Source organism: Clostridium sp. UBA2485 (assembly GCF_002341865.1).
Taxonomy (GTDB): domain Bacteria; phylum Bacillota; class Clostridia; order Clostridiales; family Clostridiaceae; genus Clostridium_J.
The window spans coordinates 1-57,671 of sequence record NZ_DDOV01000116.1; the positions used below are offsets into that span (position 1 = coordinate 1).

General features: G+C 28.2%; 52 protein-coding genes and 1 pseudogene (1 of these 53 running past the window's edge). 4 read left to right on the top strand and 49 right to left on the bottom strand.

Features of this window, described 5'->3' with window-relative positions; genetic code table 11:
• The 10 genes from B3603_RS21275 to B3603_RS21320 all read right to left on the bottom strand — a co-directional run.
• The coding region (locus B3603_RS21275; protein WP_291568739.1) for a LysM domain-containing protein at nt 1-518 on the bottom strand (518 nt) is incomplete at its 3' end.
• Complete coding sequence (locus B3603_RS21280; protein ID WP_291568741.1) at nt 518-2,683, bottom strand: hypothetical protein; 2,166 nt, start codon at nt 2,681-2,683, stop codon at nt 518-520. The genes B3603_RS21275 and B3603_RS21280, both read right to left, overlap by 1 nt.
• A gap of 270 nt (nt 2,684-2,953) precedes the next feature.
• Entirely contained in the window at nt 2,954-3,367 is a 414-nt protein-coding gene (locus tag B3603_RS21285; protein ID WP_291568743.1) for a phage tail assembly chaperone, read from the bottom strand.
• Between the two features lie 15 nt (nt 3,368-3,382).
• Complete coding sequence (locus B3603_RS21290; protein ID WP_039631259.1) at nt 3,383-3,847, bottom strand: phage tail tube protein; 465 nt, start codon at nt 3,845-3,847, stop codon at nt 3,383-3,385.
• On the bottom strand, nt 3,848-5,158 hold the full coding sequence (locus B3603_RS21295; RefSeq protein ID WP_291568747.1) for a phage tail sheath family protein: 1,311 nt from the start codon (nt 5,156-5,158) through the stop codon (nt 3,848-3,850).
• Complete coding sequence (locus B3603_RS21300; RefSeq protein WP_291568752.1) at nt 5,159-5,332, bottom strand: hypothetical protein; 174 nt, start codon at nt 5,330-5,332, stop codon at nt 5,159-5,161.
• Nucleotides 5,325-5,783: a phage tail terminator family protein gene (locus B3603_RS21305; RefSeq protein WP_291568754.1), complete on the bottom strand. Its 459-nt coding sequence runs from the start codon at nt 5,781-5,783 to the stop codon at nt 5,325-5,327. The genes B3603_RS21300 and B3603_RS21305 overlap by 8 nt, the downstream gene beginning before the upstream one ends.
• Complete coding sequence (locus B3603_RS21310; protein WP_291568756.1) at nt 5,770-6,204, bottom strand: HK97 gp10 family phage protein; 435 nt, start codon at nt 6,202-6,204, stop codon at nt 5,770-5,772. The genes B3603_RS21305 and B3603_RS21310 overlap by 14 nt, the downstream gene beginning before the upstream one ends.
• A 1,434-nt stretch (nt 6,205-7,638) precedes the next feature.
• Nucleotides 7,639-8,154, bottom strand: a complete 516-nt coding sequence (locus tag B3603_RS21315) for a helix-turn-helix domain-containing protein (RefSeq protein WP_396152476.1) — start codon at nt 8,152-8,154, stop codon at nt 7,639-7,641.
• 403 nt (nt 8,155-8,557) lie between these two features.
• Nucleotides 8,558-8,713: a hypothetical protein gene (locus B3603_RS21320; RefSeq protein ID WP_291568758.1), complete on the bottom strand. Its 156-nt coding sequence runs from the start codon at nt 8,711-8,713 to the stop codon at nt 8,558-8,560.
• An 873-nt stretch (nt 8,714-9,586) separates the two neighbouring features.
• Between B3603_RS21320 and B3603_RS21325 the strand changes: the two genes are divergently transcribed.
• Nucleotides 9,587-10,066 carry a helix-turn-helix domain-containing protein gene (locus B3603_RS21325; RefSeq protein ID WP_291568760.1) on the top strand — a complete coding sequence of 160 codons (480 nt, stop codon included), beginning with the start codon at nt 9,587-9,589 and terminating at the stop codon, nt 10,064-10,066.
• A 706-nt stretch (nt 10,067-10,772) separates the two neighbouring features.
• Here B3603_RS21325 and B3603_RS21330 read toward each other — a convergent pair.
• The 4 genes from B3603_RS21330 to B3603_RS21345 form a co-directional block, all read right to left on the bottom strand.
• Entirely contained in the window at nt 10,773-11,030 is a 258-nt protein-coding gene (locus B3603_RS21330; RefSeq protein ID WP_291568762.1) for a YdeI/OmpD-associated family protein, read from the bottom strand.
• Nucleotides 11,031-11,100: 70 nt separating this feature from the next.
• On the bottom strand, nt 11,101-11,289 hold the full coding sequence (locus B3603_RS21335; protein WP_291568764.1) for a hypothetical protein: 189 nt from the start codon (nt 11,287-11,289) through the stop codon (nt 11,101-11,103).
• A gap of 51 nt (nt 11,290-11,340) precedes the next feature.
• Nucleotides 11,341-11,589, bottom strand: a complete 249-nt coding sequence (locus B3603_RS21340) for a YdeI/OmpD-associated family protein (protein WP_291568766.1) — start codon at nt 11,587-11,589, stop codon at nt 11,341-11,343.
• A gap of 130 nt (nt 11,590-11,719) precedes the next feature.
• The gene (locus B3603_RS21345) at nt 11,720-12,298 is read right to left on the bottom strand and encodes an ERF family protein (protein WP_291568768.1); all 579 of its coding nucleotides are present in this window, start codon (nt 12,296-12,298) and stop codon (nt 11,720-11,722) included.
• A 907-nt stretch (nt 12,299-13,205) separates the two neighbouring features.
• Between B3603_RS21345 and hpt the strand changes: the two genes are divergently transcribed.
• Nucleotides 13,206-13,733, top strand: coding sequence for a hypoxanthine phosphoribosyltransferase (gene hpt, locus B3603_RS21350; RefSeq protein ID WP_039631244.1), 528 nt, complete (start codon nt 13,206-13,208; stop codon nt 13,731-13,733).
• Between the two features lie 155 nt (nt 13,734-13,888).
• Here hpt and B3603_RS21355 read toward each other — a convergent pair whose 3' ends face one another.
• Nucleotides 13,889-14,449, bottom strand: coding sequence for a hypothetical protein (locus B3603_RS21355; protein WP_291568771.1), 561 nt, complete (start codon nt 14,447-14,449; stop codon nt 13,889-13,891).
• A 562-nt stretch (nt 14,450-15,011) separates the two neighbouring features.
• A complete protein-coding gene (gene yunB / locus B3603_RS21360) occupies nt 15,012-15,674 on the bottom strand; it encodes a sporulation protein YunB (RefSeq protein WP_291568773.1) in 663 nt (220 codons plus the stop codon).
• Between the two features lie 345 nt (nt 15,675-16,019).
• Between yunB and B3603_RS21365 the strand changes: the two genes are divergently transcribed.
• Nucleotides 16,020-18,605: a transglycosylase domain-containing protein gene (locus B3603_RS21365; RefSeq protein ID WP_291568775.1), complete on the top strand. Its 2,586-nt coding sequence runs from the start codon at nt 16,020-16,022 to the stop codon at nt 18,603-18,605.
• A 36-nt stretch (nt 18,606-18,641) separates the two neighbouring features.
• On the opposite strand, the gene spoVAE is transcribed toward B3603_RS21365, so the two are convergent.
• From spoVAE to B3603_RS21530, 33 genes and pseudogenes are all read right to left on the bottom strand, one after another.
• Nucleotides 18,642-18,998, bottom strand: coding sequence for a stage V sporulation protein AE (gene spoVAE / locus B3603_RS21370; RefSeq protein ID WP_039631240.1), 357 nt, complete (start codon nt 18,996-18,998; stop codon nt 18,642-18,644).
• Nucleotides 18,999-19,000: 2 nt separating this feature from the next.
• Entirely contained in the window at nt 19,001-20,023 is a 1,023-nt protein-coding gene (gene spoVAD / locus B3603_RS21375; RefSeq protein WP_291568778.1) for a stage V sporulation protein AD, read from the bottom strand.
• A gap of 5 nt (nt 20,024-20,028) precedes the next feature.
• Nucleotides 20,029-20,481, bottom strand: coding sequence for a stage V sporulation protein AC (gene spoVAC / locus B3603_RS21380; RefSeq protein WP_039631237.1), 453 nt, complete (start codon nt 20,479-20,481; stop codon nt 20,029-20,031).
• 396 nt (nt 20,482-20,877) lie between these two features.
• Nucleotides 20,878-21,633 (bottom strand): RNA polymerase sporulation sigma factor SigF, encoded by a 756-nt coding sequence (sigF, locus tag B3603_RS21385; protein ID WP_039631235.1) that lies wholly within the window; start codon nt 21,631-21,633, stop codon nt 20,878-20,880.
• A gap of 9 nt (nt 21,634-21,642) precedes the next feature.
• On the bottom strand, nt 21,643-22,074 hold the full coding sequence (gene spoIIAB / locus B3603_RS21390; protein WP_039631233.1) for an anti-sigma F factor: 432 nt from the start codon (nt 22,072-22,074) through the stop codon (nt 21,643-21,645).
• 13 nt (nt 22,075-22,087) lie between these two features.
• Nucleotides 22,088-22,423 carry an anti-sigma F factor antagonist gene (spoIIAA, locus tag B3603_RS21395; protein WP_039631231.1) on the bottom strand — a complete coding sequence of 112 codons (336 nt, stop codon included), beginning with the start codon at nt 22,421-22,423 and terminating at the stop codon, nt 22,088-22,090.
• Nucleotides 22,424-22,837: 414 nt separating this feature from the next.
• Nucleotides 22,838-24,589 (bottom strand): Eco57I restriction-modification methylase domain-containing protein, encoded by a 1,752-nt coding sequence (locus B3603_RS21400; RefSeq protein ID WP_291568784.1) that lies wholly within the window; start codon nt 24,587-24,589, stop codon nt 22,838-22,840.
• A gap of 353 nt (nt 24,590-24,942) precedes the next feature.
• Nucleotides 24,943-25,578 (bottom strand): cyclodeaminase/cyclohydrolase family protein, encoded by a 636-nt coding sequence (locus B3603_RS21405; RefSeq protein ID WP_291568786.1) that lies wholly within the window; start codon nt 25,576-25,578, stop codon nt 24,943-24,945.
• Between the two features lie 18 nt (nt 25,579-25,596).
• Nucleotides 25,597-26,838, bottom strand: coding sequence for an imidazolonepropionase (hutI, locus tag B3603_RS21410; protein WP_291568788.1), 1,242 nt, complete (start codon nt 26,836-26,838; stop codon nt 25,597-25,599).
• A gap of 21 nt (nt 26,839-26,859) precedes the next feature.
• Nucleotides 26,860-27,765: a glutamate formimidoyltransferase gene (gene ftcD / locus B3603_RS21415; RefSeq protein ID WP_291568790.1), complete on the bottom strand. Its 906-nt coding sequence runs from the start codon at nt 27,763-27,765 to the stop codon at nt 26,860-26,862.
• A 33-nt stretch (nt 27,766-27,798) separates the two neighbouring features.
• Entirely contained in the window at nt 27,799-29,322 is a 1,524-nt protein-coding gene (gene hutH / locus B3603_RS21420) for a histidine ammonia-lyase (RefSeq protein WP_291568793.1), read from the bottom strand.
• Between the two features lie 253 nt (nt 29,323-29,575).
• Nucleotides 29,576-30,436, bottom strand: coding sequence for a DMT family transporter (locus B3603_RS21425; protein WP_291568795.1), 861 nt, complete (start codon nt 30,434-30,436; stop codon nt 29,576-29,578).
• 275 nt (nt 30,437-30,711) lie between these two features.
• A complete protein-coding gene (locus tag B3603_RS21430; RefSeq protein ID WP_291568797.1) occupies nt 30,712-31,572 on the bottom strand; it encodes a DMT family transporter in 861 nt (286 codons plus the stop codon).
• A gap of 386 nt (nt 31,573-31,958) precedes the next feature.
• Nucleotides 31,959-33,668, bottom strand: a complete 1,710-nt coding sequence (locus tag B3603_RS21435) for a peptide ABC transporter substrate-binding protein (RefSeq protein WP_291568799.1) — start codon at nt 33,666-33,668, stop codon at nt 31,959-31,961.
• Between the two features lie 715 nt (nt 33,669-34,383).
• Nucleotides 34,384-35,820 (bottom strand): O-antigen ligase family protein, encoded by a 1,437-nt coding sequence (locus tag B3603_RS21440; protein WP_291568801.1) that lies wholly within the window; start codon nt 35,818-35,820, stop codon nt 34,384-34,386.
• A 12-nt stretch (nt 35,821-35,832) separates the two neighbouring features.
• Nucleotides 35,833-37,173, bottom strand: coding sequence for an ABC transporter substrate-binding protein (locus B3603_RS21445; RefSeq protein ID WP_291568803.1), 1,341 nt, complete (start codon nt 37,171-37,173; stop codon nt 35,833-35,835).
• Between the two features lie 404 nt (nt 37,174-37,577).
• Nucleotides 37,578-38,126 (bottom strand): nitroreductase family protein, encoded by a 549-nt coding sequence (locus tag B3603_RS21450; RefSeq protein ID WP_291568805.1) that lies wholly within the window; start codon nt 38,124-38,126, stop codon nt 37,578-37,580.
• A 55-nt stretch (nt 38,127-38,181) separates the two neighbouring features.
• Nucleotides 38,182-39,735 carry a murein biosynthesis integral membrane protein MurJ gene (gene murJ / locus B3603_RS21455; RefSeq protein WP_291568808.1) on the bottom strand — a complete coding sequence of 518 codons (1,554 nt, stop codon included), beginning with the start codon at nt 39,733-39,735 and terminating at the stop codon, nt 38,182-38,184.
• Nucleotides 39,736-39,749: 14 nt separating this feature from the next.
• Nucleotides 39,750-40,859: a glycosyltransferase gene (locus B3603_RS21460; RefSeq protein ID WP_291568809.1), complete on the bottom strand. Its 1,110-nt coding sequence runs from the start codon at nt 40,857-40,859 to the stop codon at nt 39,750-39,752.
• Between the two features lie 181 nt (nt 40,860-41,040).
• Nucleotides 41,041-41,172, bottom strand: coding sequence for a hypothetical protein (locus tag B3603_RS21465; RefSeq protein ID WP_291568811.1), 132 nt, complete (start codon nt 41,170-41,172; stop codon nt 41,041-41,043).
• Nucleotides 41,173-41,182: 10 nt separating this feature from the next.
• Entirely contained in the window at nt 41,183-41,899 is a 717-nt protein-coding gene (locus B3603_RS21470; protein WP_291568813.1) for a WecB/TagA/CpsF family glycosyltransferase, read from the bottom strand.
• Nucleotides 41,900-41,911: 12 nt separating this feature from the next.
• Nucleotides 41,912-42,565, bottom strand: coding sequence for a sugar transferase (locus B3603_RS21475; protein WP_291568815.1), 654 nt, complete (start codon nt 42,563-42,565; stop codon nt 41,912-41,914).
• 169 nt (nt 42,566-42,734) lie between these two features.
• A complete protein-coding gene (locus B3603_RS21480) occupies nt 42,735-43,976 on the bottom strand; it encodes an O-antigen ligase family protein (RefSeq protein ID WP_291568817.1) in 1,242 nt (413 codons plus the stop codon).
• A gap of 127 nt (nt 43,977-44,103) precedes the next feature.
• On the bottom strand, nt 44,104-45,279 hold the full coding sequence (locus B3603_RS21485) for a DegT/DnrJ/EryC1/StrS family aminotransferase (protein WP_291568819.1): 1,176 nt from the start codon (nt 45,277-45,279) through the stop codon (nt 44,104-44,106).
• A 25-nt stretch (nt 45,280-45,304) separates the two neighbouring features.
• Nucleotides 45,305-46,339 (bottom strand): glycosyltransferase family 2 protein, encoded by a 1,035-nt coding sequence (locus B3603_RS21490; protein ID WP_291568821.1) that lies wholly within the window; start codon nt 46,337-46,339, stop codon nt 45,305-45,307.
• A gap of 58 nt (nt 46,340-46,397) precedes the next feature.
• The gene (locus tag B3603_RS21495) at nt 46,398-47,576 is read right to left on the bottom strand and encodes a glycosyltransferase (protein WP_291568823.1); all 1,179 of its coding nucleotides are present in this window, start codon (nt 47,574-47,576) and stop codon (nt 46,398-46,400) included.
• A 29-nt stretch (nt 47,577-47,605) separates the two neighbouring features.
• The gene (locus tag B3603_RS21500) at nt 47,606-48,709 is read right to left on the bottom strand and encodes a glycosyltransferase family 4 protein (RefSeq protein ID WP_291568825.1); all 1,104 of its coding nucleotides are present in this window, start codon (nt 48,707-48,709) and stop codon (nt 47,606-47,608) included.
• 109 nt (nt 48,710-48,818) lie between these two features.
• Nucleotides 48,819-49,559, bottom strand: coding sequence for an acyltransferase (locus tag B3603_RS21505; protein ID WP_291568827.1), 741 nt, complete (start codon nt 49,557-49,559; stop codon nt 48,819-48,821).
• A 21-nt stretch (nt 49,560-49,580) separates the two neighbouring features.
• Nucleotides 49,581-50,687 carry a Gfo/Idh/MocA family protein gene (locus tag B3603_RS21510; RefSeq protein ID WP_291568829.1) on the bottom strand — a complete coding sequence of 369 codons (1,107 nt, stop codon included), beginning with the start codon at nt 50,685-50,687 and terminating at the stop codon, nt 49,581-49,583.
• A gap of 280 nt (nt 50,688-50,967) precedes the next feature.
• Complete coding sequence (locus tag B3603_RS21515; protein WP_039631188.1) at nt 50,968-52,287, bottom strand: nucleotide sugar dehydrogenase; 1,320 nt, start codon at nt 52,285-52,287, stop codon at nt 50,968-50,970.
• Nucleotides 52,288-52,332: 45 nt separating this feature from the next.
• Nucleotides 52,333-53,437: pseudogene (locus B3603_RS21520) on the bottom strand (DegT/DnrJ/EryC1/StrS family aminotransferase).
• A 25-nt stretch (nt 53,438-53,462) separates the two neighbouring features.
• A complete protein-coding gene (locus tag B3603_RS21525; protein ID WP_291568834.1) occupies nt 53,463-55,304 on the bottom strand; it encodes a polysaccharide biosynthesis protein in 1,842 nt (613 codons plus the stop codon).
• Nucleotides 55,305-55,697: 393 nt separating this feature from the next.
• Nucleotides 55,698-56,759 (bottom strand): tetratricopeptide repeat protein, encoded by a 1,062-nt coding sequence (locus tag B3603_RS21530; RefSeq protein ID WP_291568836.1) that lies wholly within the window; start codon nt 56,757-56,759, stop codon nt 55,698-55,700.
• A 292-nt stretch (nt 56,760-57,051) separates the two neighbouring features.
• Between B3603_RS21530 and B3603_RS21535 the strand changes: the two genes are divergently transcribed.
• Nucleotides 57,052-57,671 carry the start of an aminotransferase class I/II-fold pyridoxal phosphate-dependent enzyme gene (locus B3603_RS21535; protein WP_291568838.1) on the top strand. Its footprint extends 871 nt past the window's final position, so 620 of the gene's 1,491 nt are visible here — the first part of the coding sequence; the start codon lies at nt 57,052-57,054; its stop codon lies beyond the right edge, outside the window.

Below are 57,671 nucleotides of genomic sequence, written 5' to 3' on the forward strand. Positions count from 1 at the left end.
GTTTTTTGTTTTGGTTTTTCTATTGGTCTTGGTGGTTTAGCCTTTACAGCTGCAGTTTTATTTTTAGTATTTTGTTTAGTTACTATAACTACTTTTTTAGCTGCATAAGGCTTATATCTCTTAAATTCTATAGAGTAATATATATCTCCAACTTCTCCACCTTTTTCACTTAGTTTAAAACTTTCTATAATAAATAAGTCATTCAGCTCTAAAGGACTCCCACCAGTAAATATAAATCTTATTTTTTGTCTCTTATCTCTCCACGCTCTAATTTTGCTAATATAAAAACTCGGAGAAAATAATTCCTCCGAGCTTACATAGGGTCCTCTATTTAATGGAAAATAACTCTCAAAACTTATCTCACTTAACTTAGGTTTATTTATTGTATTAATTTCTCCTAAGTTAATAACATTAAAAGTTTCATTGTCCCCATCTTCATTTATCTCTATTTTTTCTGGGAGTACTGGAAGAATAAATCCTTCTTCACCGTCATTTATTCCTAGATACATTTTGTACATTAAGCATATACCCCCTCTGCACTATTAACTAGCTCATTTTCCATGTAGGTTTCTATTCTAGAGATTATTGTATTAATATCTGCCTCTTCTTTAATATCTCCAGTTGTAACCTGCACTGTAGGAGTTAGTGTAACAAAATTTTGTACGCTCTCCTGTTCTGCTAAATCTCTCATCATTTCTAAATGTTCATTACTTACATCCATTTTATCGTCAATATTTTTAAGATGATCATTAGCTCCTGTAATACTTTTACCTAAATCTCCTAAATTTCCTGGGCTTCCTAATCCTCCTCCACCTTCGGAGTTACCAACTTTATTGTTGTTCAAGTTGTCCATAATATTTGTTGGTAGTTCTGGTGGACCATAAGGAACTTTTCCTATACTGTCAAACAAATTTCCTATATCAAATTTATCCTCAATATTTCTTCCAAATTTATCACCTAAATCAAATGCTTCCCCATATTCAAATCTGTCCAATTTAAGAGCATTAGCATCTTTTCTATCAAACTTAATTTCGGCCTCACCTACTAAATCCTTAACTAGTCCTTTAAGTCCACCTCTCCAACCATTGACTGCCTCAGCAAGATTAGATCCAAAAACAGCATCTATAGCTGATGCTATACCTTCTAAAATTCCTAAAATTGAATCTGCCATTCCTCCAAATAGCCTTACAATTGAACCTATTGGGTCGTTAAATATATTGGCAAAAAATTCAGCAAAAGTTAATATATTATTCCAAAGTACAACTCCCATTTGAATTACAAAATTTATAACACCTACAAATAAGTTACCTATAAAAGCAAGTACTGTCATAAAAGCTCCTGCAATCATACCTGTTGCACTTAATGATGTACCAGCAAAATGATTAATTGCTCCTACTACCGCGTAAAATACTGCAATTAACATAATTATTGCTATGATAATCCATGTAATAGGACATGCTGCTAAAGCTGCATTTAATCCGTCCTGTGCAATTATTAAAGCAACAATCGCAACTGTTTCTATACCAGATGCAATTGCATGTATCCCTTTGGCTATTGTAGTTTTTATTGTTGCAAGCCAAGCAATTCCCATTGCTATATCATAAGCAATTAATGATGCCACTATTCCCCATATTAAAGGACCAATAAAATACCAATTATTTAAAACTATTTCACCTATCCAACAAAAAATATCTGCTACTCCTTTAGCTATGGTAGATATAATAATTAATCCATTAGATATGGAATCAAAGACAGGTTGAAATCGTCCTTGTTGAAACCATTCATTAATAGTACTTAAAATAGGTTTTAAAATCTGCAAAGCACCATAGCCGGCTTCTGCAAAAGAGGTTTGTATATTTGATTTTAAATTGTCTAATTGTGCTATTGCTGAATTATTAACTTCTTCTAATGCTTGCTCTGTAGCTCCCTTTGCATTTAATATTTCATCAAATTTATTTATGAAATCATCTATACCTGAACTACTCTCAAGAAATTCTTGATCTGCACCCTCAAACTCAAAATTCTCCATTAAAGCTCCATAGTCACCAGCTAGTGCTTCTTTAATTGCAGATGCAGAACCTTCCAACCCTTGAGTTGGATCAACAAGAGATAATTTTTCAGCACTCTTATTTAAATTCATAAGTTTATCTGTGTCTTTAGTTACTTTCATAAATTCCATGCTTATTCCTGTGAATTCTTCTAAACTATAAGCACTTTGATTAGCATGATTAGTTAGTCCTTTAAAGAATTGTTTTCCTGCACCCTTGTTACCTAGAGCACTAGAAACAGTATTAATTTGTTGTTCTAATCTTGCAGCACCACCTATTGTCAAATCAAAAGCTTTTTCAATAGTAAGATACTCTTCTTTAAAGGATTCAAATTTATCCCGTAATTTTTCTGTTAATTTTTCTATAAAATTTGAACTTTTATCAATAGAATCATTTAAATTCTCCTGTTCATTTGCCGCTTCATTTTGAGAAATTGCTAATTGGTGCAATGCCGCCGAAGCCCTATTAGTGCTGTGTCTAGCCGCATTTAAGGTATTAGTAATTCCTATATCTCTGCTAGATGAGCTTGATAAACTATCCATAGCTGAAATAGTTAAATTTAAAGCTTGGGTAATTTGTTGAAGTGGTTTTGTCATTTCATCAAACATTTTTAAGCTAGTTGATACTGTTGCCATAATATCACCTCCCTTTAGAGATAATAAAAGCACCCCTACTAAAGAATGCTTTTAACTTAAAAAATTTGTTTTTATAGAACTATAATATTATTTAACTCTATTTTTTCTTAGCTTTACTTAAAGACCTTTTTTCACTTTCTACATAAAGATCTATACTCGCATATATAAAAGCTTTTTCATTCCTAGGTATATTTTTAAATATGCTAGGAAGAATTTTAAGTTTATGGAGGGCATAATGTGCATAATTAGCCTCAGCATCCCCCCCATTTATTAGTTTTTTGCTTCTTCAACTAACTCCTGCATGCTTCTATCGTATCCATTTACTTCACTTACTACACTTGACCATTCTGAGTATTCTCCATCACTCATCTTACTTTTCATAGCTTTAAGCAATTCTTCATCACCCATAACTTGCCATTCTGCTTGAAGTTCTGAATTTTTTAAATCTGGATAGGTTGTAGTTTCTATTATAAGTTTAGCTAAATATTTATCATTATCTGTTTCTATTACTTTTTGACCTTTTACAAAACTAACTTTTCTGCATTTTTTTCTTATTTCATCACCTATAGTTGATGCTATAGGTTTGAACCTCATTTTTCTTTTTTTTCCTCCTATAGTTATTTCTCTTTCTATTTCTTCCACTTCTTCAAAGGAATCCATTAAAAAGTCTTCAAATTTATTCATTATATTTCCTCCTAATTATCCTAATGTTGGTTTATTAAATTTATTTAATATATCTACATCTTCAAAAGTAAATGCCATATCTTCTTCTAAAACTTCACTTTCCACATCAAAAGCAGCCATGCTTACCTCATCAAGATTACAGTTTTTTAACACTACTGTTTGTCCTCCTAAACTACTTGTTGGATCCTCATTGGTTACAGTAATATCAAAGTAAACATCTCTACCTTCTTTTATATAGCTAAGCATTAACTCTCTGAAAAGAGAAGTTGCATAATACACAGTAAGTGTACCTGTACCTTTCCAACCTGTTGCCCTATTTTGAGTAGCCCTATTCCCCAAGGTTTTCCCTTCTGTTTTTTGTTTTTCAACTTTAGATTCTAACTTCTTTGCATAAAATAATTCTTCATTTCTACCATTTACAGTTATATATGCTCGTGCCTCAGCACCACTAATAGTATCACTAAGCTTTAAAGATCCCATCTAACATACCTCCACATTCATGTATAATTTTTCCATGCTATCTATTGGTTGTACTTCAACCTTTACTAACACAGAGTCTTTGTCTTTTCCTTTTTCAATTTCAATATCTTCTGGAACAACATTTTCAAGAGCATCTATCTCTTGAAGCTGCTCTAAAAATTTAATTACATCCTTTTTAAAAAGAATTCTACCATCTACGCTATTAGCAATTTTACCAATATAATTAGTTTCCCATAGTAATTTAATTCCATTATTTATTTCATATAAAGTTCTTATCAATCTATTTTTTCTATAGTCTTTATCTTTATCTTCAGTAAATGTTTTAAGAGTATTAATGTCTTGTTCTATTACTACTTTTCTATTATTAATAGTAAACACTATTTCCCCATTATTTAAAGCATCTACTATTTCCTTATTTGTATATTTAATATCTACATCAATAGCACCCTCATATTGAAGATATGTGTTAGATTGATTTACATTTGCTCCTGCTGTAGCTCCAGTAACAAATGCAACTGCCTTATCAGATGTTATTTTGGTTCCATCTCCTAAGATAACTCCATTTTTAACACTAATAACATTTTCGCTATCAGCTTCAGCATAATTTTCTAGAACTAATTGTACTTGTCTGCCATCTTCTTTTAGTCTCTTTATAAAATCAGTAGCTACAGCTTTTATATCAGATTCCTTGGTTGGTATTCCTATAGTATGGAACTCATGTGCTTCAATGACTGATAAATAATCAGTATAATTTTCATTAGTAACAGTTCCATCCTCACCGCCTTTTAATGGTAGTCCTGATGTAGTTTTTAACTCTCCAGTTCCTTTGAACTCAACATAACCATTTGATTTCAAATCATCTATAGTTTTAACTAATTGTTTATCAACTTTGTTACCTTCAAAAGTAGTTATAACCTCAAATTTATTTGTGTCATCTATATCATTTTGAATTATTACAGTAATATTATTTCCCTTTGTGCCACTGTACTTAGCATTTATAGTTAGTCCTTCTAATGTTGCAGTAGCTTTACTACCCTCATTAAGTCTATATAGCAAAAGTGTCTTAGCTTTCTTAAATACTTCTCTAATTAATAAAGCACTATTATCTGATATATTGATTCCCAATACTTTTGATAAATCATCATCAGCATGTATAGTAATAATTTCTTTTTCAGGTCCCCAAGGCAGAGTTAAAGGTAATGTTGCAATTCCTCTTTCTCCTATTGATGTTATTTCATTCTTTTTAGATTTAAAGTTTATATATGCTCCTGGTCTTATTTTATTTTGTGATATCCATGTTCCTCCAGCCATCTATTTCACCTCTCTCTTTTTAAATTCATCTATAATATTTTTAGCTTCCTCTAATGAGTATTCCTTATCATCAAGTAAAGCCTTTAAAATATCTCTTTCTATTTGTGTAAATTTATTAGAATTAACAATTTGCTCTTTATTAAATTTAATTTGTTCAATTTCTTTTTTAGTCATTTTTCAATTCGACCTCCTTATTTAACACTTTCATTTTAGCCACTTCTTCTATTTTCCTCATTACTTTATAATTAAATTGTAAAAAAAAGTGCAACACTCCATCTATAATTTCATGTTCCATATTACTAGCTCTATATAAATCTTTATCTACAGGCACATATTCAAGAACTTCATAGAGTTTATTAGCAACCTCTAAGCAATCTAAATTAATCTCCTCTTTATCAGTAAAATAACTCACGTCAAAATATATACTTTTTTTATACCTAATATTAAGTTCTTTACTTTGTCCTGATTTTAAAACTTTAATAAAAAAACAAGGTCCTTCAAAACCCTGCTTTACTTCTTCATCATATATATTTATGTTAGGAAACTCTTTATTCAGCTTTTGGTTAACTCCTACTCTTAAATCATTTATAGTTGATATACTATCGCCTCCCTTAAGATCTGCCATAAAGTATTTGTTTTAATAATTGAACTTGTTTTTGCTCTAGAAACTTAGGCAGCTCTTTTTCTATTTCTTCCATAGAAATAGTTGCCATAAACTTTCCTTCTACCCATGCTTTACCATCTTCAGTTACATACCCATACTCCACATGAGACGCATATTCTAAATCATTAAATATCTCTACTATATAACTATTGCCATGTTTAGCTACATTTCCTATTTTCCAGTTTTCCTTTAACTCTCCTTTGGTCTTATTAGGATAAGCATCTACTGGAGTTCTATCCTTAATCTTTTCTTTAGCTCTAAGTGCCATTTCAAGTAAAAATTCCTTTATCCATCTTTCAATTACTCTTTCATCAAGAGCTTTTTGAAATCTCTTAGACAGCTTCTTAAAATGACTACAATCCAAGTTTCCAAGTCTAGCCATTATGATTTCTCCTCTTTACTTAATATCAATTCTTGATGGGTATAATACATTAATCCTTTTACATATTTAGTAGCTATATTTAATTAATTATTCATTACTCCTATTTAAGTAAGGCTTAATTTCTCTTTAGTTATATGGTCTTTATTACTTGCTTTATATTTTCAAGACAAATTCCAATAAAAAATCCTTAGAATATTATTCTAAGGGTATACCTGAAAACTTTTTAGTTTTATTTGATTTACTTCAGTAATATGTGAGCTCTTTAATACTTTTTAGTCATGTCATTTTTATCACCTCCAATATGATATTTATATTAATTATTTCAAGTAACACTTATATTTTTATAAGTACTAGAAAAGTACTTACATAAGTAGATACCCAAATATAATTTTCCATACTATCATATTATCATGTTGCTAATATCTTTAAAATATCAAGAAAATATCATTATTGTATCATGTTGAATTCTATACTATTCTCCATCTACAATATATAAACTTTTCTGTCATGTCATTTTCATCACCTCCAATACGACATTTATATGGATTATTCCAAATAGCACTTATATTTTTATAAGTGCTAAAAAGACACCTACATAAGTAGATGCCTTTAAATATAATTTTCCATACTATCATATTATCATGTTACTAATATCTTTTAAATATCAAGAAAATATCACTATTGTATCATATCAAATTTGATATTATTCTCCATATACAATATATATATATATACTTTTCAGTCATATCATTTCTACCATCTCTAATATGATATTTATATAGATTATTTCAAATAACACTTATATTTTTGTAAATGCTAAAAAACACCTACATGAGTAGATGCTCTTAAGACATGTAAAGGAAAATAATAAAATAATATACTGGCATATTATTTTTTTGAATATGCCAGTATATTATTTTCCATACTATCATATTATCATGTTGCTAATATCTTTAAAATATCAAGAAAATATAACTATTGTATCATATCAAATTTGATATTATTCTCCATCTACAATATATAAGCTTTTTAGTCATGTTATTTTTACCACCTCCAATGTGATATCTATATATGTTATTCTAAATAACATTTGCATTTTTATAAGCGCTAAAAAAGCACCTACATAAGTAGGTGCTCTTAAACATAATTTTCTATACTATCATATTATCATGTTATTGATATCTTTAAAATATCAAGAAAATATCACTATTGTATCATATTGAATTTTGTACTATTTTCTATCTACAATACATAAGCTTTTTAGTGATGTTATTTTTGCACCTCTAATATAATATTTATAAGTATTATTTCAAATAACATTTATATTTTTATACCTGCTAAAAAAGCACCTACATAAGTAGATGCCTTAACATATTTTTCTATACTATCATATTATCATGTTATTAATATCTTTAAAATATCAAGAAAATATCACTATTGTATCATATCAAATTTAATACCCTCTATACCAAATAGAAAGATACTTAATTCATTAGTCATTTCCTTTACCCACCTTTTAGCTGTTATTACACTACAATTTAATTCTTCTGCTACATCTTCATAACTCTTTTCATCTTTATAATATTTTTCTAAAGCTAAATACTTTTCTGAGGAGCATAATTTTTCTTGCTTATTCTTAAGCATTTCTAGAGCCATATCAATATGAGATAGCATTATTAATGTTTTTGTTTTACTTCTTTTTATACTAAGTATATATAGTTCATCTACGTCATCTAATATATCAAGATAATCACTCTCATCTCTTATTTGATTAATATCATCTATAGCATTCTTAATATGATTTTTTAAATCATTATAGTGTTTTAATAATAATCTAGTATTATGAAATCTTTTATCTTTTCTTTCAACCATTTTTTCTTTATCATATTCTCTTATAGCTTCTTTTACAGCTTTATTTATTATTTCATCTATGCTAACTTCACTATTCAATAATATCACCTTCCTAATTTTTTTAATGCTCATACTTATTCATTTATAATTAATTCTGTAATATTAATGGTTTAAATAATTTATAGGTTGTACATTTTTATGTGCAATGATAATGATAGGACTATTTTTAGAATTTGTATTTAAGAAATAACAGTTTCTTAAATATGTCTTAATATTTCTAAAATCATTACAGCTATATTATATTTCACATTATTTCTTTTTATTGTGTATGACTTAAATGAACTTATATATAATAGACATACTTTACAAGTTGTAATTTTTGTTTCTATTCTTTTTGATTTTATATTAGCCCTTAAGCCCTTTCTTGCATAATAGTTTTATAGTCTTCTTTTTTAAGTATGCTAGCTTACTAGCTCCATATTATTCTACATGACTTTGAAATTTAATTAATACTATTGTTTTCATTAGTGATTTCCTCCAATAATCCGTGTATTATTTTTATAGAATTATCTATATAATTATCTCCAGGATTGGGAGCTTCTATCGATCTTAAATTGCTTAATATCTCTTCAAGAGATTCCCTGTACCTCTCTATCATATACCCACCTTCACTTTCCTTATTTTGACGTATTGATATCTTTTTTTATATATTAATTTAATATATTCTAATAATGGATTATGCCATTAGATTATTTTCCTATATTAGGTATTTTTCTATTAATTGAGTATAAATCTAAACTTATAAACTAATAAATTTAGAACTTTCTTCTAATAAATATTGCTTAAAACTTTTTAAGTCTTTATCTTCTTTTAAGTATTTCATTTTCTCTCTCTAAACGTTTTTTCTAAGAGTGAAAGTTTTTCTAAATCTACCCCTTAAAGTTTTACAATATACTTAGGATGAAACATTATAACTTGTACACTTTCACAGGGAGTTATAATACTCTCTTTGAAATATCTGCTTATAGAATTTTCATCTAGCTCCATCTTTCAGATAGAGTTTTAACTAAAATAAGTTTTTCCATCTTTACACCTCATTCCTATCACTATTAGTTGTAATATAGAGTAAAAAAATATCTTTCATGCTACAATTAAATTCATTTGACATTTTAAAAACCGGTGGATGGCCTAATTTTTTATATCCTCCTTATAATCGATACATCATATTGTTACTTATATTTAAATCTCCAACTGCTTCTCTAGCTGTATTAAATCTAGCTTCTTTTTTTAATATTGTAATATGTTTCACAATATGTTTATTACTCTTTTTCCGTCTTCTAAATTCTATATCTACATTTTACAACCATTAGTTATATAGAACAAGTTTTATTATAACTATTAGTGATAATTAAGTTCATATTTTCTTTAATTTGCTATTGATAGCTTTGAATATCACCATTAGTTGTATTGATATTTTTATCACTGTCGGTTACAATACTAATAATGATAAAAATTCGTCGAGGTGATTAATGTGATTGGAGAAAAAATTAAAGAATTAAGAAAAGAAAATGAAATTACACAAGAAGAATTAGCTAAAAATATAGATGTTAGCACCTCCATGGTAGGAATGTATGAAACGAATGCCCGTAAACCAAGTTATGAAGTACTAATTAAAATAGCTAAATATTTTGGAGTTTCTACTGATTATTTATTAAATACAGAAGGAAAATTAGATGCAGCTATAAATTCTTTAAATAAGACCAACCATATGGCCAAAAATGCTCTTGCGCCCAAACATAAATGTATAAGTAAAAATGATATTGACAAAGAATTATGTAATATTGATCAATTTAGTACTGCGGAAGAAGCTATGCAATTTATATTAAAACAACCATCTGTTATGGGCTTTGGTGGATTTGACATAAATGCAATGAGTGAAGATGAAATATTAGACTTTGCAAATGAATTGTTAAATCAACTAAAGATATTAAGCTATAAATATAAGAAGTAATTAGATTATTTGAGTAGAATATCAAAAATGGAAATTCAAAATTGTGCTACAGATTAATTAAAGAAGGATTAAAAACCTCTATTATAAGTAACTATATAACAAAAATTAATATAGTTTTCAATATATTATGAGCGAATTTGAAATAAGTTTTTAGTTAAAGTAGTAAAGCAGTTGAAATAAGTACATAAAAAAGTGAAAAATATAACTATGGATTTTTAGCTTTAAAAATAAAGATTCATATAGAACAATATCTATACCAAAGGTTCTATAATGAGTATCTAAAAGAATTAACATATATTTAAGTCAATTATTTAGATTAAATGAGCATGATATTATAATACGTAATCTAAGGTATCCGTATGTCAAGGACACGCTAAAAATTTATTAAATTTTTTCTTTTCAAAATAAATTACTCGAAGTCAACTTTATGCAAGCTGTGCTTTGGGTGAATTGCACTTAATTTGCCCAAGGTGCTTTGTTGATAATGAGGAACAACTATATGTATATTTAAAAGATTCAAATATACCAATTTTACCTCTTATTTAAAAATGACTTAAAAAAGGAATGCATCTAAATTATATATTATAGATGCATTCCTTTTTACTATAAGTTGGTCTACTTAACATTCCTTTAAACTCCATAGTATACATATGACTGAAACTAAAAAAGCTAGTTCTAACGACAATGATAAACATAGAAACATTTATTACATTAAATTAATAAAATTTAATGTATTATTTTTTAGACTTTTTATTACATTACTAATTTTATTTCTAGCCTCATCACCTGTTAAATTATTGCTTTGTATATATCTAATCACATTTGTTTTTTCGATATCACTCAAATTCTCAAAATAAGTTTTTGCTTCTGGCTCTTTAAAAAGTGCCGCCCCAAAACCTTCTGGAATGTCAGGGACATTTGGGTTAGGGTTGTGCCCTAATCCTATAAAGTTCTTATCACTCATTGTTATTATTCCTTTCGTAATATTATTTAAGTATCTTGCTCGTTGTCCACTATTTTATTCTCAAATTATATCATTTTGATGTTATTAAAGATTGCACGTACTCTAGCATTTCATTTCTAGATTGTATCCTATGAGTATTGTCAATGATCTGCTGCTGAGCTTCTTGTGATAAAGAAAAAAAATAGTCCATTGCGTTATATTGTTGAAGCACTATTCCTAAGCCTAGTGGTATTTCAGCACCACTTGTGTATTTTTCCATCTCTTCACCTCTGATTCCTATCCTAGGAAATTTTCCAGATATTTAAATACTTTATATGAAATCTATTGAGTTATTATTTAGATTTTTTATTGCACTGTTAATTTTATTTTTTGCGTCAGTACCTGTTAAATTGTTATTTTGTATATATTGTATTACATTTGTTTTTTGTTCATCGCTCAGATTTTGAAATGAAGCTCTTGCGTCAGGCTCTTGTAGAAGCGCCATTGCAAAACCCTCTGGGATATCTGGAACGTTTGGATTAGGGTTATGGCCCATTCCTATAAAATTTTTATCACTCATTTACTATCACTCCTCCCTTATAAAATTAGTTTAAACTTAGCGATAAAATGCTGGTAAAAGTTATTGCCTTAACTCTTACCTATAATATTAAATTTAGTATTTTTATAGAAAATCTTGTACTAAGAATTTTCTATTTTTTTCTTAGCCATTCCATAGCTGCCTTCCAATCGTTCTCTTGTAAATCTTCAAATTTATTGACTTTTCTAAACTTGCAAATATATTCTTCTGATATTTTTTTCTCTTTTGACAAACTTCTTATTTCTTCTGCTTGCTCTTTTGTAATTTTTTCAGGTTCTTTAGCTTCTGATATAGTATGTGCTGTAGTATTACCATCATCCTCGTCTTCACTTGCTATGCCAAGCATAGCTGATAGTTGATATCTTCTAGCATATGTAATTGAGCTTCCAGAGCCTTGTGCTGTAGGTTTATCACTCTTTAATTTTAGAGGTTCACTTTCTATCCACTCACCACTCTCGTGCAATAACATGGTTGTTATTGCCACAAGAGCGCCATCTTCACTATTAGGCATTTGTATATAAGATAAACCGTGTTTACTTAAAGGTTCTTTAACTGTATTTATAACTTCATCTAATGGAGCATATTTACTATTAAAAAATGGATTATTTGCTACATTTTTAGGATTTTTAACCTCTGCTTGGAAGTCTTTTAAAGCTGAAGCTAACTCTTTTATACTTTCTGATTTCTTCATTTGCCTTACCTCACTATTCTACTTTTACTTTTATGCTTTCCTCTTCTAAAATACTTATGCCTAGAATAACCTTCCTTGTTTCTATATCTATACCATCTTTGAAAACTTTTAATATAGCTCTATCTATCTCTTCCTTAATTCTAATAATTCCTATATGCTCATTATATTTATGTTTTTTTTCGCATTATCTTACTTATATATCCATTTTTAGCTTTTTGCTTATTACTTAATGGGTTCTCTCTGTTATTATCGTTCTTGTAACCGAAAAATATAAAAGAAATCATAGCTACTATTTAATAGTACTAATAACATTTAATCATGGTGTAAGATTTAGGAGAAGTTTTAGATTTAACTTGGAGCAATCTAGATGTAGATAAGTATTTAGTTAAAGTGATACAATAATGTAAACAAAGAAAAAGATCTAAATATGATTTTAGGCTTTAAAAAGTAAAATTTATATGAAACAATACCTATGTGAAAAGTTCTATATGAATATTTAAAAGAATTGAAAGATAGTAAAAAAATTGTTAATATAAATAATAGGCTTTTTAATTTTAAAATACAGATTCGTTGAGTATCTACTTAAAATCGATTATTTAAATTAAGGGGGTATGATAATTACAATAGATGAGCTAAGACATACTTATACTACTGAACTTATAGATACTAAGATAAATTTTACGACTACCACTGAATTTCTTAGACATAATGTTGAATAGACATTGAGAATATATTCTCATGTTAATGACGACATGTAAAAAATAACGAACATAATAGACAATATTTTCTAAAATTCTTGACGAATCTTTTGATGAATTAAAATCGAGTATTGATTTATACAGGGTTAATGGATTTTTTTATAACAATAGTCCATTATTGTAAATATTATTTAAGGGACGTGATTTCTATGGAAAATAAAAAAGTAAATGTATTAATTTCAAAGGAACAAATCGATGAAGCTTTAGAAAGACTAGGTTCTGAAATATCTAAAGATTATGAAGGTAAAAAACTGTATGTTCTTTCACTTCTCAGAGGAAGTTTTATATTTGCTGCTGACTTAGTTAGAAAAATTCAAGTTCCAACAAAAATAGGCTTTATGACTACATCAAGCTATGGACATGATGAACAATCTTCTGGAACTGTTAAGGTAGTAAATGATGTGCCTGATAATATAGAAGGATATGATGTACTAATAGTTGATGATATAGTTGACAGTGGTATTACTATGGAATTTGTTATGAATCACATGAAAGAACTAGGTGCTAGTACTGTAAAATGTTGTACTCTTTTAGATAAACCATCTAGAAGAAAAATAGATATTGCACCAAATTATTGTGGATTTAAAATTGAAGATGTATTTGTAGTTGGATATGGACTTAATTATGGAGACTATTATAGAAATATTCCATACGTATTCAATTGGGAAGAAAACTAATATTATCTTTATACTGATAACAATACTAGATTGTTATCAGTTTTTTGTATTTAAACACCTAAAAAATAACTAGTCAGCATACTAGTTATTTTATTCATATCTAATAAAAACACCTTAAATTTAGGTACTTTTCATATTCATATCATAAGCTAATTTTAAATCACATCAGTGTTAAAACTTAATTCGTTAGAATTTATATAATTTCTTAATAGTCCTCTATAAACAACATTCAATTTATCTAAGTTTTGTATATCTGCCGGCTTAATCATTGTAAACTCGCCTTCAAAATTAAATATACCACTTCTTTCTAAAACCTCTGATACAAATTGCGAACAAAAATAATAATATTTTCTTTCTAAAGACATTTTAAAGGCTACCGCTAAAACTCCTAAAAAATTGTATCTATATTTATCTTGCTCTTCTTCAAACCCTCTAATAATCTCTTTTACCTTCTCATACTGCTCCAATGTAACATCCATTGAGTAAACTATACATTCAGTGTTACAAAACCTTTTATAAACACCATCATCAATTTTCTCTTTAATAAATCCCCCTATAAAAGGATTTTTAGGTCTTTTTCTTCCAAAGCTATACATTTCACTTAACCCTGAATCTAACGCTATGGATGTATGGGAATAATCATTTCTAGTATATATTCTTATAGCTCTAGAAAGAGTTGTCCCTGTGAAAGTAAGCATAATATATATTTTTTCCATGTCCTCCCCCCTAAGTACATAACCAAGAACAAAACTTAGTTGTTAGTTATATATAGATAATATATCAAATTTTAATACTTTGCACAAATAGTTTAAAATATAAAAACTATTATCTCATAAGCTTTAGACAATAATTCTTTTACTAAACCCACGAAAAATTTAATAAATTTTAGAAATTGTTTTACTTTCATAAAAGCCTATATGAAGTTAAAAATATCTATAATAACAAACTCCATCATAAAATGCACCCATTTGGATGCATTGATTATATAAAACAATATATACTAATCTTAAAATTAATGTGTATATCAAAATAAATGCTATTTTTTAGTACCTATTTAATGAAAATTTACAGTTAATAATAAACAATTATACATACTTCTTTCTTATACAGTTCATAATTCGCAATTGTGGAAAACTAGCAGTTCAATTTGCTAGCAAAGAAATTAGGTCGTTCAAAACTAATTTCAACTACAATTATGGATTTTGTGTTGTAAATTGTAAATTAAAATAACCTGGGAAATAATTATATTAGTCTATACATTAAGCTTTATGATATAAACTATTTTAACTCAAATTCACTAGAACTTACTTTTCCACTATTTAAATCTAGCTGTACAGAAGTTTCTGGTATTTTCCCTACAATCACTGTTTCTGTTATAGGTAGTTGACTAATTACTTCTACCTCATTATATCCTATTGGCAAAACCACCTTTATTTTAGCTTTTACTTCTACGTATATTTTATGTCTTGTTTGATTAATACCAGCACTTTCAAAATCTGAAATGTATCTAGTTTCCACATGTCCAATAGGTTGCATTGTTGCAGTAATATTTGGCCCTAAATTAGATAATAAATTGTTCTTAGTTATATATCCTATAGGGAACTCTATGCCTACTTGTCCGATCTCCTTTAAATCCCTTTGTACTCTTAAAGCTACATCTGTAGCAATTTTATTCATTTTAAGGGTATCTGCCTTTAATAAAATTATATTCCCTTCTAAATCTTTTTCAAAATTAATAATTTCATCATATTTAAACTGATTTATATATTCCTCAATAATTGATTTATTAATTATATCTGTAGCTTTTGCTCTCATCTCTCCATCACATATTACCATAATGTTAGGAACTATCACCTCATCAAAATAATAGAGAAAAGCTATTAATACAGTACATATAAAAACTATAATTGATATTATTTTAATTTTTACTTTTATTTTCATATTTTCATATCTCCTAAAATATTTTTCTAAAATATAGTTTATATTGTAATAAATTAGTAATAATTAATTATATGTACTATTATTGATTTGAAGAATATATTTATTATAGATTTTATTAATTCTTTATATTATGGTATAATACAAAAAAACATAATTAAAGTGAGGCATTTTCAAAAATAACTAATTAGTATGTTAAGCTATTTTACACCATACTTCGTTTACTGATTTTACTGATACCAATAGTATCAGTAAAATCAGCGTCTTTGTTTGATACAAAATATCCTAAGCATATTTAAATAGTTATTTTATTTAAGATGTCTAATAGAATCTTAAGGAGGAAACCTTATGAGTGAAAAGAAAAAGGGTGACGGTAAAAAAAAGCGTTCTCGTAAAAAAACCCGTTTCAAAATATTTAAGGGTATATATATAACACTTATTATTGTATTATTGGGATCTATTGCAATAGGTGCTGGAGTAGGCTATGGAATGATAAAAACTGCTCCTGAAATAGATGTTCAAAAATTTCTAGAAATAGAAGAAACTTCTACAATATATGATAATAAGGGTATATTAATTGATGAATTTAATACCCCCGAAAAAAGAATTCCTATATCTACAGATAAAGTACCTAAAATTTTAAAAGATGCCTTTATAAGCATTGAAGATGAGCGATTTTATTCTCATAAAGGTATCGATTTTAGAAGACTTGGTGGCGCTTTTATTGCAGACGTAAAAATCGCCTTAGGTTTATCTGACGGAAGTTTACAAGGTGCATCAACAATAACTCAGCAATTAGTTAAATATAGATATTTTTTAGAGGACTCTTTAAATAATAGAACCTCAATTAAAAGAAAAGTTCAAGAAATGCACTTGGCTTACAAATTAGAGGACCAATTAACTAAAGAGCAGATATTAGAATCCTATATGAATACTATATTCTTAGGCGGTAGTGCCCATGGAATTGAAGCTGCTTCTAAGATGTACTTTAGTAAATCTGTTGATAAATTAACAATTAAGCAAGCAGCATTTATAGCTGGTGCTGCACAAAACCCATCAGTTTCTTTTGCAAATGCATTTAGGAACTATAAAGAAAATACGCCTTTTGACTCACCTAGAACAAAAACAGTTCTAGGGAAAATGCTTGAAACAGGTGCCATTAGTCAAGGGGAATACGATCAAGCGATGGCTGAAGATTTATTATTTAAGTTCTCATTAAAATCTAACAACAAAATGAACTACGAATATTTTTCAAGACCTGTTATTGAGGAAGTTGTTAAAGATTTAATGTCCATTTATGGATATAATAAAGAAAAAGCTTATGACGAATTAATGTATGGTGGTTATAGAGTTTACACTACAATGGATAAAGCTTTACAAGATGAAATCCAAAAAGTTATTGATGATGAAAATGGTGAATTAATTTCTCCATATGCTAATCCTAACCTTCAAGCTTCTGCTGTAATTATGGATTATAAAAGTGGTGAAGTTAAATGCATAATTGGTGGACGTGGTGATCAGCCTGCAAATTCTTATAATAGAGCTGCATCTGAAAATTTCTTAAGAGCACCAGGTTCTAGTTTAAAACCTCTTACAATATATGCACCAGCAATTGATTCACAAAAGCTAACTGCTGGGTCAGCCTTTGAAGATGCACCGATTCCAACAGAAATGGGCTCAAAGTATAATAATCCACCATATGACCCTAAAAATAGCCCTGATATGTATAGAGGATATGTTACTATGAGAGACTCAATAAGAGTTTCTGCTAATACAATAGCAGTTAGAATTGGAGATGCTATTGGTCTAGATTTGGCATCAGAATATGGTACTAAATTTGGTATTCATCTTGATGATGAGGATAAAAGTAGTATGTCTGCATTAGCATTAGGTCAATTAGATGGTGGTGCTTTAAGTGGAACTAATCCATTAGCATTATCAAGTGCTTATGGCGCTTTTGGAAATAATGGAATAGTTACAAAGCCAAAATTATACACAAAGGTTGTTGATAGAAATGGCAAAACTATTTTAGAAAGTAAACTTGAAAGTAATAAAGTTATATCGCCTGAAACAGCATATATAATGTTTGATATGCTTAAAGAACCTATAATAGGTACTGGTCCTAGTGCTAATTTTGGCAATATGCCAGCAAGAGGTAAGACAGGTACATCTTCTGATTCTAAAGACCTTTGGTTTACAGGATTAACACCTTATTACTCTTGTGCGGTTTGGATGGGTAATGATGATTATACTGAGGTTGAAGGTATGAATAGTGATAATCCTTCTGCTCTTTGGGGAAAAATAATGGCAATTGCCCATAGGGATTTACCATACAAAGAAATTGATAGACCTGCTGGTGTAATTAATGTAGATGTATCTAGAGATTCTGGTACACTTCCAACAGATTTATCCTATAGAGATCCTAGAGGTGATAGAGTTTACTCAGAATTGTTTATTTCTGGTACTCAGCCAACAACTTTAGACGATATCCATGTTGAAGCTGATGTTGTTAAAGGTGCAGATGGAAGATACTACTTACCATCTGAAAATACTCCAAAAGAGAGAATTGAAAGACGTGTCTTTATAACAAGAGACTATTCTCCATCAGTTTATCTTCAAGATTCTCAATGGGTATTACCAACAGAAAAAGATCCAACTAAATATGGCACTATAGATAAGGGTAAAGATAAAAATAAGGATAAAGACAAAGACAAAGGTAAAGATAAAGATAAGGATAAAGACAAAGATAAAGATAAAGATAAAGACAAAGACAAGGATAAAGATGAAGAAATTAATGAAAATGATAATAATGATGTCCAAAGATCTAACCTACAGACTATGAATTTTCATCAATCTTCAAATATAAATAGTGTCTTCAAAAATATATCTTTTATTAAATTTATAGATACCCTATCTAGTTATATAAAATTCTAATAAATAAAAAAGTTGGCAGTTAATTTGCCAACTTTTTTATTTTGTTTTAGGATTAAATAATAATGCCATTATATACCCAAAAACAATTGCACCGGTTACTCCTCCAGCTGTTGCTTTTATTCCTCCTGTAAAAATACCTACAAATCCTTCCTTCTGGACTTCTTCAATAACTCCTTTAGCTAGTGAATATCCAAAGCCTGGTAGGGGTACAGTAGCACCAGCTTTTCCTATTTTAACTATTTTCTCATATATATTAAATGCTTGTAGTATCACACCACCTGTAACAAATATAACTAATATCCTACCAGGAGTTAACTTAGTTGTATCCATTAATATTTGGCCTATTACACATATAATTCCTCCTACTATAAATGCAGCTATATAATCACTCATATTTACTCTCCTCCAATCTCTACAGACACTGCATGAGCAACTCCTGGTATTGTTTCACCTTGTAATGGAGAAGTCGAATTTAATAGTGCACCTGTAGAAATTAATAATACTTTTTTAAATCTACCTGCGAGCATATTTCTATATATGTATCCAGTCATAACTGCACCAGAAGAAGCACATCCACTTCCACCTGAATAAGTATTTTGTCTTTCAGAATCAAAAATTTCATCACCACAGTCAATATAGTTTGAACTAATATCATAACCATATTCTAAAAGTAATTCTTGTGTGATTTTTTTCCCCACCTTACCTAAATCACCTGTAGCTATAAGATCATAATAATTTGGCTGCCTGCCTGTATCTATAAAGTGTTGTTTCAATGTATCCACTGCCGCTGGTGCCATAGCCGCTCCCATCTCATTTGGATCTGTAATTCCATAATCTTTAACTTTTCCTGTAGTTATATGAGTTATATAAGGTTTACTTTTATCATCATTTTTACTAATCATCATAGCCCCTGCTCCTGTAACAGTCCATTGTGAAACTGGTGCTCTCTGACTTCCCATTTCAAGAGGCAATCTAAACTGCCTTTCTGCCGAAGAAAAATGGGAGGAAGTTGATGCTATAGAATAATCTGCACAGCCTGATTCTATAGACATTGCAGCCATACTCATTGATAAGGTCATATTTGAACAAGCTCCATAAATGCCCATAAAAGGTATATCTAAATCTCTAGCCATAAAGCCAGATGAAAATAATTGATTTAACAAATCTCCACTAAACATATAGTTTATATCACTTTCTTTTAGATTTGCTCTTTTAATACAGGATGATACAGCAGTATAATGAATTTTACTTTCCGCTTTTTCAAAGGTATCACAGCCAAACATATCATCTTTCAAAATTTCATCAAAATAATCCTTTAGAGGTCCATCTCCCTCTTTTGGACCAACTACATTGTAAGTACTAATTATTCTTGGTTTGCTATCGAGACTTACAGTTTGTATTCCCATTCTAACAGCCATTAAAATCACCACCTAAAAATATAATATAATAATCCTAAGATAACAGAAGAACCTACACCATAAACCAAAACTGGTCCAGCAATTGTAAACATTTTTGCAGCAACTCCAAATACAAATCCTTCTTTTTTAAACTCTATAGCAGGAGATACAATTGAATTTGCAAAACCTGTAATTGGCACTACTGATCCTGCTCCTGCATAATCTCCTATTTTATCATATACTCCTATACCAGTTAAAAATGATCCTATAAATATTAAAATAACTGATACATAACCTGGTATTTGTTCTGTAACAAATCCCCATCTAACTAACATATTTTGTATAAATTGACCTATAACACATATAAGTCCGCCAGTCCAAAATGCACGAAAACAATTTCTTAGTAACTTAGGTTTGGGAGTGACTTTGTTATAAATATCATAAAATTTACCGACTATTTTTGTTTCCTTTGCTTTCATTGCTTCACCGTTGACAAATTCTATAAAGTTAGTTTTCCCCTATTATTTCATCATGTTATAAAATTTTAATAAATTACTTCTATAGTATAATTATAGGGATTAATAACCTTACATACTCACAAATATTTTTTACACATTTAATTTGTGACATGTCAACATTCTCCTTTCTTCATATTTTTAATAATCATTTTATAGTAGACAAAAACCTTTAAGAATATAAAGTTTAATAAGAAATTACAATATCAAATAAGGGATTATAAAAAATTCTTATAATTTTTTATAAATGTTTTAACTGCTGTCACCCTCTCTGAATTACTAAAATATATCACAATAAATATTGTTTCCAGTTTATATTATTTTATGAAAAAAAGATAAGATGATATATACATCTTATCTTTAACCACTTAATTTCTCTCTCATTATTTTTAATACTTTTTTTTCAATTCTAGATACTTGAACTTGACTTATTCCCATCATTTTAGCTACCTGTATTTGAGTTTTATCTTTAAAATATCTGAGCATTATAATTTGACGAGATTTTAAGTCTAGCTTTGTTAATGCTTCTTTTAGTGCAATTCTATCTATAACTTCTGTATCCTCTTCATAATCTTCACTTAATTTATCTATCAAAAGTACAGGTGCGCCATCATCATGGTGAATGGTATCATACAAATATTGCATATTATTTGAAGATTCTAAAGCTGTAATAATATCTTCTTTATCTATTTCTGAGAATTTAGACAATTCTTCAATAGTAGGTTCACGTCCTAATTTCTTAGTAAGTGCATCCCTATCATAATGAAGTTTTCTAGCAGTATTTTTTATGCTTCTACTGACTTTTATTATACCATCATCTCTTAGAAATCTTTTTATTTCCCCTACTATCATAGGCACTGCATAGGTAGAAAATTTTACATTAAAGCTTTCATCAAAGTTATTTATAGCCTTTACTAAGCCTATGCAACCTATTTGAAATATATCGTCATACTCATATCCTCTATTTAAAAACTTCTTACTAAGAGATGATACCAAAGGTAGATTCATTTCTACTAGATTATCTAAAGCTATTTTATCTCCTTCTTTTGCAAGCTTTATAAGTTGCATATTATCATCATAATTATAGCTATTAGCTTTCTGTGTTTTATCATTCATATTATTCACCTATCTTAAGGAATTAAAGGTCTTTTTCATAATTATCTTGGTACCCTTACCCTTCTCTGATATAACCTCTAAACCATCCATAAAAGTTTCCATTACCGTGAATCCCATACCTGACCTTTCTAAATCTGGTCTTGAAGTATACAGTGGCTCTCTGGCCATTTCTAAATTCTCAATACCTTTACCTTCATCACTAACCATAACTGTAAGTTCATTATCATCTATAGCAGCTTCCAATGTAACTATTTTATCTCCATCCTCTTCATATCCATGTATAATTGCATTAGTAACTGCTTCCGAAATAGCAGTCTTTATATCTGTTATTTCTTCGATAGTTGGGTCTAACTGTGCTGCAAAGGCCGATACAACTATTCTTGCAAAACTTTCGTTTTCAGATTTACTCAAAATTTCAATTTTCATTTTGTTATGATACATATTAATACCTCCACTAAACGCTTTTTATCCCTTGCTCCACATCATCATAAATATCAATAATTTTAAATAATCCTGATAATTCAAAAACTCTTTTTACTGATGGTTTTAAATTGGTAATACAAAGCTTTCCACCTTTCATAGAAAGCTTCTTATATCTTCCTATTACAGCACCTATACCGGAACTATCCATAAAAGATACTCCAGAAAAATTCATTATAAGCTTATTGATATTATCTCTATCTAGCATATCATCAATTTTATTTCTCACCTCTGAAGCATTATGATGATCTAACTCTCCCATAAGCTCTACAATTAACTTATCCTCTATATTGTCAAACTTTAATATCATCTACATCCCTCCATATATTTAAATTAAATTATGTTTAAATAGATATTGAAACCAATAATTAATTTTCGAGTAATGAATTGTAGATTATTTCAATTAATACTCTTTAAAATATTGTTTTAAGTTAAACTATCAGTATATGATTTTAATTATCATATTATTTCTAAAACATTATAACATAAATATTCTATTAATTACATTATTTTCCTGCAAGAATTAACAAATATTCCATATTTATTTTAAATTAGTGATGTAAAACAAATTATCTATTCAAATATATTACTAATATTTTGATTAGAAAAGTGCTAAACTTCACTAATAGCAGTGATTCTTCCATCTATAAAAAGAGCATGATCCAAAATTATTTACTTCTTTAATAAAAAACCCTATGCACTACTTAAAGCACATAGGACTTTACTATATTGATTGATTGATTAATTCTATTTCTTCTGTTGTAAGTAAAAAATACTTATATAATTCTTCTTCACAATAAGTAGATATTTCATTTATTGGAGGAATTAATAACTTCATAAGATTATTAGGATAATATTCATATAAGTCTTCTCCTAATTTTTTAGCAAAAGTTTTAAAATAAAACTCGTAAATTTTACTATTTAATATAAATAATAAAAATTCATAGGTAAACTCACTTTTTTCTTTTAACTTTAATGCATATACATCTGCACTAAAATAGCTACCAAAATCTAGAGAAAATTTATTACTAGAAGCTTTAAAAGGAAATATTATTTTATAGTCATCGAATATTTCTTTATTTCTTCCCCATTGAAGTTGATACCATTTTCTTACACCTCTTAAGCATTCTCTTCTACTACTGAGTTTTTCTTTATAAGGTGATATATGTTCTATACAATTAGGATATTTACTTTCATCTTCAATTAAATCTGAGTAAATTATAAAAGAATTTTGTCTATTAACTTGATTTTGTTTTATAAAACTACTTTTTATCCATGGTTTTAAAAGTTCCTTTTCTAAGTTTTCATCCTCTATTATTTCATTTTTTACAACAAAAGCTTTATCACATCCTGTAATAATTCCTTGATGACTTGTGCAGATATCTATTAATTTCGCATTACACTTATTCTCAATTTTCTTTATAATATTTTTAACCTCAAGGCTTCTAAGTATCCATCTTTCTCCTTGGAGGGTAGATTGTTTAATATAGAATCTATTATACTCTTCTCCTTCATTTAGGAATAAAGAACTATAAAACTTATCATTTTTTTTACCTTTGTCAGATAGTGGTTTTATCACTTCAACCTCTCCAAAACTTCCTTTATGCTTTTCCATAAATATTATAACTGGATCAATTCCAACTCCCTTAAAAGGTCTTATTCCATAAAAATCAATAATTCTTCTAATATGAGTATTTTCATTTAACGTTTTTCTAAGCTCTTTACCACTAGAAGACTCTAAAAAATATCTAGAAGTTATAAATGAAATTTGTCCTTTATTATTTAAAGTGTCCAATGCTTTTTTAAAAAAACAATAGGACAAATCACCTTTATCTTTGTAAATCTCCTTAAATTTTTCTTTTAATACTATTGAATAATCTTTATCTATAAATTTTGGTCCAACATAAGGGGGATTTCCTATAAAAATATCAAACTTATTATCCTCTTTCCACAAAAGAAAATCTTCATTAATCAAGTTATAACTAATATTAGAGTTACTATGATAAAACAAATCAATTTGAAGGATTTGAATAGCTATGGTATCAATGTCAAAGCCATAAATATTATTTTTTATAATATGATTATTTATATCTTCTTCCTTAAGCTTTAGTTTATTTTTTATGTTTATTTCTTTGAGATTCTCTTTATAAAGATTTATAAGGTGTAAAAAACAAGGAATTAATAGATTTCCTACACCACAAGCAGGATCAATAATCTTTATAAATGGATTATTAATTATATCCCTACTAGTAACTGTATTCTCTACAATATACTTGGCTATAGGATAAGGAGTATATACTATTCCTTTTTCCTTATTGGTTTTTAATGAATCATAATAATATTCACCTATATTTTTATTATCTTGTATTTTAAATTCTTTTTTAAAAGCCTCAATTGCAATCAACTTAAACATTGCATCTATAGGATTTAATAATAAAATATATAACTCTTTTATTTTTCCCCTAAAAACCTCCACCACACTTAACCCCCTTTAGAAATTAATTTTAATTGTTTATTTTAGTATATCATATAAAAATTTTTACTTAAACCATATTTTTACTGTAATGGACAAAATTATGGTATTTTCTTTATAATATTTTTATATACTATATATTTAGTCAAAGTTAGGTTATATATTTTATATTATATAAAGAAACAAATTATCACAATAATCTAACTAGTATAACCAAATACACAAAGATACTAAAAATCTTATTTAAAAATTAAAAATTAAAAATTAAAAATTAAAGATAAAGAATTAATTTATTAAACTAATTTCTTAAGAGAAATAAATATGCCAAAACACTTAATGTGTTTTGGCATATTCCACTATATTTTACTATTAACTATTTTTAATATTTCTTCTCTTAGTTTAGTACCTTCACTACTTATGTTTTCAATATCTTTTTCTATACCATTTTTGTATTCTTCATCTTTTATTGATGACATATTGATTTTTACATTTAGTATGGCAGCTTCAATAGCACTTTGAGTCATAAGAGCAGCAACTCCTGCATCAGAAACTGCATTCTTATTTCCATATTGTGCAGCTATCAATATATGTTTATATAATTCAAAAGCCGCTTTAGCAGTTGATAGTGGTACTTCTAATGATTTCTTATAACCTAATTGTATTTTTTCACTTCTAACTTTCTTTTCTTCTTCAGTATCCTTAGGCATCTTGAAAGTTTTCATAAGTTCTAAAAATACCTCTGTATCTTCATTCATTAAATCTAAGAATTTAAATTTCAATTCTTCACAAGCCTTTAAAGTTTCATCTATAGATGCTTTCTTATCCTCTTCAAGTTCATTATAAGACTTTTTACCTACAGTTAAATTGCATACCATAGAAGTTAATGCTGATGCTAATGAAGCTGAAATTGCAGATACACTCCCACCTCCTGGTGCTGGTGATGATGACGCTAATTCTTCTATAAATTCTCTAACTGTTTTCTTTTCTAACATATATATCACGCTCCTATATTAGTTTCCCACTACAATATTACCATTTTTAATAACCTTATATACAGAGTTTATTCCAAAATGATATATTAAATAATTTAAATTTTTAGCATTAAAAATAACTATATCAGCTTTTTTTCCTACTTCAATACTTCCTATTTCCTTTTCTCTATTCATAGAAGCTGCTGCATTTATAGTCATAGCATTTATAATTTCCTCTGGGAACATTCTCATTCCAAAAGAAGCAAAAGTCATTACAGTTTGCATAGATTCTGTTGGTGAAGTACCAGGATTACAATCTGTAGCCAATGCTACACAAACACCTTTGTCTATCATTTCTCTTGCCCTTGCAAATCTTCCAAGCATTAAATAAAAGGCAGTTGATGGAAGTAATACTGCTACCACTCCATTATCAGCTAGTGCTTCTATCCCTTTATCACTTGCAGCAATTAGATGTTCTGCAGAGATTGCCTTTATTTCTCCTGCAAGTTCAGCTCCCCCTACAGATTCCACTTCATCTGCATGAATTTTAGGAATCAATCCATACTCTCTTCCCAAGGAGAGTATTTCTCTACACTCTTCTGTAGTAAATACGCCCTCCTCACAAAAACAATCTATGAATTCTGCTAAATTATTCTCCTTAATATATGGAATCATATCTTTAATTACTTTTATAAATTCAGCTCTTTTTCCCGTATATTCTTTAGGAATAGCATGAGCACCCATAAAAGTTGATACTATATCCACAGGATGAATTTTATTAAGCTCTTTATTTACATTTAAAATCTTAGCTTCTGTTTCTAAATCTAATCCATATCCTGATTTACTTTCAACAGTAGTAGTACCATGATTTAGCATTATATCTAATCTAGCTTTACTCTCTTTCACTAACTGTTCAAAAGGAGCTTTCCTAGTACTATCAACAGTGCTTAATATGCCACCACCACTGTTTAATATTTCAATATATCCTACCTTGTTTAATTTAAGTGGAAGTTCTCTTTCTCTTGATCCTGAATACACTAAATGAGTATGAGGATCTACAAGTCCTGGAGCTACAGTTTTACCTTTTCCATCAATAATGGTATAATTTTCTGATAAATATTTATTATATCCATCCCCAGTTCCAACCTCAGTTATTATATCATTGCTAATAACAACATAACCATTATTTATAATTTTAGCATCGTTCATTTCTTCTTTAGTTTTTTTATGGCTACCTTCACAAGTTACTAAACAGTCAATATTTTTTATTATGATTGACATGAAGTACCTCCCTCTTTAACTTTATTCGCTTACTCTTTTTTCTAATATTTGATCCATAGAGAAGTTTTCTATTTGCAAATAGTATTCTGCACTATTAATTAATGCAGCCATAGGTAAAAGTCCAATAACCTCACTACCTATTACAGGTACTCCATAGCGTTTTGCTTCCATCTTAACCATTTCAAATGCTCTATAAACTGCTGTTTTTTCATAGTTAACTAAATTCATAGAAACCTGTGCTATATTTCTTTCTTCAAGCATAACGCCCATAGCTTTAACGAATCTTAGTCCTCCACCTAGATGTCTTATAGTTTTAGCAATTTTATCTGCAATTTCTAAATTATCTGTACCTAAATTTACATTGAAAGCTACTAAAGGCTGTCTAGCAGATATTGCAACACATCCACCTTTAACATTTACTTCACTTGGACCATAATCTGGTTTCCAATTTTCTTCTTTAATCTTTTCAAAGAATCCTTCATATTGCCCCTTTCTAACAGTAGCTAAATTCTCTCTATGTGGAGCAGATGCTGCTTTTTCATATAAATAAACAGGTATTGAGAATCTTTCTCCTATAACTTTACCTACTCTATTAGCTATCTCTACACATTCATCCATTGATACATCACTAATCGGTACAAATGGTACTACATCTAGAGCCCCCATTCTAGGATGTCCGCCATGATGAACACTCATATCTATAAGCCCATAAACTTTTTCCGCCATGTTAATAATAGTATTTTCTACCGCTGTTGGCTCACCTACTAGTGTAACAACAGTTCTATTATGATCTGCATCGCTAGAGTAATCCAGTAATTTTACCCCTTCTACTCCTCTTACAGTATNNACAGTATCAATAATCTTCTCTATTTTTTCTTTATCTCTTCCTTCACTGAAATTAGGAATACACTCAATAATTCTTGCCATAAAAATCTCCCTCCCTATGTAATAAATAATATTTTAATAATTTATTTTTACTACTTTTTCAACCTTGTCTAATATTGTATTATCAACAATAATCTCTAAAACTTTGTCTAATTCTTTATACATAACAACATCTTTATCAATAAAATCTGTAACTTCCCTAACTGCCTTATAACATTCTTTAGTTCCTTTACCTAAAGTAAAGCCTTCCCTAAAGTCTATTGCTTGACAAGCAGCTAAAACCTCTGTTGCTAAAACTCTTTGAGTATTTTTTATTATATCTCTTGCTTTTCTTGCAGCTATAGTTCCCATACTTACATGATCTTCTTGATTCGCTGAAGAAGGTATAGAATCTACACTGGCTGGATGAGCTAATATTTTATTTTCTGAAACTAGTGCTGCTGCCGCATATTGTGTAATCATAAATCCTGAATTTAATCCACCATGCTTAACTAAAAATGGTGGTAAATCATTTAGTTGATAGTTTATTAATCTCTCAAGTCTTCTTTCTGATATATTAGCCATTTCAGCTACAGCAATTCCTAAAAAGTCACAACTTAAAGCAAGAGGCTGCCCATGGAAATTTCCTCCTGATATTACATCTCCTTCTTCTGTAACAATTGGATTATCTGTAACAGAATTAATTTCTGTTTCTATTACATTCTGTATATATCTTATAGCATCTTTACTTGCTCCATGTACTTGAGGTACACATCTTAAAGTATAAGCATCTTGTACTCTTATTTCTCCTTGATTTGTTACTAACGTGCTGTCTTCAACTAAATTTAATATGTTTTCTGCAGTAATAATTTGTCCTTGATGATTTCTTATTAAGTGAGTTCTTTTATCGTAGGCATCTTTAATTCCTCTTAGTGCTTCTAATGTCATAGCTGCTGCTACGTCACTTAGTTTCATTAGATTTATTGCATCATAAATTCCAATAGAAGCTATAGAGTTCATAACCTGAGTTCCATTTATAAGTGCTAATCCTTCTTTTGTTGTAAGCTCAATAACTTCAATATTGGCTTTTTTCATAGCTTCCTTACCTGATAGTATTTCTCCATCATACTCAGCTTCTCCTTCACCAAGCATAGGAAGTACCATATGAGAAAGCGGTGCTAAATCTCCTGACGCTCCTAAGGAACCCTTTTCTGGAATAGAAGGATGTACCTTTTTATTTAGCATATCTATTAATGTTTGTAATGTAGATAGTCTAATCCCTGAGTATCCTTTTGAAAGTGCATTAGCCCTTAAAAGCATAATTGCCCTAACATATTGTGTTTCAAGTTTATCTCCAAAACCACAAGCATGAGAAATTATTAAGTTTCTTTGTAATTCTTTGCAATCTTCACCTGAAATTGTAACATCAGAAAATTTTCCAAAACCTGTAGTTATTCCATATATAACCTTATCATCTTCTACAATTTTATCAACTATGTTTCTTGATTTGTTAACTCTTACTTTTGCTTCTTCGCTAAGCTCTACTAGATGATTATTTCTAGCTACATCTACTATTTGTTGAAGTGTTAAACTATTTCCATCTATAATAACCTTGTTCATATATTTGCCCCCTTTTTTATAAATAATAATAATATTATTATTATTACATATAATTCTTTATAATATTGATTTAACCTTTAAATAAATGAAATAAAAATATTCTGAATATTTTTAATATATTATTGCTTTACCACGACAAAGTAATAAAACTGTGACAAAATCACAGTAAATAAAAATAAAGAGTTATAGTAAAAATTTTATTCTTAATACCTTAGTAGTTTTTAAATAAATTTTACACTTAATTTAGCCTTTCTCATTCTCTAGCTAATATAACCATAGATATTATTATAAGAAAGCTTCCTAGCATAGTTTTAAAAGCTAGCGCTTCACCTAATATTAATGCACCTAATATTAAACTAACAATAGGTTCTAAAGTACCAAATATAGCTGCACTAGAAGGACCAATTATTTTAACGCCCTGCAAAAATGCCATCAATGCAACCACTGTAGATATAAATGCAATCATAACTATAGCAATTAATCCATAAACTTTTATATGAAAATTTAAATTATTAGTGATTAATCCTATTACGAAAGTAGCTAAAGCTGATGATAATGACACATAAAAACTCATAACGTAACTATCTATTGATTTTATATAATTATTAGATACTCCTAATACATACCATGAATAGCATAATGAAGCTGATAAGGATAATATAACTCCTGTTGTACTAAAACTAGCACTACCTAAATCTATCATTATAAATATTCCTATTATACATAAGGATAAGCACATTATCTTCTTTGCATTAATTCTTTCTTTATATATTATTGAAGATAAAACTGTTACTATGGCAGGATAAATATATAAAGTCATTGTTGCTACTCCTACTGACATATAATTGTATGCCATAAAAAGCAATGCTGACATCATTGCATATCCAACGGTCCCTAGAGCAAATATAAAAATAAGTTGACTTTTTTTAAGCCTTATAGATATCTTTTTAAATCTTAAGTAAAGAAATAATATTATAGCTGCAAAAGAAAACCTTAAAAATAAGGTAGTTTGGGTATTTGCCCCTCCACTATAAGCCACTTTAGCTAATATTGGCATAATTCCAAAGAAAGTAGCTGCCATTACTACGTATAAAACACCATAATTTTTTTTCATTTTATTACCCCCATTAAGCACTTTAGTTACAACAAATTATGTAAAGCAATATATGATTAAAATCTGTCTTTACTCAATGAGAAATCTCAAATAATAACATGATATTTTATTATAAATTTTTCTATTATAGTTTATGATTATATAACTCCCCCCTTTAATGCTATTATATTTAAATATTTATTCTTTGTAAACATTTTTGTTTAATATATAAATAAAATAACTCACTATATTTTAAAATATTAAAATATAGTGAGTTATTATTCATTTTATTTAAATTATTCCTTTGCTAATATAATCATAGATATAATTATCAGTATGCTTCCTAATATGGTTTTAAATTGTACTCCTTCTCCTAATATCAGTATTCCTAATACTAAAGTAACAATAGGTTCTAATGTTCCAAATATAGAGGCATTAGAAGGTCCGATAATTTTAACTCCCTGTAAAAATGCCATAAGTGCTATAACTGTAGATATAAAGGCTAATAACAGTATTGCTACTAAACTATAGAACTTTATATTTAAATTAATAGTTTGAGTTGGTAATCCTATAGCTAATATACTTATAGCAGATACTAGTGATATGTAAAAAGTAATAACATAGTTATTTGTTGATTTGATATATTTATGTGATGCTCCTAATACATAAAAAGAATATCCTATAGCCGATATTAAAGCTAGTAAAATTCCTTTTACATCATAGGTAGCTACTCCTAAATCTACCATTATAAATATTCCTAAAATACAAAGTATAAGACAGAGTATTTTTTTTAAACTTAATTTCTCTCCATAAAATACAAAAGATAAAAAAGTAACTATTGCTGGATAACTATGTATTATCATTGTAGCCATACCTACAGATATATAATTATAAGATAAAAATAACATCATTGATGTTAAAGAATACCCAGCTACCCCTAAAAATATTAAAAGTGCATATTGTTTTTTTTCAAGCTTTAAAGATATATTTTTGCTTTTTATATAATAAAATAACATTAAAGTTGCAAAGGAAAACCTTAGAAATAACGTTGTTTGTACATTTGCTCCTCCGCTATAAGCTAATTTAGCAAGTATAGGCATTATTCCAAAAGCTATTGCTGATAATACAATATACAGTATGCCATGTATCTTTTTCATATTCTCCTCCTTAGTTTTATCATCATATATCTTAAATAACGTATTTATAAGATATATGAAAATTTATTATATAAATAATTCATTAAATTTAAAAATATATGAATAATTAAATACAACAATATTTATTATATTATTAAAATCCAGTATTTTAAATACCTTTACAATTTTATCTTTTACAAAATAAAGTTATCGTAAAAAATTATTGTGTACTTAAAAAAGAAATCCATTTAAAACTTCCTCTATAAAGTAGAAGTTTATGGATTATTTATTGCTAATAATCAACTCTCAATTGTATAGTGATTTTAAAATTACCTCTCTATAGTAAGCAGTAAGCATATTTTTAAATTAAAATAAGCGCAGTACAAACTGCGCTTTGTTATTAATAACTATTTTTCTCTTCCATCTGTATATATTTTTTTCAAATCTAGTGAACCAAAGGTTGGCGACATATAATTTTTAACATACTTACGTACATAAGTATTTTTAAATCTCCAAACTGTTGGACTTATAACTGCATCATCATATATAAAGATTTTTTCTGCTTCATTAAATAATTTAATTCTCTCCTCATTATCCATACTTTTTCCTGCTTTTTTTACTATATTATCAAATTTCTCATTTTCCCATCCTGTTGGAACAGTGGTAGCCATTGACATCCACATATCAAAATAAGTCATAGGATCATTATAGTCTGCAAAAACTGCTTGAGAAGCTAGCTGATAATCCATTTCACCTGTTCTTTTTTGAAATATTGGCCATTCAACAAAATCACACTCTATCTTTACTCCTAATGTTGACTGAAAATTTTGTTGGCTAAACTCTGCAAACTCTTTGTCCTTAGAACTTGTTCCTGATTGAAGTAATTTTATTGTATGCTTAGATGGATCAGGGTTCAATCCTTCTTCTTTTAGACCTTCTATTAATAACTTTTTAGCATCTAGATTTTCCTTCTTAAGTTCATCCACCGGCTTATAATTTGTTTTTGTTCTAAATTCATCATTTCCAACTTGAACTGCTGGCGGTACCCAAGCATAAGAAGGCTCTGCTAAATCCCTATATAAAGCTTTTACAGCTCCTTCTCTATCATCTACCAATAAAAATGCTTTTCTAATCTTTGCATTTTTAAAATATTTATCCTGTTGATTAAAAAATGTATAGCACACAGAAGTATCATAGCTCTTTTTAACTTCAAATTGTCCAGTAACATCAAACTTATCTATCCACTCTTTTTTGCTTACTCCCCCCATATCTAAAGACCCGTTAAGTAATTCATTCATTCTAGAATTTTCTTCTTTTATAACTTTCATTTTTACTTTTTCAAGTTTAACCACATCTGAATCCCAATAAGTAGGATTCTTTTCTAATTCTATTCTATTATTGTGTATCCACTCTTTCATTATAAATGGTCCACAGAATACCATGCTATCTACTTCTGAGCCATATCTATCTCCATGCTTTTCGATTATGTCTTTTCTTTGTGGCTCCATAATTTTTGAATAAGTCAAATTTAAAAAATGTGCACATGGATCTTCAAGTTTTATTTCTAAAGTATGTTCATCTATTGCTTTTACTCCGACATCCTCTGCTTTTGCCTTACCTCCATTATAAGCTTCTGCATTCTTTATTGGATATAGCAAGTATCCACACGGCGATGCTGTATCCGCTGCTAATGTTCTTAATATACCATATACAAATTGATCAGCAGTAACATCTACTCCATCACTCCATTTCATTTCTCTTAGTTTAAAGGTCCAAGTTAAACCATCATCAGATAATGACCATTCTGTAGCTGCACCAGGATTTATAACCTCTTTATCATTTCCATCAATCTCTAATCTAGTTAATGCTTCCATTATATTTACGTGCACTTGCGAAGAATAAATATCATAAACTTTTGCTGGATCTAATGTTTTTGGTTCAGCTCCTAATAAAAAGTTTAAGTACTGTTCCTTATCCATTTTTATTTCTTCTTTACTTGTTAATGATTCCCCATCTTTTTTTTCCTTATCAGCACTTTTATTGCTACAAGCAGAAAAAAACATTGAAGATACCATTGTTGTAAATAAAATTGTTGATAATAACCTCTTATTTTTCATAATATATCCCCCTATGATAAAAATAAAATTTAAATAAATTTCATCAACGGAATTTTCCATTGATAATAAAATTATTCAACAAAATCCTTAACCATCTAAAATAGTTAGTTAAAATTTTTAGGTTGTTTTCTGTCATACGAAAAGTTAGGTTATAGAAATAGTAGTACTATGCTAGATTCCGGCAATTCAGTATAAGATAAAGTACATAAGAATACTAAGATGAAATAAATTAATATGTATAATTTGTATTTTAAGTTTATTTATGAACACAATTATTAAATTTTTTAACCTATACTTAAATATTTATTTCTTACATTTTTTAAATATAGTGAATATTTTATTAAATATTTTTAATTTTTCTAATTTTCTATACATTTATATCTATATGATATATTACCATAATTTTAAAGTCAATATTTTAACAAATATAAAATTCCGCATTTTTAGCTATTTTCTTGCCAGTATTTTTAAAGTTAATTATATATTTAATAAAACTTATTATTATATAACAAAATTTCTAGTATTAATTGTGTTTTTTAATATATTTATCATAATTTTATATATTTAAATAAACTTCGATAAATTAAAATATATTCTTTTGTAAAAAAATAAAAACATACTTAAAAATTAAGTATGTTTTTTAGAATTACTATAATTAAAAAATGCATAGATACTTAGTATCCATGCACCTCAATAAATAACTTTATTAATATCATTATTTTTTTGTATTTAACTTGTTAGTATTTCGTTCATCCTTCTTTGAATTTAATATAGTCATTCCAAACAATAACCATAATATTAATGTAGGAGTTATAACTCCTTTATGATCAAATTCTCCTCCAGTAAGTACTGATATAATTATAAATACAATTATAGCAGCAAAAATCCCTCTATTATGCTCATAATCTTTTAGCGCAGCAGATAATCTATTTACAATTATGACTATAAATAAAATCATAACTATTATCCCATATTCCACCCCTATTTGAAGTAATAAGTTATGGGCATGTTCTAATGAGTAATCTGCTACTTGAAGGTTTGCTCTCATCAAATCAGGCATATTAAGATATCCCTTTTCCGCATATTTTAAGTACATATCACCATAACTTCCTCCGCCAATACCAAAGGGATGTGCTATCATCATTACAAAAGAAGTAAAGTAAGCTTGAATTCTTGCCATATTTGACTGACTCATAAAGAAACTTGTTGTTGCATAACCTCTAGTTAATATCTTAGACATTACAGGCTTAAAAGCTATAGGTATTGCTAATAACTCTAATAAAGCTACATATTTATATTTTTTACTTATAAATATAATTCCAACGGATATTAAATAGCAAAGCCATGCTCCTCTTGAATAAGTCATATAAGTAGCTAAAGAAAATAAGCCAAAAGATATAAATAAAAATATTTTTTCCTTTATATTATTTTTCTTATACAAAATCATTTCAAAAAGAAGTGGTAATATGAGTATTAACACAGCAGAAAAAATATTAACATTATGATATCCAAAGGTTAAATATAATCTATGATACTTAACTTGAGAAAAGGATACTCCTCTCATTTGTGCTATGCCATATAAACAACTAAAATCTAGTCCTGCTATCAATGCATAATAAACATAATACTTATCACTCTTTGAAAGATTAGCAAGTACCACAAGTATAAAAGCAATAGGTATTATAATACTTATATAAACATTAGCAGCACTATTTAATACATTATGAGAAAATATGCTACTATTTACCGCCAGTATTAAAAAAATTATTGTATATATTATAAATTTAAAATTTAAACTTCCTTTATTCTGTAATAATCGTAAGATAGTATTTTTTATCTCTTTAAAGCTAACAACAAAAGCTATAGAAATATAAATGGTTTCAAAGGTTATTTTAAATATAAATAAGTTAAAATAACAAAATTTACGAGCAATTACTAGGATTGGAAAAGATAAAATAAATAGTAGAATAGATAATCTTTTATCTTTAAATAGCAATAGTATTTCTAGCACAAGAAAAAATGCTGACCCTACAAACATGACAGCGTCCTTTTTTCCATATTGCATCATTATAGGAAGGGCTAGAACTATCGATAAAGCAAGTGAAATTAACCCTAATTTATAATATTTATTTATTAACTTCTTAATGTCCATAATTACACCTTCCTACTTATCTGTATATAAATCAAAGTTAAACTTATTTTTCTCAACTTCAAATTTATAAAATTCCTCATAATATTTATTTAAATTTTTTATTACTTCATCTATAGGTTTTTTTCCTGTTATAGCAGCATAAAGCTCGTCTAAAGTTCCTGTTTGACTATAGGTTATAAACACAGTTGGATCATACTTTTCAACTATATAATTATCTGAATTATTATATTTATTTAGTGGATTATCTCCTAGATTTACATCTTTATTGTCAAGTAATAATGGTAGCCCTTTATTTAGCTGCATTATTTCGCTATTAACATTATCACTTACTATCCACTCTAAAACCTCTTCAACTGCTTCTTTTTCCTTAGTTTCTTTGTTTACAACTATATATGTAAAAGGATCTATATAATGTCTTACAGGTTTATCATTGACATTGAATTTAGGTATATCTTCTACTCCAATTTGAAAACTTAGTGGTTGTGCATTATAAAAATTATTTTTATCCTCAAAAGTAGATAAATACATAGCAGATTGTTCAAAATAAAAATCATTTCTTACCTGCTTTTTATCTTTTTCCATAAAATCTTCTGGAATTATTTCTAAATCATACATTTTTTTATAAACTTCTAGTATTCTTTTAGAAGCTGAAAAATCAAATTTTCCTTGCTTATAGTCCCAAAAACTTGTATAAATATTTCCATCAACTAAACTTGGCACACCTATAACAGCTTTCATTGATGCATATTTACCAAATGGAAATTGAAAAGGTATTATATCTGGATTCTTCTCTTTTATTTTTAATGAATACTCGATTACCTCATCCCAAGTTCTTGGAGGTCTTTCTGGATCTAATCCACATTCTTTGAATATTTCTTTATTCCAAGCTAGTTTTACATTGCTACCAGATAGCTTTATTCCTATAGGATTTTTATCATAATAAAATAATTTATCCTCTCCAACTTTGTTTAAGTCTAGGTTTAAATCTTTTAGATTAGCAATTTTATCATTTTTAATTAATTCTGTATAACCATATTGAAATATATCTGGTCCATCATCAGAATACAATGAAACTTTTAATCTGTTAACATAATCTAAATCTTTAAAGTATTGAAATCTTACATAAATTTCATCTTGACTAGCATTAAATTTATTAATCTGATTTTCTCTTAATTGAGAATCAGTTGCAGTCATCATCCAAAAATTAACTACTTTTCTTCCTTCCATTTCTTTTGGTATTATTGCTCTTTCCTCTTTGTTGCCATCAACAAGAATTTTGTACATAAATGAACCTAATAAAACAACAAAGGTAAATATTATGTACTTACTATATTTTTTAAAAAAATCTTTCATAATAACCTCCGATTATAATTACTTATTCTTTAAAAGATTTTATAACCTAATTGACATGGAGTTTTAAAAAAACCAATTAAATTATACCATATTAAAATTCAAAACAAAAATTAATACTTTTAATTGATATTTTAATGCTATCTCTAATATTTCAATTTAAAAAGATAGTAATAAATGTGCTTTTACAAAATATTATTATAAACCTTTTTTTAAAAAAGTAAAATTATAATCTAATATTTTATCATTTACGAAGAAATTCACCCTTAGTGAATTTCTAAAATAAAATTTATGCTAAAAAACTTCAAAAGTTTTGACTGTGGAGTTTTAACCATAATTAGTAACTTTGATTCTTAATTTTCGATTAAAGTAAAATGACCATATATTATTATGGTCATTTTATTTTATTAAACATTTTCTGTATATGGATTATTAAAACTATTTAAGAATACAAAATCATTTATATCTTTTTTATCATTATGTTTTACTTGTTCGTCACTTTTACCTATAGGCGTTAAAGCAATAACTCTAAAGTTATTTGGTATTTTAAGTGCCTCTTTTACCCTATCTTCATCTAATGCTGCGACCCAACAGCTTCCATATCCTTCAGCAGTAGCAGCTAAAACAAAATGTTCCATAGCAATAGATGCGTCTACTAAATAAAACTCTTTATTATCTACCTCTCCAGATTCTTCTGGATTAGCTATAAATACAACTACTATAGGTGCCTCAATAACTGCACTAGCTGCTTCATTTCCACTATTTAATATAGCTTCTGATATTCTTCCCTTTAATACTTCATCTTTTACTATTATAAGCTTATATGAGCTCTTATTTCTCCACGATGGAGCCCTCATAGTTGAATTTATCATCTTAAATAGCTTATCTTTTTCCACCTCATCATTTTTATATTTTTTTACACTAACTCTTTCTTTTATTACATCATAAAATTCCATGAAAATCACACTCCTCAATTTTATTATGTGTGTTTTTATAAAAATAATGTAATAGTTAAGAGTTTTTAGCTTTTCCTTTAAAATGATTTAAAAAATCTATAAATACCTGTATTTTTAATAGATAACAAAGTGCTGCATAAGATATAATTCCTATTAAGGTGGAAGTTAATATAATTATAGCCTCACTTAATCTAGCAACTGTAAGAATATCTTTTAAATATGTACTACTAAATAACACCAATATTCCCATTAATACCGAAGATATCAATATTTTTATCATATCTACAATTATACTACTCATACCTAGTCCTTCGAACCTTTTACTTAAAGCTCTACTTAATATTATTGCTGTAATTATTGCTGATAAGCTTGCAGAAAGAGTTAAGCCTTCTACTCCCATTTTTTTATATAGGATAAAGCTAAATAAATAATTTAAGACTATGCCTATTAAACTATTTATCATAGGAGTTTTAGTGTCTTTTATAGAATAAAAGCCTCTACTTAAAACATCTCTAATCCCATAAGCTATCATTGCTGGTGAATATAATAATAGTGCATTAGCTGCTAATTTTACATTTTCATTAGTAAACTTTCCTCTTTCATATATTAAGCTTATAAGTGGTTCTCTTAAAACTATGATTCCTATAGTTGCAGGTATCATAATAAGAAGAATAATGGCAATTCCCTTATTCAATGCTTCTTTAAATTTCTTATTATTTTTTTCTGAAATATGAGAGGCTAATATAGGATATATAATCATTGATACAACTACTGCAAAAACCTCATAAGTCATCATAGTTAACTTGTTGGCACATTCTAATATAGCTGTTGCACCTTCATAAAGAGAAGTTGCAAAAGACTTATTAACAAATAAGTTCAGCTGTATTGAAGACGTACTTATTATTATAGGTATCATAAGTATCAATAATTTTTTAAGCTTTTCATCTTTTAAATCAAGCGTAAATTTATATTTGTAACCTAAAGAAATAAACTTAGGTACATTTATTAAATACTGAGACATAAAGGCTATCACTGTAGCAACTGCAAAACCTATAACTCCAAAACTATCAACAAAAAATACTAAATATACTATATATACTAAATTTGCTACTGCTGCCATTGCTGTAGGAGCAATAAAATGTTGATGTCCTTGAAGTGTACCTGCTAGTACCCCCTGAAGAGTTAAAAATAATACAGATAAAAACATTATTCTAAGTATTTTAGAGGTCAATATACTTAGCTCTCTATTAACTGTAAAACTATTTGCAAAATAATAAACTATTTGATCTGAAAAAATAATACCTAATATAGTTATTGCTAAGGTAAAAATCATAGATACTGTAAGTACATTATTTACAAAAACTTTTCTTTCTTTTAATTCATTTTCACTGTTCATTTCAGTTATAAAAGGTATTATAGTTGTACTGAGCCCATAGCCTATACTTGTAAATAAGTATATTACACCTAAAGCCCAAACATAAATATCAGCTTCTCTAGTAGCTCCAAATTTAGCTAGCATAAGGGAATCTCTAGCTATGCCTAAAAACTTTCCTAATATAACTAAAATCATTACAAAAATCGAACTTTTAACTATTTTACTTTTACTCATTTACCTACTCCAAATTAGTTATTGTCTATTATAGATTTATAAAAACTATAATAATTACTCCAAAATTTTTCTATTGTAAACTTCTCTAAAACTAAATTATATATGTTTTCTCCCATAGCTTGTAAATACTTTCTTTTATCGTAACATTCCTGCATCGCTATATAAATATCCTTTTCATTTTGTGAGTTAATTATAATTCCATTAGACGGATTTATAATATTCTCTAAATCTCCTACTTTAGTAGAAATTATAGGAGTTTTAACTATAGCAGATTCTAACATAGCTAATGGTGGAGCACCGCCTTCACTATAGGAAGCTATTATACTACAGTTACAAATAGATAAATAATCTGTTACATTATCAATAAAACCTGTTAAAATAATCTTATCTTCTAGATTTAATTCTTTTATAACCTTTTCTATATCCTCCCTTAATCCGCCGTCACCCATTAAAATTAATTTACTATTAGATTTTTCATTACTAAACTTTCCGAAAGCCTTAATTATATTTATATAATTTTTTATAGGATGAAATCTTCCTACTACACCAAAAATGAAATCATCATCAGTAATATTTAACTTTTCTCTTATATCAATTTTATCTTCTTTTAAAAATATTTTTTTTATATCAATACCATTATTCACAACAGTTTTCTCACCAATAAAATGTTTTTCATCTAATAAATTTAGCAAATTTTGAGACACACAAATATAATTATTAAAACTCTTTAATCCTAAAATACTAAGAGGAGTATAGATATAATACTTAATTTTATTATTTAAGAAGTCATATCTGTAATCACTATGAATTGTAGCTGTAGTAACAGCTTTTAATTTTCTTCTAATAAAATAATGGATTAAAAAAGGTTGAGCTCCATGAAAATTTACAATATCTATTTTATTAGAATTTACAAACTCTATAATTTCCTTATTAATAATATCTTTTTTAAAAAATTTATGAGGCATATCAGTATTTTTTACTCTATCATATAGATATCCATCTCCAAGACAGCCTAATATATTATCAAAATACTTATTTTCACTACTGCAAAGATTTAATATATGATTAGCTCCTCCTCCATTGTCATTGCCTGAAATAATATGAAGTACTTTTATTTTAAACACCTCCTATAAATTAATGCAAAATTCACAATTATAGTTGAAATTAATTCTTTATGAATTAATTTCTTAAATTGATTTTTAGATATATAATTTTTAAAATTAATATTAATAAATAAAAATATAGAGCCTTTTTGCTCTATATTTATTATACTCTTTAATTATAATTTGCATAGCATTATTTGCTCTAAGGCATCTGCAAAAGAATAATAGACCAGTATGTTAGCCTATTTCCCATCATACTACGCTTACAGAACCCGCCCATAGCTCCACTATGAGCAGAATCTGACGCCTTGTCTGATATAAAATATACTAACATCTTTAATCTATTATTCCCTTTCAGATGCCTTAACAACTTTATGAAGGAATTTAGGTATCTCACCTAATCTCTTAATCCTCCAAGGTTCTTTTACCGTTCTATAAAGCCATTCAAGGCCTAAATTTATCATCCACTTAGGTGCTCTGTTTACTTTACCTGAAATAACATCAAAACTACCTCCTACACCCATAAATATATTACAAGGTAATTCTTCCATGTATTTTATTATGAAATTCTCTTGTCTAGGAGCACCCATAGCTATAAATAGTGCATAGGGACTTTTGTCTTTAATTTCCTCTACAATATGATCACAACTATTCATATCAAAATATCCATTATGGCTTCCTACAATGTTTATCTTAGGATATTTTATTTTTAATTTATTTATACATCCATCTAAATTCTCTTGTGAAGTTCCTAAAAGATATACTGGCTTTTCTTCAAGTTCACAATACTTAATCAATTCTTCCATAACTTCAATACCAGCTATTTTTTCCTTTACAGGAGTTTTAACTAATTTCGAAGCTATTACTGTACCTATACCATCCGGTATAATTACAGAATTATTGTCAGTAAAACTCCTAAATAAAGTTTCATCTGTTAATCCCAAATTTAATATTTCTGGATTGCCAGAAATAATATTTACTTTCTCTTTTTGCACTACATAATCAATTAGTTCTTTTTTATATCCTGAAAATATAGTGTAATTTAATAATTCTATACCCATTAGATCCTCCAATTAAAAAGCTCCTTCATTCTTAAATACTTTTACTACCGTTTGAAAAAGTATTTTTATATCTAGCCATAATGAAAAGTTTTTTATATATGTTAAATCATAATATATAGTTTTTCCTAATTCAATTTCTCCTCTTCCATTTACCTGTGCTAATCCTGTTATTCCAGGCAATACCAAAAGTCTTTGATAATAATTTTCTGGGTAATATTTAACTACATCAGGTATCTCCGGTCTAGGACCTATTAAGCTCATATGCCCAAATAAAACATTAAACAATTGTGGTATTTCGTCTAAACTAGTTTTTCTTAAAAAAGCTCCTACTCTAGTCACCCTATTATCTGATCTGCTTTGAAACACAAAATTATCCATATTGCTTGGATCAATTTCTAATTCTCTTTTAGCTTCTGCTGAAACCACCATAGTTCTAAATTTATATATCGTAAAATTTTTTCCATTTTTTCCAACTCTAACTTGCTTAAAAACCGCTGGTCCCTTAGAATCAAGTTTTATCCATATAGTAAGTATCAAAAATATTGGAGATAAAATAATTATACCTATCAAAGAGAATATTATATCCATTAATCTCTTAATTGCAAATTGTATAGATTTACCTTTAATCTCACTATAAACATCTATTCTAATGTCATTATTATGCATTAACATTTCCTCCATTTAACAAGGCATTAATAAATAAGTAAATAATCTATATGGTGACATATTTTGCTCATACTAAGGTCACAAATTTCACTAATATCCTCACTATTAGCAAAACATTCATTCCATATTTTGAACAGTTATTTTATTTTACATGCCTAATCTTTAATTATTAAGATACTTTATGCTTTTTAAATTGCAATAATATAGCCTCTCCTAATCCTATAAATACCCAAAAATAAGTTGTTGTTTGTGGTGAAAAAAATAAGTTATCAAGCATATTCATAAGTAAAAATCCTGCAGCTGATGCCATAAATCCCATATAAAAAAATTTATAATACTTATCCTTTGATTTTTTATACACTCCTATTATAGTTTTAATTGAAGCTACTAATGTGGATATAAACAATGCTATACCAAATATACCCAATTCACTTTGTATTTTTAAATAAGAGTTGTGACTACTAAATCTGTGGTAGTCAGGATATTTATATTGGGGATATTTTTTAACATATTCATCATATAATGATACATAGTTTCCATTTCCCACTCCTAATATAGGATGTTCTTTTATCATCATTCTTGCAATTTGCCATAGCTTTATTCTAGGTCCATTAAGGATTTCTTCTGTAATATTTGTAAACCTTGATAAAAGAGATTTATCAAATAAAAATATAGGTATACCAAGTAAAAATAAGAATAAAAACTTATAGCTATATAAAATTCCTAAAACTACAAATCCAATTACAAGCCCTATAATTGAGTTTCTAGAGGCTGTAAGCAATAAATTAATTAATACAAATAAAGATAGAACTACATAAAATCCTTTAAGCCTATTATTTTTTGTACTAAAGCTTAGCATCATAATAGGAAAAAAAGCTAATACTAAATATGCTCCAAACCCATTAGGATTTTGCATAGTAGATGTAATTCTTACTACTGTACCACTAGCTTCTAAACCTGTAAATTTTTCATTTAATCCTATTCCAGTGAAATATTGAATTACTCCAAAAATACAAAGTAAGGTTGTAGTCAACAAAAAGCATCTAATTATGGTTTTAATTCTCTCTTTACTGTTAGCCTCATATTTTATTATGAATATAAGACCAATATAAGTTATAAATCTAAAAGTTTCCATAATTGATAACCCTTTTTCTGTAGCATAAGAAATAGAAAATATCATAATAAATGATAGTAATAGCATGGATATTCCTAAAAGTGATGATAAGAAATCTTTTAAATTTCCCCAAAGTTTTTTTCTATTTTCTGAAGATAAAAGCATGTTAATAACATAAAGTAGTATTATCAATATTAATAATACATCAGAAATTTTGCTAAATTTTCCTATACTTTCACTAATTAGTGGAAGTATTACTATGTAAGTACATATTAAAAAATATATTACCTGTGACATAATACTCATTTAAACACCAACTTTATAATTTAAAATCTCTTAGACCTTTTCAAAAACAACTAATTATTTTTTCAAGTTGTCTTGTTTAAAAGCGTCCCCTACTAAGTGTAAGGGACATTTCAAAAAATTATTTTTTATATTTGTCTACAATTCTCTTAACTGCATATATTACATCTTCTATATCTTCATCAGACATTTTTGGATATAATGGTAGTGATAAAATTTTATTAAAGTGGTTTTCTGTTACTGGGAAATCCCCTTCTTTATATCCAAATTCATTTTTATAATAAGACATTAAATGTACAGGTATAAAATGTACACTTGTTCCTATATTCTCTTCTGACATTTCTTCTATAAATTTATCCCTATCAATAGTTAATTCATCTAGATTTAATTCAATAACATATAAATGCCATGCATGATCACAGTAGTCTTTAGTTACCGGAGTTGTAATTTCCTTCATATTTTCAAAAGCATTATTATATGCCTTTGCAATTTCTATTCTTCTGTTTTGCATATCATCTATTTTATCAAGCTGTCTTAACCCTAGTGCTGCTTGGATATCAAACATATTATATTTATATCCTGGATATTCTATATCATATCTCCATGAGCCACCTTTTCCGTATCTATTCCATGCTGCTTTACTCATACCATGACTTGATAATATTCTAGCTTTTTCTGCTATTTCATCATCATTAGTTGTAAGCATTCCGCCTTCTCCAGTACAAATATTTTTAGTAGCATAGAAGCTAAAAGATGCGCATTGTCCTTCTGCACCAATTCTTTTTCCTTTATATTTAGTATCTACAGCATGTGCAGCATCCTCTGATACAAATAAATTATGTTTTTTCGCTATCTCCCATATTTTATCCATATCACAAGCATGACCTGTATAATGAACTGGTACTATACCTTTAGTTTTTTCTGTAATTTTTTCTTCTATTTTATTTGGATCTATGCAGAAAGTAACTGGATCAACATCTACAAAAACTGGTATTGCACCAGTATGTATTATAGTATTTGCAGAAGCTGAAAAAGTCATAGGTGTTGTTATTATTTCATCTCCCGGTCCTACTCCATTGGCTACTAAAGCTATGTGTAGTGCTGCTGTAGCCGAATTCATAGCAATAGCATGCTTAGCTCCTGTATATTCTGCAAATTTTTTTTCCATTTCTATAGTTCTAGGTCCTTTTGCAATCCATCCTGATTTTAGGGCATCTACAACCTCATTTATATCATCTTCTCCAATTAATGGTAATGCATAAGGTAAAAAAGTTTTTCTAACTTCAGTTTTTGACATTATTCTTCACTCCTCTAAAATATATCTATCTTGATGTTTTAATATTCTTTTCTATACTCTTTTTTGATTTAAATAGTAAAAAAATAAATATTCCTTCTAAAAATCCACTTCCGTAGCTTAGATGTAGTATAAAAAAGGTTAACATTACTTGAGGAACATATTTTAAATTATCTTTTGATGTTTTAACTGCAAAAGCAAAGGCACCTAAAAAATATGCTAATAATTCTACTGCAAAACCATATCTTGCAAATTTAAAGAAAGGACTTAATCCTATTCCTAATATCATACTTATTACAAATAATACAGGAATTAGATGTCTTATTGACGCTGGTTTTTTATGCTTTTGAATTACTCTTACCTTCCAAAATCCATATTGATAATACTGTCTCCAAAGCTTAGAGAAAGATCCTCTTGTATAATAATGAGATATTATATCCGGTGATAATAAAATCTTATTTCCACTTTGAGTCACTCTAAAGTTTAATTCATCATCTTGATTTCTTACAAATTCTTCATCAAATAATCCAATTTCATCAAAAATTTTCTTTTTATAAGCACCAAAAGCAACAGTATCTACATATTGTTCTTTATCAGAAAATCTAAATAGTGCATTGCCCACTCCAAAAGGAGAAGCCATTGCTAATGAAATTGCTTTAGCAATACCATTTTCACTAATATTAATTATTTTTCCCCCAACGCAAGCTAAATTTTCATCATTATTTAATTTTTCTACACAAAGCTTCACATAATCTTTATCCATATAAGCATGTGCACCAAAAATTATAATTATTTCCCCTTCTGCTCTCTTAATTCCTAAATTCATAGCAGATGGAGCAACTCTTTTTTCATTTAATACTAGTTTAACTTGAGGGTATTTTAAATTAAATTCATTTATAATTTTTTGAGTATTATCTTCTGAATATCCATCACAAACCAATACCTCAATATTCTCAATTCCATAGCTTTGCTCTACCATCGATTGTAGACATTCACCTATATATTTTTCTTCATTTCTACAGGGAATTACTATTGAAACCTTTATCTTCTCTGTCTGATTCAATATATCACTCCTTAATTAGCAACCCAATATTATAATTTAATGAAAATGCTTACTATAATTATTTTTGTAAAAGTTTATTATACAACATTAAATTCTTTTTTGCATTACTTATCCATGTACATTCATTTATGACCTTTTCTTGTGCCCTCTTACCAATAGCTTCCCTAAGATTCTTATCACTAATTAACTTATCTAACTTATCCGTTAACGAATAAACATCTTTAGGTTCAGCTAGCATTCCATTAAAACCATCTTCTATTATATCATTAATGCCTTCACCTTTCACTCCAATTATTGGTTTTCCAAAAGACATAGCTTCAATATATACCACTCCAAAGCCCTCTTTATAACTAGGCATAGAAAAAATATCACATTTTCTCATATGTTCCATAGTATCACTATGAGAAAGTCTACCTAGAAAATTAACTTTTTCTTTTATGTTAAGTTCCTCACACAGAGCTTCTAAATTGGCTCTTTCAACGCCATCACCAATAACAGTATATATTAAATTTCCATGCTTCTCCATCAAAGTTTTTAAAGCCCTGATATTTAAATCTATTCCTTTTATCTTTAATAGATTACCAGCACTTAGAACTTCAATATATTCTTTATTCTCTGTTTCTGTAAAAAGAGAATCTGGTATTTCTACTCCATTATGTATAACATCGATTTTTTCATAAAATTTTTCTTCACTTACAACATTTTTTAGCTTATTACTTACAGTTACTATGCTATCGCAACTATTCAATACTCTAAATAGCTTATCTTTGCAATCCACACTTTTATAAATAGTCTGTTGAAAATCTTGACCATGAATAGTAGTTACATGAGGAATTTTAAACTCTTTATTTATCATCATAGTTGCAAAACCATCTGGCAGTGCTACATGGGAATGAATTATATCCGGTTTAAATTCATTTATAATTTTCTTAACAGTTTTCTTGATACCCATAGCCATGAAATATCCAGATTTCGAAAATAAAATTCCTTTTGGAAACTCTAAATATCTAGGATAGCATATCTCTACACCTTCTAATACTCTATTCTTAGGTATCTCACTATATTTTTTCCATTTACTACTTATTAATCCTAACGGAAAAGGAGCTAGAGGAATAGGGGATACTACTTTTACTTCACATCCCTCATCCATTAAAGCCTTTGCCTGTTTATGAACAAATATTCCTGCCATCTCATTCATAGTATTAGGATACATATGAGATATAACTAAAACTTTCATTTTACATCTCCCTATACATTTTACAAAAACTATTCTATTAGCTTATTGTAAAGTTCTATAAGCTTTAATTTCTCCACTTCCCAAGAATAAACCTCTTCTATAAGTTTTCTATTTTTATTTCCTATCTCACTAATTAAATCAGGATTCTCCATATAAAACTTAATATTTTCAGCTATTTCATTAGGATCTTGTGGATTTACGTAAGTAGCACTATCTTTAAAAACACTTTTCCAATAAGGAAAATCTGAAATTATCATAGGTAACCCACAAGCCATATATTCAAAGGCTTTCGTAGGCCAGCTTACCACATAATTTGCTGCTGGATGAAGTGTACACATACCTAAGTCACTGGATTTCATATAGGAATATACTTCATTTACAGATACTCTACCTAAATAATCAGTATACTTCCATCCTTCAAGGCTTCTACATTCATCTTCAAAAGCTTTATCATCAAAAGCCCCCAAAAGAATTAATCTCGCTTCTCCTTTAAGTAATCCTATGGATTCTATAAGTTCTTTTATGCCTCTAATTCTTGTAAGCCCACTGGCGCATATGATATTAAACTTATCATTCTCCAGAGTTTTAGGCTCTGATTTATCTATAACTTCTAAGGAAGGTACGTTTCCAACTACTATAGTTCTAAGATTTTTATAAAATTTCTTTTCAATTTCTGGTATTACAGTTACAACTGCATCAAATTTTTCAGCATTATTTTTTTCAAATATATTAAAACTTTTAGATACAATTTTTCTGATGAATTTAGGTCCTAACCACTCCTTGTCTAAAATTTGATTAGGTACATCTTCGTGAACATCATATATGACTTTTTTATCTTTTCTTTTTAATTTTATTCCTAATGAAATTAACTCTGGATCATGAAAATGGTATATATCCGCATTTACTGATAATGCTAATTCATAAGCTAACTTTTTCTTCTTAAACATTCTCTCCATTCTACTACTACTTTTAGGTAGTGGAATGATATTTACTCCATCAATAGTTTCCTTTTTATCATGAGTTGCAATTAAATATACTTCAAAACCTGCATTTGCTAGCGTTTTACACTGCTTGTGAAATATTCTATTATCAAAAACAGGATGAGCAGTTGTAATATGACAAACCTTAGTCATACTTCCCCTCCTTTATGTAATTTTAAAATCTTTCTATTATATTACTATCCCTTAGCAAAATAAATTTACTAAGGGATTTGAAGAAATCTTAATAATTCACAATAAACAATTATTGATTTTCTAATAATTGATCCTGTGGTACATCTCTAAATACTTTAGCTGGACTTCCAGCAACTATTTTTCCTCTTTCTACATCTTTAGTAACAAGAGCACCTGCTGCTACAAAGCCATCTTCATATATTGTCTTTCCTGGAAGGATTACAGCACCTGCACCTATTCTTCCACCTTTTTTAACTGTTACCCCTTTAAATCTTCCAAATCTCTCTTTAGAACGGGCAGCATAGTTGTCATTTGAAGTTATAACACAAGGCGCTATAAATACATAATCTTCAACTTCTGAATAAGCAGTCAAATATACATTGGTTTGTATTTTGCAATTACTACCTACATTACAAAAATTCTCTATTGTTGTGCCTCTTCCTATTATAGTTTTTTCTCCTATAGAAACATTTTCTCTTATTGTAGCACTATCTGCTATAAGAGTTTTCTCGCCTATAGTTGCACCAGCATAGATTATAACTGAAGCACCAATTAAACATTGAGAAGAAACTTTTGATGGAGGTAGTTTTTCTTCATCTTTAAATATGCTGTTTACACCTCTCATAGGTAGCTTTCCTATGATGGTATTATCATCAATTCTTACATCATTTTCTATAATTGTACCACTATGTATAACTACATTATGTCCTATTATACAGTTATCTCCTATAGTGACATCATCTTCAATAACTGAAAATTTCCCTATAGTAACATTAGAACCTAGCTTGCTTTTTTCTGAAATATAATTCATAGTTTCTCTCACTTTCTAAAACTATTTTTTTATTTTTTCTACATCTTTCATTTCTAGAGTTGAGAAATCACCCATTGGGAATTTAACTGGTAATCCAGTAAGTCTTGATTTATAAGCTGCAAGAATAATCTCCATAGCTTTTTTACCTTCTTCACCATTTATTAATGGTTCAGTATTATTATTTATCGCATCAATTACGTTTTTAAATAATGATGTGTGTCCAAATCCATAAACTGTATCAGGGTCACCTTCTTGATTCTTAAGAAGTTCTGCTTCTTCTTCCATATTATCTTCAAACTTCCAAGTTTCTATAGTATTAACTGCAAGTCCTCCAATGCAAACTGTTCCACTTTCACCAAATATACTTAATGTTTCTTCTAAATTTTTAGGGAATACACAAGCTGTTCCCTCTACTATTCCTATAGCACCATTTTTAAATCTTATAACTATAGCACCAAAGTCTTCTGCATCTATATCTCTTAGGAAAGTATCACATTGAGCATAAACAGTATCTACTTCCCCACCCATCATCCATTGTAATAAGTCGATATTATGGATACATTGATTCATTAATGTACCACCATCTAATTCCCATGTACCTCTCCAAGGTGCTTGCTGATAATACCCCATATTTCTATTCCAAAGTATTCTTGCAGTACCATTTACTAATCTACCAAATCTGTTGCCCTCTATTGCATTTCTAAGCTTTTGAATTGGAGCATTAAATCTATTTTGATGACTTACACTCAATTTAACATTATTTTTTTTCGCCGCAGCTATCATATCATCTGCATCCTTTGTTGAAAGTGCCATTGGCTTTTCACAAATTACATGCTTTCCATTATCCATGCAGTATATAGCTATTTCAGGATGATATCCACTTTCTGTTGCTATATAAACCACATCTATGTCTTCATTATTTAACATTTCTTTATAGTCAGTATAAACTTTAATATCACAGTCACTGCCTATACCTTTTATGTATTCTTCTTTTTTCTCTATAGCCTTTTCTTCTAAAACATCACAAGTTGCAACAAGTACAGCTTCCTCTTTATTATTGATTATAGCTTCAACGCCTTTATAAGAAATTCTTCCACATCCTATAATAGCAAATTTAAATTTATTCATATCTTCACCTCATCAAATATAGTTACAATTTAGGCATGCAAAATTACACCCAGTATAATTATTGCATGCCATAGTTTTACTTTCTAGCTCAAAGCTAGTTAAGGCATCTGAAAGAAAATAATAAAACAAAGATGTTAGTATATTTTATATCAGACAAGGCGTCAGGTTCTGCTCATAGTGGAGCTATGGGCAGTTCTGACAACGCAGTATGATGGAAAATAGGCCAACATACTGGTCTATTATTTTCTTGAAGATGCCTAAATATTATAATTTAAAACAATTATAGTTTATTTATCTTTTCTCTATTATTTTTAACATTTTTAGTTGCATTTCTTGTGTCGTATAATAAATTTGCTTTTTCAACTATACTTTCATAGTCGTAGCAGCTATGATCAGTAGTAATAACTACTATGTCAGCATTTTCAATTTCATTTTCCCATACTACAGAAACATACTCTTTTCCTTTATGTTTAAATGATGGTATATATGGATCATTTACGATAACCTCTGCTCCTTTTTTCTCTAATAGTTCTATAACCTTAAGAGTTGGAGACTCTCTCATATCATCTATATCCTTTTTATAAGCTGCTCCCATAAGTAATACTTTTGAACCATTTAATGCTTTTTTATCACCATTTAATAAATTCATTATATTTTCAATAACAAACTCTGGCATATAATCATTAATTATACCTGAAGTTTCTATTAGTTTTGTATGGTAGTCATATTCTTTTGCTTTCCACTCTAGATAGAATGGATCAAGAGGTATACAATGTCCGCCTAATCCTGGACCTGGATAAAATGCCATAAATCCGTACGGTTTAGTTTTAGCTGCATCTATAACTTCCCAAACATCTATTCCCATTCTTTTACATAATATAGCCATTTCATTTGCTAATCCTATATTTATGTTTCTAAATGTATTCTCAAGAATTTTTTCCATCTCAGCAACTGCTGGTGATGAAACTTCCATTATTTCTCCCTCTAAAACATTTCTGTATAATTGGGCAGCAATTTCAGTACATTCTGGTGTACATCCACCAACAACCTTAGGCGTATTTTTAGTATTAAAATCCTTATTACCTGGGTCAACTCTCTCTGGTGAAAATGCTAAGAAAAAGTCTTCTCCACATTTTAATCCTGTTTCTTCAAGTATAGGCTTTATAACCTCTTCAGTTGTTCCTGGATAAGTTGTACTTTCAAGAACTACTAACATTCCCTTATGTAGGTATTTAGCAACGTCCTTAGTTGAGCTTACAACATATGATAGATCTGGCTGTTTATATAAATCTAATGGTGTTGGAACAGCTATACAAACTGTATCAACATCAGCCACAAAACTAAAATCAGTTGTCGCCTTTAATTTTCCTTCTTTCACCAACTTTTCTAAGTCTGAATCAACAACGTCTCCTATGTAGTTACGTCCTTCATTCACCATTTTAACTTTTTTATCTTGAACATCAAATCCAATTACTTCATAACCAGCTTTAGCTTTTTCAACTGCTAATGGTAATCCTACATATCCAAGTCCAACTACTCCTAATTTAGCAGTTCTATTCTTTAATTTTAGTAATAATTCTTCTCTTAATTGCTCTGACATTTTACTTCCTCCTAATTTAAAATTAGACTACTTTTGTTATAACTTTTATTTATCAAAGAATTCTTTTATCTTATCAACTACATATTGTTGTTGTTCTAATGTTATTTCAGGATATAATGGTAATGCAAACGTCTTAGTACAAGCATCCTCTGATACTGGGAAATCTCCTTCAGTATATCCTAAATGCTTATATACATCTTGAACATGTACAGGTACTGGATAATAAATTCCTGTTGAAACTCCATTTGCTTTCAAATGTGCTATTATTTCATCTCTCTTAGGAGATTGAACAACATACATATGATACACATGATAATTCTTTTCTTTTTCAGTTGGAGTTACTAAATCTAAATCTTTTAATAGTTCATTATATATATGAGCTTTTTTATTTCTTTCACTATTCCATTTTTCTATATATTTTAATTTTACTCTTNNAAATCGCTGCTTGCATTTCATCAAGTCTAGAGTTGTGTCCTATGGCTGTATGATAGTATTTAACCTTGCTACCATGAGCTCTTAGCAATCTAATTTTATCAGCTATTTCATCATCATTTGTAACAACCATTCCTGCATCTCCATAAGCACCTAAGTTCTTAGTTGGGAAGAATGAATAACATGATACATGACCTATTGATCCTGCTCTTTTTCCTTTATACTCTGCTCCTATAGCTTGACAAGCATCTTCTATAACATATAAGTTATGCTTATTAGCAATTTCCATTATTCTATCCATATCACACATTTGTCCAAAGATATGAACTGGTATAATAGCTTTTGTTTTCTCAGTTATATATTTTTCAATACTATCTGGATCTATACATAATGTATCCTCTTTTATATCAGCAAATACAGGTATTGCACCTACAACAGATGTAGTTTCAGCTGAAGCAAAGAATGTAAATGGAGTTGTGATAACTTCATCTCCTTCTTTAATATCTAATGCTTTTAATGTAAGCATTAATGCATCTGTACCATTAGCTACAGCTATTCCGTGCTTAACACCTGTAAACTTAGCTATTTCACTTTCTAATTCCTTTACATTAGGTCCCATTATAAATGTTGAAGACTCTAATACATTTTTTATTGCCTCATTTACTTCATTTTCTATAGTTTTATATTGAGCATGCAAATCTAATAAACTAATCTTCATAATTATTCTCTCCTTAGTTTACAAATTAATTTTGTTTTCTTTTATATGTTGGCACTTTTTCTTCCAACAATTTTATAATTTCTTCTTTACTATTATTTTGTAATGCTCTAAACTCCTCAATAGATTTTTCGATATATTCAATATCAGTACCTATTGGCTTTTCTACAAAAATTTTGTTATGCTCTGTAGATGTTAGTGCAACTTCATCCATTAACAACTCTTCATATAATTTTTCTCCTGGTCTTAACCCTATATATTCTATTTTTATATCCACATCAGGTTTATATCCAGAAAGACTTATTAAATCCCTAGCCAGATCTACCATTTTAACTGGTTTACCCATATCAAGCACAAAAATCTCTCCACCTTCAGCCATACCACCAGCTTGTATAACTAGTTGAGCCGCTTCAGGTATTGTCATAAAAAATCTATTTATCTCAGGATGGGTAACTGTTACAGGTCCTCCGTTAGAAATTTGATCTTTAAATAATGGTATAACGGAACCATTGCTTCCAAGCACGTTTCCAAATCTAACAGCTACATATTCTGTTTCACTTTGCTTATCAAAAGCTTGTATAATAAGCTCACAAAATCTTTTCGTAGCCCCCATTACATTTGTAGGATTAACAGCCTTATCAGTACTTATTTGAACAAATCTTTTAACTTTAAATTCATCACTACATTTTACCACATTATAAGTACCAATAATATTGTTTTTTATTGCCTCCATTGGGTTATTTTCCATAAGAGGTACATGCTTATGTGCAGCAGCATGAAAAACTACATCTGGTTTATAAGTTTCAAAAACATCTCTTAATCTGTTTATGTCTCTTACAGAAGCTATAATTACCTTCTTTTTAAGTTGTGGATTATTTCTATTAAATTCCATTTCTAAATCATAAGCATTATTTTCATAAATATCTAATATTAAGAGTAATTTAGGATTGAACTTCGCTATTTGTCTGCATAGTTCCGAACCAATGGATCCACCACCACCAGTTACTAATATAATTTTATCCTTAATATATTTATCTATATTCTCATTGTTAAGTTTTATAGGATCTCTTCCTAAAAGGTCTTCTATATTAACATCTCTAAGCTGAGAAATATTAATATTGCCATCAATTAATTCATATATGCCTGGAACTGTTTTAAGCTTACACTTTGTTTGTTTGCATATATTGAGTATTTCTGTTTTAGTTTTTAAGTCTGCTGAAGGCATTGTCAATATTATTTCTTTAACATCATAGTCTTCACATACCTTAATTATATCTTTCCTACCGCCTAATATTTTAATACCATTTATACGCTTTCCTTTTTTTTCACTATTATCATCAATAAAGCCAATTATATTGTAGTTTAAATCAGCGTGCTTTTTAACTTCTTTAATTATTAAAGCACCCGCATCACCAGCCCCAATAATAATTACATTTATCCTATTTTTGTATTTTAATTTTGTGTTATCTTTATTTTCCATAATTCTTAATAAGAACCTAAACCCACCTAAGCTAAGTACACTCAATAGCCAAAATATTATATGTACAGTCATAGGGAATCTGTAATAAGGACTTCTTAAAAATGTATAGCTAATAAAATAACTATAAAATATAAATACAATATTGCTTAAAGTTATAGAATATACTATAGAAAATAGCTCCTCTATAGAAGCATACTTCCATATATTATCATATAATTTAAACAACTTATTAAAGAAGATTGTAAATACAATTACCGGTACTACTGATACTTGAAAAAACACCATATAATTACGAGTGATATTAAAATCAAATTTTAAAAGCAAGGCTATATATAATGATAGGACTATAAATAAGATATCTAATAAAACTATTCTCTTATCTGTTTGCATAATTTCACTTCCTAAGCCTTTTATTAAGTTCAAATCCATTTATCATTTTACAACATTTTAATAATAAATCAATATTTTTTTAGACCCTTACAGCCATTTTACCACTATCTACTTTAAATTTATATAGAAAATGCTACTTTTTTACAAAATATTTAAGAGAATTTTGAATTACATTATTTTATTAGAATCTATTAAATAAATAAATTTATTTTAATTAAAACTATTTAAACTAATGGAGAATTGAGAATGAAAATTGATAATTATGGTTGAAATTAATTTCTTAAAATAGTTTTTTAATAAAATCCAATGTGATCGCTTTTAAAAAATTACTTTAAATTTCTCTCATAAAGAAGAAATAACGATAATTCTTCATTGTCAATTCTCAATTTCCAATTATTTAAGTATCTTTTCTATATCCTTTAGCACTTCATCATTAGGATCAAGTTTTTTGGCTATATCAAAATGAATCTTAGCTTGAACGTTATCCCCTATATTTAAATAACACATTATCAAATTTGTACATATTTCTACTGACTTTGTAACTTCAAAAGCACTTCTAAAGTACTTTATAGCTACTTCATAATTTCCTAAACATGCATAATTAATTCCAAACTCATTTACAACCTCTACGTAATCACTACTTATAGCTATTGAATCGTTTAAATAATATATTGCTTTTTCATAGTTCTCAAGTACTCTATAAGCTATTGCTATATAGTAATATATTTCTGCACTATCTCCCAATTGTTCTAATAGTGATAATAATATTTCCAAGGCTTCTTTTGGAGATTCATACACCATCTCTTTCGCTTTATCATAGCTTGTAACCATCTCTAATGATGCTTTAAATTCTATTACATCATCAGTCTTTTCTCCACCTAATACAATGTATTGATTAATAGAAAACAATGCCTCTTCTAACTCTTTATTATCTCTTTTAATAATAGCTTCATATAGATATGGAGTGGCAAAATCTGATATCTTTTTTGCATCTTCTATTAAATTTAGTTCTTCTTCTTTAAATAATGAGTTTTTCTTTCTTATTTCATCTACTAACAATAAGGCCTTACTATAATTATCCTTTGTACTTTCTATGGATATAAGACCTCTTATTAATACATATGCATCCTCATACTTTTCTTCTTTAATATCTCTAAATATTATACTTTTTATAAGCTTTAAGCTATCTGGAATGTTTTTTATCAAACTTTCATAGGTCTTATTAGATTTAAAATTCCTATCGCTACCTAATACATAAAACATACCTTCTATAAATAAATTTATAGGTATATCTTTAAGGCTATCCCCAACTTTAGTTTTTTCTACAATTGCTTCACTTCTCACTGGTAAATAAGTATTCTCTTCAAAAGTAAAATTATTGATTTTACTTCCTTCTTTTATCTCTAAAAATAATACTTTAGATAATTTTTCTAATAAATAACTCTCTATACTCATAATCCACCATCCTAATAAACATATTAGTAATATAGAAACAAATTAAAATAATTATATTTGTTTCATTAAATCTCAGTATTTAAATATTATATCAAATTTAATATAACTTTTAAAATATTTAAATATTGGGAATTTCTATTATTATCTGTATTTGGCTGGCATAAAGCCTTAAAATCTATTGCATTTAACATATTATTGTCTTATAATTAATTTGTTTTAAATGAAATCGAAGGAATAATAAGATTTAATCTTATAACACAAGGAAATTATTGTAGAAAGAAGGGATACTGCATTGTATAAGTTAAACCAAAATGAAACTCCATTATTTGATGCCTTAATGGAGTATGTTAACAGAGACACTTTACCTTTTCACGTACCAGGCCATAAAAAAGGTGTAGGTGTTGATAAAGAGTTTAAAGATTTTATGGGTGAAAATCCTTTTAAAATTGATGTTACAGTATTTAAACTAGTGGATAGTTATCATCATCCAACCGGCCCAATAAAAAAAGCTCAAGAGCTTGCTGCTGATGCTTATGGTTCTGATGCTTGTTTTTTCTCTGTTCACGGAACTTCAGGAGCAATTCAAGCTATGATACTTTCAGTAGTAGGAGCTGGAGATAAAATTATTATTCCTAGAAATGTACATAAGTCAATTACAGGAGGAATAATTTTAGCTGGTGCTATTCCAGTGTACATGCAACCAGAATTAGATAAAAAATTAGGTATAGCAAATGGAGTTTCTCCTGAAACTGTTGAAAATACATTAAAAGAAAATCCAGACGCTAAAGCGGTTTTAATAATAAATCCAACCTATTATGGTGTTGCTACAGATATAAAGAAAATAGCTGATATTGTTCACTCTTATGACATACCACTTATTGTGGATGAAGCACATGGTCCTCATCTAAATTT

Excerpts from the sequence above, each read along its gene's own strand:
- B3603_RS21280 (WP_291568741.1), bottom strand. The coding sequence starts at position 2,683 with ATGGCAACAGTATCAACTAGCTTAAAAATGTTTGATGAAATGACAAAA.
- B3603_RS21285 (WP_291568743.1), bottom strand. The coding sequence starts at position 3,367 with ATGAATAAATTTGAAGACTTTTTAATGGATTCCTTTGAAGAAGTGGAA.
- B3603_RS21290 (WP_039631259.1), bottom strand. The coding sequence starts at position 3,847 with ATGGGATCTTTAAAGCTTAGTGATACTATTAGTGGTGCTGAGGCACGA.
- B3603_RS21295 (WP_291568747.1), bottom strand. The coding sequence starts at position 5,158 with ATGGCTGGAGGAACATGGATATCACAAAATAAAATAAGACCAGGAGCA.
- B3603_RS21300 (WP_291568752.1), bottom strand. The coding sequence starts at position 5,332 with ATGACTAAAAAAGAAATTGAACAAATTAAATTTAATAAAGAGCAAATT.
- B3603_RS21305 (WP_291568754.1), bottom strand. The coding sequence starts at position 5,783 with ATGGCAGATCTTAAGGGAGGCGATAGTATATCAACTATAAATGATTTA.
- B3603_RS21310 (WP_291568756.1), bottom strand. The coding sequence starts at position 6,204 with ATGGCTAGACTTGGAAACTTGGATTGTAGTCATTTTAAGAAGCTGTCT.
- B3603_RS21320 (WP_291568758.1), bottom strand. The coding sequence starts at position 8,713 with ATGATAGAGAGGTACAGGGAATCTCTTGAAGAGATATTAAGCAATTTA.
- B3603_RS21330 (WP_291568762.1), bottom strand. The coding sequence starts at position 11,030 with ATGAGTGATAAGAACTTTATAGGATTAGGGCACAACCCTAACCCAAAT.
- B3603_RS21335 (WP_291568764.1), bottom strand. The coding sequence starts at position 11,289 with ATGGAAAAATACACAAGTGGTGCTGAAATACCACTAGGCTTAGGAATA.
- B3603_RS21340 (WP_291568766.1), bottom strand. The coding sequence starts at position 11,589 with ATGAGTGATAAAAATTTTATAGGAATGGGCCATAACCCTAATCCAAAC.
- B3603_RS21345 (WP_291568768.1), bottom strand. The coding sequence starts at position 12,298 with ATGAAGAAATCAGAAAGTATAAAAGAGTTAGCTTCAGCTTTAAAAGAC.
- hpt (WP_039631244.1), top strand. The coding sequence starts at position 13,206 with ATGGAAAATAAAAAAGTAAATGTATTAATTTCAAAGGAACAAATCGAT.
- B3603_RS21355 (WP_291568771.1), bottom strand. The coding sequence starts at position 14,449 with ATGGAAAAAATATATATTATGCTTACTTTCACAGGGACAACTCTTTCT.
- yunB (WP_291568773.1), bottom strand. The coding sequence starts at position 15,674 with ATGAAAATAAAAGTAAAAATTAAAATAATATCAATTATAGTTTTTATA.
- B3603_RS21365 (WP_291568775.1), top strand. The coding sequence starts at position 16,020 with ATGAGTGAAAAGAAAAAGGGTGACGGTAAAAAAAAGCGTTCTCGTAAA.
- spoVAE (WP_039631240.1), bottom strand. The coding sequence starts at position 18,998 with ATGAGTGATTATATAGCTGCATTTATAGTAGGAGGAATTATATGTGTA.
- spoVAD (WP_291568778.1), bottom strand. The coding sequence starts at position 20,023 with ATGGCTGTTAGAATGGGAATACAAACTGTAAGTCTCGATAGCAAACCA.
- spoVAC (WP_039631237.1), bottom strand. The coding sequence starts at position 20,481 with ATGAAAGCAAAGGAAACAAAAATAGTCGGTAAATTTTATGATATTTAT.
- sigF (WP_039631235.1), bottom strand. The coding sequence starts at position 21,633 with ATGAATGATAAAACACAGAAAGCTAATAGCTATAATTATGATGATAAT.
- spoIIAB (WP_039631233.1), bottom strand. The coding sequence starts at position 22,074 with ATGTATCATAACAAAATGAAAATTGAAATTTTGAGTAAATCTGAAAAC.
- spoIIAA (WP_039631231.1), bottom strand. The coding sequence starts at position 22,423 with ATGATATTAAAGTTTGACAATATAGAGGATAAGTTAATTGTAGAGCTT.
- B3603_RS21405 (WP_291568786.1), bottom strand. The coding sequence starts at position 25,578 with ATGTTAGAAAAGAAAACAGTTAGAGAATTTATAGAAGAATTAGCGTCA.
- hutI (WP_291568788.1), bottom strand. The coding sequence starts at position 26,838 with ATGTCAATCATAATAAAAAATATTGACTGTTTAGTAACTTGTGAAGGT.
- hutH (WP_291568793.1), bottom strand. The coding sequence starts at position 29,322 with ATGAACAAGGTTATTATAGATGGAAATAGTTTAACACTTCAACAAATA.
- B3603_RS21425 (WP_291568795.1), bottom strand. The coding sequence starts at position 30,436 with ATGAAAAAAAATTATGGTGTTTTATACGTAGTAATGGCAGCTACTTTC.
- B3603_RS21430 (WP_291568797.1), bottom strand. The coding sequence starts at position 31,572 with ATGAAAAAGATACATGGCATACTGTATATTGTATTATCAGCAATAGCT.
- B3603_RS21435 (WP_291568799.1), bottom strand. The coding sequence starts at position 33,668 with ATGAAAAATAAGAGGTTATTATCAACAATTTTATTTACAACAATGGTA.
- B3603_RS21440 (WP_291568801.1), bottom strand. The coding sequence starts at position 35,820 with ATGGACATTAAGAAGTTAATAAATAAATATTATAAATTAGGGTTAATT.
- B3603_RS21445 (WP_291568803.1), bottom strand. The coding sequence starts at position 37,173 with ATGAAAGATTTTTTTAAAAAATATAGTAAGTACATAATATTTACCTTT.
- B3603_RS21450 (WP_291568805.1), bottom strand. The coding sequence starts at position 38,126 with ATGGAATTTTATGATGTAATAAAAGAAAGAGTTAGTGTAAAAAAATAT.
- murJ (WP_291568808.1), bottom strand. The coding sequence starts at position 39,735 with ATGAGTAAAAGTAAAATAGTTAAAAGTTCGATTTTTGTAATGATTTTA.
- B3603_RS21465 (WP_291568811.1), bottom strand. The coding sequence starts at position 41,172 with ATGTTAGTATATTTTATATCAGACAAGGCGTCAGATTCTGCTCATAGT.
- B3603_RS21470 (WP_291568813.1), bottom strand. The coding sequence starts at position 41,899 with ATGGGTATAGAATTATTAAATTACACTATATTTTCAGGATATAAAAAA.
- B3603_RS21475 (WP_291568815.1), bottom strand. The coding sequence starts at position 42,565 with ATGCATAATAATGACATTAGAATAGATGTTTATAGTGAGATTAAAGGT.
- B3603_RS21480 (WP_291568817.1), bottom strand. The coding sequence starts at position 43,976 with ATGTCACAGGTAATATATTTTTTAATATGTACTTACATAGTAATACTT.
- B3603_RS21485 (WP_291568819.1), bottom strand. The coding sequence starts at position 45,279 with ATGTCAAAAACTGAAGTTAGAAAAACTTTTTTACCTTATGCATTACCA.
- B3603_RS21495 (WP_291568823.1), bottom strand. The coding sequence starts at position 47,576 with ATGAAAGTTTTAGTTATATCTCATATGTATCCTAATACTATGAATGAG.
- B3603_RS21500 (WP_291568825.1), bottom strand. The coding sequence starts at position 48,709 with ATGACTAAGGTTTGTCATATTACAACTGCTCATCCTGTTTTTGATAAT.
- B3603_RS21505 (WP_291568827.1), bottom strand. The coding sequence starts at position 49,559 with ATGAATTATATTTCAGAAAAAAGCAAGCTAGGTTCTAATGTTACTATA.
- B3603_RS21510 (WP_291568829.1), bottom strand. The coding sequence starts at position 50,687 with ATGAATAAATTTAAATTTGCTATTATAGGATGTGGAAGAATTTCTTAT.
- B3603_RS21515 (WP_039631188.1), bottom strand. The coding sequence starts at position 52,287 with ATGTCAGAGCAATTAAGAGAAGAATTATTACTAAAATTAAAGAATAGA.
- B3603_RS21525 (WP_291568834.1), bottom strand. The coding sequence starts at position 55,304 with ATGCAAACAGATAAGAGAATAGTTTTATTAGATATCTTATTTATAGTC.
- B3603_RS21530 (WP_291568836.1), bottom strand. The coding sequence starts at position 56,759 with ATGAGTATAGAGAGTTATTTATTAGAAAAATTATCTAAAGTATTATTT.